The sequence below is a fragment of the Streptomyces sp. NPDC050418 genome (genome assembly GCF_044458745.1).
Classification (GTDB): Bacteria; Actinomycetota; Actinomycetes; order Streptomycetales; family Streptomycetaceae; genus Streptomyces.
Genome location: NZ_JBITIG010000015.1, coordinates 1 through 55,621, shown reverse-complemented (window position 1 = coordinate 55,621; position 55,621 = coordinate 1). Strand labels below are relative to the sequence as shown.

General features: G+C 71.0%; 50 protein-coding genes (1 of these 50 cut by a window edge). 21 read left to right on the top strand and 29 right to left on the bottom strand.

Annotation, left to right across the window (positions count from 1 at the left end):
* On the bottom strand, positions 1-559 hold the 5' portion of the coding sequence (locus ACIBI4_RS30640; RefSeq protein WP_399207407.1) for a 1,4-alpha-glucan branching protein. It extends 68 nt beyond the left edge of the window; the window shows 559 of its 627 coding nt (coding positions 1-559); its start codon is at positions 557-559; the stop codon falls past the left edge of the window.
* 170 nt (positions 560-729) lie between these two features.
* Between ACIBI4_RS30640 and ACIBI4_RS30635 the strand changes: the two genes are divergently transcribed.
* The 3 genes from ACIBI4_RS30635 to ACIBI4_RS30625 all read left to right on the top strand — a co-directional run bounded on the left by ACIBI4_RS30635 (position 730) and on the right by ACIBI4_RS30625 (position 4,155).
* Positions 730-1,314 carry a dihydrofolate reductase family protein gene (locus ACIBI4_RS30635; RefSeq protein ID WP_399207406.1) on the top strand — a complete coding sequence of 195 codons (585 nt, stop codon included), beginning with the start codon at positions 730-732 and terminating at the stop codon, positions 1,312-1,314.
* Between the two features lie 92 nt (positions 1,315-1,406).
* Positions 1,407-2,408: a TIGR03842 family LLM class F420-dependent oxidoreductase gene (locus ACIBI4_RS30630; RefSeq protein ID WP_399207405.1), complete on the top strand. Its 1,002-nt coding sequence runs from the start codon at positions 1,407-1,409 to the stop codon at positions 2,406-2,408.
* A gap of 151 nt (positions 2,409-2,559) precedes the next feature.
* Positions 2,560-4,155 (top strand): NCS1 family nucleobase:cation symporter-1, encoded by a 1,596-nt coding sequence (locus tag ACIBI4_RS30625; RefSeq protein ID WP_399207404.1) that lies wholly within the window; start codon positions 2,560-2,562, stop codon positions 4,153-4,155.
* Between the two features lie 45 nt (positions 4,156-4,200).
* Here ACIBI4_RS30625 and ACIBI4_RS30620 read toward each other — a convergent pair whose 3' ends face one another.
* The 7 genes from ACIBI4_RS30620 to ACIBI4_RS30590 all read right to left on the bottom strand — a co-directional run bounded on the left by ACIBI4_RS30620 (position 4,201) and on the right by ACIBI4_RS30590 (position 12,635).
* The gene (locus ACIBI4_RS30620; RefSeq protein WP_399207403.1) at positions 4,201-5,415 is read right to left on the bottom strand and encodes a pyridoxal-phosphate dependent enzyme; all 1,215 of its coding nucleotides are present in this window, start codon (positions 5,413-5,415) and stop codon (positions 4,201-4,203) included.
* A gap of 78 nt (positions 5,416-5,493) precedes the next feature.
* Positions 5,494-6,333, bottom strand: a complete 840-nt coding sequence (locus ACIBI4_RS30615; protein WP_399207402.1) for a carbohydrate ABC transporter permease — start codon at positions 6,331-6,333, stop codon at positions 5,494-5,496.
* A complete protein-coding gene (locus tag ACIBI4_RS30610; protein WP_399207401.1) occupies positions 6,323-7,288 on the bottom strand; it encodes a carbohydrate ABC transporter permease in 966 nt (321 codons plus the stop codon). The genes ACIBI4_RS30615 and ACIBI4_RS30610 overlap by 11 nt, the downstream gene beginning before the upstream one ends.
* A gap of 7 nt (positions 7,289-7,295) precedes the next feature.
* Positions 7,296-8,555 (bottom strand): ABC transporter substrate-binding protein, encoded by a 1,260-nt coding sequence (locus ACIBI4_RS30605; RefSeq protein ID WP_399207400.1) that lies wholly within the window; start codon positions 8,553-8,555, stop codon positions 7,296-7,298.
* 14 nt (positions 8,556-8,569) lie between these two features.
* Entirely contained in the window at positions 8,570-10,165 is a 1,596-nt protein-coding gene (locus ACIBI4_RS30600; protein WP_399207398.1) for an FAD-dependent oxidoreductase, read from the bottom strand.
* Between the two features lie 57 nt (positions 10,166-10,222).
* Complete coding sequence (locus tag ACIBI4_RS30595; protein WP_399207397.1) at positions 10,223-11,248, bottom strand: LacI family DNA-binding transcriptional regulator; 1,026 nt, start codon at positions 11,246-11,248, stop codon at positions 10,223-10,225.
* 217 nt (positions 11,249-11,465) lie between these two features.
* Entirely contained in the window at positions 11,466-12,635 is a 1,170-nt protein-coding gene (locus ACIBI4_RS30590; RefSeq protein ID WP_399207395.1) for a serpin family protein, read from the bottom strand.
* A 314-nt stretch (positions 12,636-12,949) separates the two neighbouring features.
* Between ACIBI4_RS30590 and trpS the strand changes: the two genes are divergently transcribed.
* On the top strand, positions 12,950-14,032 hold the full coding sequence (gene trpS, locus ACIBI4_RS30585; protein WP_399207393.1) for a tryptophan--tRNA ligase: 1,083 nt from the start codon (positions 12,950-12,952) through the stop codon (positions 14,030-14,032).
* Positions 14,033-14,056: 24 nt separating this feature from the next.
* Here the strand turns inward: trpS and ACIBI4_RS30580 are convergent, their stop codons facing one another.
* The 3 genes from ACIBI4_RS30580 to ACIBI4_RS30570 form a co-directional block, all read right to left on the bottom strand.
* Positions 14,057-14,683 carry a hypothetical protein gene (locus tag ACIBI4_RS30580; protein WP_399207392.1) on the bottom strand — a complete coding sequence of 209 codons (627 nt, stop codon included), beginning with the start codon at positions 14,681-14,683 and terminating at the stop codon, positions 14,057-14,059.
* 214 nt (positions 14,684-14,897) lie between these two features.
* Positions 14,898-15,701: a class I SAM-dependent methyltransferase gene (locus ACIBI4_RS30575; RefSeq protein WP_399207391.1), complete on the bottom strand. Its 804-nt coding sequence runs from the start codon at positions 15,699-15,701 to the stop codon at positions 14,898-14,900.
* On the bottom strand, positions 15,698-16,795 hold the full coding sequence (locus tag ACIBI4_RS30570; RefSeq protein WP_399207390.1) for a carboxymuconolactone decarboxylase family protein: 1,098 nt from the start codon (positions 16,793-16,795) through the stop codon (positions 15,698-15,700). The genes ACIBI4_RS30575 and ACIBI4_RS30570 overlap by 4 nt, the downstream gene beginning before the upstream one ends.
* A 733-nt stretch (positions 16,796-17,528) precedes the next feature.
* Between ACIBI4_RS30570 and ACIBI4_RS30565 the strand changes: the two genes are divergently transcribed.
* Genes ACIBI4_RS30565 through ACIBI4_RS30555 form a run of 3 tightly spaced genes read left to right on the top strand, consistent with a single transcriptional unit; the run spans position 17,529 to position 20,043 of the window.
* Positions 17,529-18,662 (top strand): sensor histidine kinase, encoded by a 1,134-nt coding sequence (locus tag ACIBI4_RS30565; protein ID WP_399207583.1) that lies wholly within the window; start codon positions 17,529-17,531, stop codon positions 18,660-18,662.
* Complete coding sequence (locus tag ACIBI4_RS30560; protein ID WP_399207389.1) at positions 18,659-19,321, top strand: response regulator; 663 nt, start codon at positions 18,659-18,661, stop codon at positions 19,319-19,321. Before ACIBI4_RS30565 ends, ACIBI4_RS30560 begins: the two co-directional genes overlap by 4 nt.
* 56 nt (positions 19,322-19,377) lie before the next feature.
* Positions 19,378-20,043 (top strand): DUF4232 domain-containing protein, encoded by a 666-nt coding sequence (locus ACIBI4_RS30555; RefSeq protein ID WP_399207388.1) that lies wholly within the window; start codon positions 19,378-19,380, stop codon positions 20,041-20,043.
* Here the strand turns inward: ACIBI4_RS30555 and ACIBI4_RS30550 are convergent.
* Positions 20,009-21,070, bottom strand: a complete 1,062-nt coding sequence (locus tag ACIBI4_RS30550) for a biotin/lipoate A/B protein ligase family protein (RefSeq protein WP_399207387.1) — start codon at positions 21,068-21,070, stop codon at positions 20,009-20,011. The two genes, ACIBI4_RS30555 and ACIBI4_RS30550, sit on opposite strands and share 35 nt — an antisense overlap.
* Positions 21,071-21,130: 60 nt before the next feature.
* Here ACIBI4_RS30550 and ACIBI4_RS30545 point away from each other — a divergent pair, with 60 nt between their 5' ends.
* Positions 21,131-21,805 carry a M15 family metallopeptidase gene (locus tag ACIBI4_RS30545; RefSeq protein ID WP_399207386.1) on the top strand — a complete coding sequence of 225 codons (675 nt, stop codon included), beginning with the start codon at positions 21,131-21,133 and terminating at the stop codon, positions 21,803-21,805.
* Positions 21,806-21,829: 24 nt separating this feature from the next.
* On the opposite strand, the gene ACIBI4_RS30540 is transcribed toward ACIBI4_RS30545, so the two are convergent.
* Together ACIBI4_RS30540 and ACIBI4_RS30535 are read right to left on the bottom strand one after the other, a co-directional pair.
* Positions 21,830-22,696: an inositol monophosphatase family protein gene (locus ACIBI4_RS30540; protein WP_399207385.1), complete on the bottom strand. Its 867-nt coding sequence runs from the start codon at positions 22,694-22,696 to the stop codon at positions 21,830-21,832.
* A 121-nt stretch (positions 22,697-22,817) separates the two neighbouring features.
* A complete protein-coding gene (locus tag ACIBI4_RS30535; RefSeq protein WP_399207582.1) occupies positions 22,818-24,653 on the bottom strand; it encodes a gamma-glutamyltransferase family protein in 1,836 nt (611 codons plus the stop codon).
* Between the two features lie 130 nt (positions 24,654-24,783).
* On the opposite strand from ACIBI4_RS30535, the gene ACIBI4_RS30530 reads away from it, so the two are divergent.
* The 4 genes from ACIBI4_RS30530 to ACIBI4_RS30515 all read left to right on the top strand — a co-directional run bounded on the left by ACIBI4_RS30530 (position 24,784) and on the right by ACIBI4_RS30515 (position 28,847).
* Entirely contained in the window at positions 24,784-26,202 is a 1,419-nt protein-coding gene (locus tag ACIBI4_RS30530) for a phytoene desaturase family protein (protein ID WP_399207383.1), read from the top strand.
* An 8-nt stretch (positions 26,203-26,210) separates the two neighbouring features.
* Positions 26,211-26,738, top strand: coding sequence for an O-acetyl-ADP-ribose deacetylase (locus ACIBI4_RS30525; protein ID WP_399207382.1), 528 nt, complete (start codon positions 26,211-26,213; stop codon positions 26,736-26,738).
* A gap of 139 nt (positions 26,739-26,877) precedes the next feature.
* On the top strand, positions 26,878-28,347 hold the full coding sequence (locus tag ACIBI4_RS30520) for an AlkA N-terminal domain-containing protein (RefSeq protein ID WP_399207381.1): 1,470 nt from the start codon (positions 26,878-26,880) through the stop codon (positions 28,345-28,347).
* An 11-nt stretch (positions 28,348-28,358) separates the two neighbouring features.
* On the top strand, positions 28,359-28,847 hold the full coding sequence (locus ACIBI4_RS30515; RefSeq protein ID WP_399207380.1) for a methylated-DNA--[protein]-cysteine S-methyltransferase: 489 nt from the start codon (positions 28,359-28,361) through the stop codon (positions 28,845-28,847).
* A gap of 39 nt (positions 28,848-28,886) precedes the next feature.
* On the opposite strand, the gene ACIBI4_RS30510 is transcribed toward ACIBI4_RS30515, so the two are convergent.
* Together ACIBI4_RS30510 and ACIBI4_RS30505 are read right to left on the bottom strand one after the other, a co-directional pair.
* Positions 28,887-29,612 carry an SIR2 family NAD-dependent protein deacylase gene (locus ACIBI4_RS30510; RefSeq protein WP_399207379.1) on the bottom strand — a complete coding sequence of 242 codons (726 nt, stop codon included), beginning with the start codon at positions 29,610-29,612 and terminating at the stop codon, positions 28,887-28,889.
* A gap of 86 nt (positions 29,613-29,698) precedes the next feature.
* Positions 29,699-30,874, bottom strand: a complete 1,176-nt coding sequence (locus ACIBI4_RS30505) for a glycerate kinase (RefSeq protein WP_399207378.1) — start codon at positions 30,872-30,874, stop codon at positions 29,699-29,701.
* Between the two features lie 155 nt (positions 30,875-31,029).
* Here ACIBI4_RS30505 and ACIBI4_RS30500 point away from each other — a divergent pair, with 155 nt between their 5' ends.
* Both ACIBI4_RS30500 and ACIBI4_RS30495 read left to right on the top strand, forming a co-directional pair.
* Positions 31,030-32,760, top strand: a complete 1,731-nt coding sequence (locus ACIBI4_RS30500) for a BCCT family transporter (protein ID WP_399207377.1) — start codon at positions 31,030-31,032, stop codon at positions 32,758-32,760.
* Between the two features lie 2 nt (positions 32,761-32,762).
* Positions 32,763-33,047 (top strand): hypothetical protein, encoded by a 285-nt coding sequence (locus ACIBI4_RS30495; RefSeq protein WP_399207376.1) that lies wholly within the window; start codon positions 32,763-32,765, stop codon positions 33,045-33,047.
* A gap of 45 nt (positions 33,048-33,092) precedes the next feature.
* On the opposite strand, the gene ACIBI4_RS30490 is transcribed toward ACIBI4_RS30495, so the two are convergent.
* Positions 33,093-34,292, bottom strand: a complete 1,200-nt coding sequence (locus ACIBI4_RS30490; RefSeq protein WP_399207375.1) for a PucR family transcriptional regulator — start codon at positions 34,290-34,292, stop codon at positions 33,093-33,095.
* Between the two features lie 187 nt (positions 34,293-34,479).
* Here ACIBI4_RS30490 and ACIBI4_RS30485 point away from each other — a divergent pair, with 187 nt between their 5' ends.
* From ACIBI4_RS30485 to ACIBI4_RS30465, 5 genes are read left to right on the top strand one after another with little or no spacing between them, the layout of a single operon-like run.
* Positions 34,480-35,289: an ABC transporter ATP-binding protein gene (locus ACIBI4_RS30485; protein ID WP_399207374.1), complete on the top strand. Its 810-nt coding sequence runs from the start codon at positions 34,480-34,482 to the stop codon at positions 35,287-35,289.
* Positions 35,286-36,110 carry an ABC transporter ATP-binding protein gene (locus ACIBI4_RS30480; RefSeq protein WP_399207373.1) on the top strand — a complete coding sequence of 275 codons (825 nt, stop codon included), beginning with the start codon at positions 35,286-35,288 and terminating at the stop codon, positions 36,108-36,110. Before ACIBI4_RS30485 ends, ACIBI4_RS30480 begins: the two co-directional genes overlap by 4 nt.
* Positions 36,107-36,997 (top strand): branched-chain amino acid ABC transporter permease, encoded by an 891-nt coding sequence (locus ACIBI4_RS30475; RefSeq protein WP_399207372.1) that lies wholly within the window; start codon positions 36,107-36,109, stop codon positions 36,995-36,997. Before ACIBI4_RS30480 ends, ACIBI4_RS30475 begins: the two co-directional genes overlap by 4 nt.
* Positions 36,990-38,114, top strand: a complete 1,125-nt coding sequence (locus ACIBI4_RS30470) for a branched-chain amino acid ABC transporter permease (RefSeq protein ID WP_399207371.1) — start codon at positions 36,990-36,992, stop codon at positions 38,112-38,114. The genes ACIBI4_RS30475 and ACIBI4_RS30470 overlap by 8 nt, the downstream gene beginning before the upstream one ends.
* Positions 38,111-39,376: an ABC transporter substrate-binding protein gene (locus tag ACIBI4_RS30465; protein ID WP_399207369.1), complete on the top strand. Its 1,266-nt coding sequence runs from the start codon at positions 38,111-38,113 to the stop codon at positions 39,374-39,376. Before ACIBI4_RS30470 ends, ACIBI4_RS30465 begins: the two co-directional genes overlap by 4 nt.
* A 60-nt stretch (positions 39,377-39,436) precedes the next feature.
* On the opposite strand, the gene pssA is transcribed toward ACIBI4_RS30465, so the two are convergent.
* The 9 genes from pssA to ACIBI4_RS30420 all read right to left on the bottom strand — a co-directional run bounded on the left by pssA (position 39,437) and on the right by ACIBI4_RS30420 (position 50,373).
* The gene (gene pssA, locus ACIBI4_RS30460; protein WP_399207581.1) at positions 39,437-40,216 is read right to left on the bottom strand and encodes a CDP-diacylglycerol--serine O-phosphatidyltransferase; all 780 of its coding nucleotides are present in this window, start codon (positions 40,214-40,216) and stop codon (positions 39,437-39,439) included.
* Positions 40,217-40,271: 55 nt separating this feature from the next.
* Entirely contained in the window at positions 40,272-40,928 is a 657-nt protein-coding gene (locus tag ACIBI4_RS30455) for a phosphatidylserine decarboxylase (RefSeq protein ID WP_399207368.1), read from the bottom strand.
* Positions 40,929-41,097: 169 nt separating this feature from the next.
* Complete coding sequence (locus ACIBI4_RS30450) at positions 41,098-42,303, bottom strand: acyl-CoA dehydrogenase family protein (protein WP_399207367.1); 1,206 nt, start codon at positions 42,301-42,303, stop codon at positions 41,098-41,100.
* Between the two features lie 2 nt (positions 42,304-42,305).
* Positions 42,306-42,815, bottom strand: coding sequence for a MaoC family dehydratase (locus ACIBI4_RS30445; protein WP_399207366.1), 510 nt, complete (start codon positions 42,813-42,815; stop codon positions 42,306-42,308).
* Between the two features lie 6 nt (positions 42,816-42,821).
* Complete coding sequence (locus tag ACIBI4_RS30440; protein ID WP_399207365.1) at positions 42,822-43,784, bottom strand: HpcH/HpaI aldolase/citrate lyase family protein; 963 nt, start codon at positions 43,782-43,784, stop codon at positions 42,822-42,824.
* Positions 43,781-45,796, bottom strand: coding sequence for a protein meaA (locus ACIBI4_RS30435; RefSeq protein ID WP_399207364.1), 2,016 nt, complete (start codon positions 45,794-45,796; stop codon positions 43,781-43,783). Before ACIBI4_RS30435 ends, ACIBI4_RS30440 begins: the two co-directional genes overlap by 4 nt.
* An 89-nt stretch (positions 45,797-45,885) precedes the next feature.
* A complete protein-coding gene (ccrA, locus tag ACIBI4_RS30430; RefSeq protein WP_399207363.1) occupies positions 45,886-47,223 on the bottom strand; it encodes a crotonyl-CoA carboxylase/reductase in 1,338 nt (445 codons plus the stop codon).
* Between the two features lie 434 nt (positions 47,224-47,657).
* Positions 47,658-48,509, bottom strand: a complete 852-nt coding sequence (locus ACIBI4_RS30425) for a TetR family transcriptional regulator (protein WP_399207580.1) — start codon at positions 48,507-48,509, stop codon at positions 47,658-47,660.
* Positions 48,510-48,582: 73 nt separating this feature from the next.
* Positions 48,583-50,373, bottom strand: a complete 1,791-nt coding sequence (locus ACIBI4_RS30420) for a 3-hydroxyacyl-CoA dehydrogenase family protein (RefSeq protein WP_399207362.1) — start codon at positions 50,371-50,373, stop codon at positions 48,583-48,585.
* 378 nt (positions 50,374-50,751) lie between these two features.
* Between ACIBI4_RS30420 and ACIBI4_RS30415 the strand changes: the two genes are divergently transcribed.
* On the top strand, positions 50,752-51,333 hold the full coding sequence (locus ACIBI4_RS30415) for a HEAT repeat domain-containing protein (protein WP_399207361.1): 582 nt from the start codon (positions 50,752-50,754) through the stop codon (positions 51,331-51,333).
* 29 nt (positions 51,334-51,362) lie between these two features.
* On the opposite strand, the gene ACIBI4_RS30410 is transcribed toward ACIBI4_RS30415, so the two are convergent.
* From ACIBI4_RS30410 to ACIBI4_RS30400, 3 genes are all read right to left on the bottom strand, one after another.
* The gene (locus ACIBI4_RS30410; RefSeq protein WP_399207359.1) at positions 51,363-51,881 is read right to left on the bottom strand and encodes a GNAT family N-acetyltransferase; all 519 of its coding nucleotides are present in this window, start codon (positions 51,879-51,881) and stop codon (positions 51,363-51,365) included.
* Positions 51,882-51,991: 110 nt separating this feature from the next.
* On the bottom strand, positions 51,992-53,581 hold the full coding sequence (locus tag ACIBI4_RS30405) for an alpha/beta hydrolase (protein ID WP_399207358.1): 1,590 nt from the start codon (positions 53,579-53,581) through the stop codon (positions 51,992-51,994).
* Positions 53,582-53,724: 143 nt separating this feature from the next.
* On the bottom strand, positions 53,725-54,774 hold the full coding sequence (locus ACIBI4_RS30400) for an Rv2578c family radical SAM protein (protein WP_399207357.1): 1,050 nt from the start codon (positions 54,772-54,774) through the stop codon (positions 53,725-53,727).
* A 130-nt stretch (positions 54,775-54,904) separates the two neighbouring features.
* On the opposite strand from ACIBI4_RS30400, the gene ACIBI4_RS30395 reads away from it, so the two are divergent.
* Positions 54,905-55,330: a hypothetical protein gene (locus tag ACIBI4_RS30395; RefSeq protein WP_399207356.1), complete on the top strand. Its 426-nt coding sequence runs from the start codon at positions 54,905-54,907 to the stop codon at positions 55,328-55,330.
* The last annotated feature ends 291 nt before the right edge of the window (positions 55,331-55,621 follow it).

Sequence of the window (55,621 nt, the reverse complement as noted above, 5' to 3'; positions counted from 1 at the left end):
CCGAGACGTGACCGTCGGAGCCGGCCGCGTCACCCGGCGCCAGCGCCCGCGCGAGCCGGAGCACCGCACCGCCGGTCAGCCGGATCTCGGTGCCTGCCTCGGTGTCGGTGACCGCCGCGATGCGCGCCGCGCCGAGCGGACCGTCCGCGCGCACGACCTCGACCTCACGGTCCTCCTGGTCGCTGACGTTCTGCGCCTGCGCCGTGGCGCGGCCCTCGAAGAGCGCGGCCAACTCGGCCACCAGGACCGGGTCGTGCGCTCCGTCGTAGAGCCGGCGCTTGCCGAGCACCCCGTGCTCCGAGGTCCCGATGAGCGCGTCCTCGGCGCCGTCGAGCGGGGCGCCGCGGTAGGTCATGGGCGTCAGATACGCGGCGTCCGCGGTGCCCACGACCATGAACTCGATCCCGACCTCCCCCGCGGGATCGTCGAGCCGGAACCCGCCCGCCTTGGTGAGCTCCGGCGCCTCGGTGCCTCCCCGGTACCAGGGCCGCCCCGGCAGCCACTCGGCGAGCAGCTCCGTCTTGGTCGGCGTGAGCGTCGTCTGATGGATCTCGGCCATACGGAAGGGTCCTCCTGCGAGTCGGTGGGATCAACGGCCCGCCCTGATCAACCGCCGCGGCCCGCCATTTCATCCCGCCCCGCCCCGCGCCGAGCGATGAGTTCGAGGCGTCCGTACGGTCTGTCCTCATGAGGGGCCGCAAGGGCCCACCGAACCCCGCGGGAGCAGTGATGGGCAAGGTAGTGATGCAGAACGTCGTCTCCGTCGACGGTTTCATCGCCGACAGCAACGACGACGTCGGTCCGCTCTTCGAGTGGTACTTCAACGGCGACGTGGAACTCGGCGCGAGGGGCATCAAGGTCTCCAAGACCTCCGCCGCGTACGTACAACCCATGTGGGACTCGATCGGCGTACTCGTCATCGGGCGGCACCTCTTCGACATGACCAACGGCTGGGAGGGCGAGCAGCCCGCGGGCGAGCACGTGGTCGTGGTCTCCCACCGTCCCAAGCCCGAGGGCTGGCACCCCGAGGCCTCGTACCACTTCGAAACCGATGTGACCCGCGCCGTCGCGAAGGCGCAGGAGCTCGCGGGCGAGCGGACCGTGGGGATCGCGGCGGGCGACGCGGGCGGGCAGGCGCTCGCGCTCGGCCTGGTGGACGAGGTCGCGATGGACATCGCACCGGTCGTGTTCGGCTCCGGCAAACGGTTCTTCGGCCCGGTCGACGCCAAGCACCTCCTGGAGGACCCGCATGTGGTGATCCAGGGCGACCGGGTGCTCCACCTCGCATACCGGGTACGGCGGCCCAAGGACTGAAACCGTCTGGGTGGACACGCGTAGAGCCCTCTTGCCAACCCCTCGGAACAAGTCCACGATGGTCGCTTCCCGGTGAAACGTGGAGCACCAGCATGGACTTCGGACTCGTTCTGCAGACCGACCCGCCGGCCGCGCAAGTGATCAGCCTGATGAAACGGGCCGAGCGCAACGGCTTCCGCTACGGCTGGACCTTCGACTCCGCCGTGCTGTGGCAGGAGCCGTTCGTCATCTACAGCCAGATCCTGGCGCAGACACAGCGGCTGACGGTCGGCCCGATGGTCACCAACCCGGGCACCCGCACCTGGGAGGTCACCGCCTCCACCTTCGCCACGCTCAACGACATGTACGGCAACCGCACGGTGTGCGGGATCGGGCGCGGCGACTCCGCGATGCGGGTGGCCGGGCGCAAGCCCAACACCCTCGCGCGGCTCGGCGAGGCGATCGGTGTCATCCGCGACCTGGCGGAGGGCCGCGAGGCCCAGGTGGACGGCGCGGCGATCCGGCTGCCCTGGGTGCGGGACGGGCGGCTGCCGGTCTGGATGGCGGCGTACGGACCGAAGGCCCTCGCCCTCGCCGGTCAGAAGGCCGACGGCTTCATCCTCCAGCTCGCCGACCCCTACCTCACGGAGTGGATGGTCCGCGCGGTGCGCGACGCCGCACAGGCCGCGGGCCGCGACCCGTCCGACGTGAAGATCTGCGTGGCCGCCCCCGCGTACGTCGGCGATGACCTCGCGCACGCCCGCGAGCAGTGCCGTTGGTTCGGCGGCATGGTCGGCAACCACGTCGCCGACCTCGTCTCCCGTTACGGTGAGCACTCCTCGCTCGTCCCCGAGGCGTTGACCTCGTACATCAAACAGCGTCAGGGCTACGACTACAGCCACCACGGCAAGGCCGGAAACCCGTCCACGGACTTCGTCCCCGACGAGATCGTCGACCGCTTCTGCCTGCTGGGCCCGGTCGAGTCCCACCTGGAGAAACTCCGCACGCTGCGCGACCTGGGCGTCGACCAGTTCGCGGTGTACGCGATGCACGACGCGCGCGAGCAGGTCATCGAGACCTACGGCAGCGAGATCATTCCCGCGTTCCAGGACTGAGGACCGGCCCGCCCGCCGGCTTCCCCGGGCGAGGGGTGTATTCCAGCCGTCGAGTGGGCAGTTTCCGTCATCGGCTCGGTGTGTCAGTACGACGGTGTGTCATCGCCACCTGTGTGTCATCACGGCAATCCTCAAGAGGAATGGACCGGATATGACGTACGCGGAACCTGCACCCCAGGACAGATATCCGATCGACCAGGACACGCAGTCGGTCACCGCGGACGGCCAGGTCGAGCTGGCCCCGGGCGCCTATCCCGACGACAGTCCGTACGCCAACGAGGACCTGCGGCCCGTCCCCGTCGCGGACCGGCACTGGACCACGTACAACTTCGCGGCGCTGTGGATCGGCATGGCGCACTGCATCCCCTCCTGGACGCTGGCCTCCGGTCTGATCGCGCTCGGGATGGACTGGAAGCAGGCGGTGTTCACCATCGCGCTCGCCAACATCCTGGTCCTCTTCCCGATGCTGCTCACCGGGCACGCGGGCCCCAAGTACGGCATTCCGTTCCCGATCCTCGCGCGTGCCGCGTTCGGGATCCGGGGAGCGAACCTGCCCGCGCTGCTGCGCGCCGGGGTGGCCTGCGGCTGGTTCGGGATCCAGACGTGGATCGGCGGCCAGGGAATCTACGTCCTCCTGGACAAGCTCTTCGACGGGAACCTCGCCAAGGCCGGCGTGATCGGCGGCGAACCGTGGACGCTGTGGCTCTGCTTCGTCCTCTTCTGGATGCTCCAACTCGCCATCATCTACCGGGGCATGGAGACCCTGCGCCGTTTCGAGAACTGGGCGGCCCCCTTCGTCCTCATCGGCGCCGCGGTCCTGCTGATCTGGATAGCCGACAAGGCGGGCGGCTTCGGCCCGCTCCTCGACCAGCCCTCCACTCTCGGCTGGGGCGCGGACTTCTGGCCGGTCTTCTTCCCCGCGCTGATGGGCATGATCGGCTTCTGGTCCACGCTCAGCCTCAACATCCCCGATTTCACGCGCTTCGGCCGCGGCCAGCGCGCCCAGGTCTGGGGTCAGACGCTCGGCCTGCCGACGACGATGACGTTGTTCGCCTTCATGTCGGTCCTGGTGACCTCCGGCTCCCAGGCGATCTACGGCGAACCCATCTGGGAGCCCGTCCCGCTCGCCGCGAAGGCCGACAACGCCTTCGGTCTCGTCTACGCCCTGATCACCGTCCTGGTCGCCACGATCTCGGTCAACCTGGCGGCGAACGTGGTCTCTCCCGCGTACGACCTCTCGAATCTCGCCCCGCGCCTGATCAGCTTCCGTACCGGAGCACTGATCACCGGCGTCGTCGGCGTCCTGATCTTCCCGTGGGAACTGATCTCGACCCCCGAGTTCTACATCTTCGTCTGGCTGGGCGTGGTCGGCGGCCTCCTCGGCACGGTGGCGGGCATCCTCATCACCGATTACTGGATCATCCGCCGCACCCGGCTCGCCCTCGTCGAGCTGTACGTGAAGGAGGGCCGCTACTGGTACCGGGGCGGCTGGAACTGGCGGGCGGTGACGGCCTTCCTGGTCGGCGCCCTGCTCGCGGTCGGTGGCTCCCATTCCGCCCCGGGCAAGGGTCCGTTCCCCGAGGACGGCCTCATCCCCTTCCTCGAACCGCTGGCGGACTACGGGTGGGCCGTGGGGCTGGTCTCGGCCGCCCTCGTGTACATGATGGCCGCTCCGGAGATGCGGGTGGTGACGCGGGGGTGGCTCGACAGGAAACTCGAAGGACGCCGCGGAGTCGAACGCCGCTGAAGAGGGATGGACCGGGTACGCGGGAGGTGACCTGCGGACGGGATATCAGACCGCCCGCATCCCCTCCGACTCCAGCCGCGACCGCACCGCGTCCCACGACGGATCCACCGCGGCCACCTCCCGCGCGCCCACCGCCTTGTCCTTGAACCCGCTCGACGTCGTCACGCATACGACCGGCCCCTCGACCTCAGAGGGCCTGATGCCGCGCAGACCCGCGAGACCAGCGGCCGCGGAGAGTTCGACCCACAGGCCCTGAGCGGCCAGTTCCTGCTGCGCCGCCCGGAGCCGGCCGTCGTCCACGAGCAGCGGCCGGCCGCCGCTGCGCTCCAGGGCGAGGACGCCGCGGTAGCCGTTCACCGGGCAGTCGATGCCGTACGCGTCCGTGGCGCCGACCGGCACCCGCACCGCCGGCACTCCCTGCCGCACCGCGGCGGCCAGCGGACCGCCCGTCGCCGGTTCGCAGCTGTACAGCGGCGGCACCCGGTCCGTCAGGCCCAGTTGCCGCAGCTCGTCGAAGCCCTTCCAGATGCCGAACAGCAGCTCCCCGTACCCCGTCGGCACGAACACCGCGCCCGGCACACCGAGGTCGGCGGCGATCTCGTACGCGATGGTCTTGTAGCCCTCCGGGCCGAAGGAACTGCCCGTGTGGAAGGGGGTGAGGTTGCTGACGGGGAAGAAGCCGAAGTGCTCGGCGATGCGCTCCGTCAGGGGCCAGCGGCCCTCGGCTGGTACGGGGAGCACGACGGCGCCGTACGCGGACAGGAAGGACGCGACGGCCGGCGGCAGTCCGGCCGAGCCGAGCACCACACAGCGCAGCCCGGCACGGGCCGCGTACGCGGCGGCGGACGCGCCGTGGTTGCCCGAGGAGGCCACCACGATCCCGGGCGCGTCCACGCCGAGCGCGGCGCTCACCGTGCAGCGGTTGAGCCGGTCCTTGTGACTCCAGGTGGGGTTGCGGGACTCGTCCTTGATGTGGACGCCGCCGCCGAGGTCGATCAGCGGCGTACCGCCCTCGCCGAGGCCCGGAGCGAGCAGCGGCGGCAGAAGCGCGGCCCAGCGGTCGAGCCCGGAACCGCCGCCCGCCCCGAACTCCGGTGGGACGCCCCCGTAGTCGTACTCCACCTCCACCGGGTACGACATGTGCGCCGAGCTGGTGCGCGGACAGCCGCGGGAGAGCGGCGGCCACAGCGGATAGCGGATGCCGGGGTCACCGAGCGAGCGCTGGCCGGTGGCGAGGGAGGCGGAAGCGGGGCTCGTCATGATCGGCAGTGTAGGAAACGCCGGTGCGCACCGCCCCCACAGCGGTGCGCACCGGCGCGATCGGAGCCGGGCCCAGCGTCACTTCAGGCCCGTGTGTGCCAGTCCCTCCACGAACTGCCGCTGTGCGAACACGAACACCGCGAGCACCGGGAACGCCGTCAGGGAGGCAGCCGCCAGCTGGACGTTCCACATCGGGCCGCCGTACGCGTCCACGTACTGGGTGAGGGCCTGCGGCAGCGTGAACATGTCGGGGCTCGTGAGGTACACGATCGGTTCCAGGTACAGGTTCCAGCTGTGCAGGAACGTGAAGATCGCGACCGCCGCGAGCGCCGGGCGGGCCAGGGGGAGCGCGATGCGCCAGTAGATGGCGAAGCGGCCGAGGCCGTCCATGCGGGCGGCCTCCTCCAGCTCGCCCGGCAGCGCGATGAAGAACTGCCGCATGATGAACGTCGCGAGGACGCTCGGCGCACCGAGGACCGGGACCAGGACCAGCGGCCAATGCGTGTCGATCATGCCCCAGTTGTTGAACATCTGGAACAGCGGGACGATCGTGACCTCGCTCGGGATCAGCAGGCCGGTCAGGACGACCAGGAACAGCACGTTCTGACCGCGGAAGCGGATCCGGGCGAAGGCGTAGCCGGCCATCGACGAGACGACGAGCGTGCCCAGCGTCACGGCCACGGCGATGTACATGCTGTTGAAGTACTGCTGTCCGAACGGCTGCAGCTCGAAGACCTTCTCGTACGCCGAGGCCGTCGGGTTCGTCGGCAGGATCGACGGCGGGAAGGCGAAGACCTCGCTCACCGGCTTCAGGGACGAACTGGCCATCCACCACGTCGGGAAGACGAAGGGGATGCACAGCACCAACAGGACCCCGTACAGCACGAGCTTGGCGCGCGGCGAGAGCTTACGACTCATGGAAGACCCACTTCTTGCGCATCTGCCACTGGATCACCGTCAGCACGAGCACGATCACGAAGAGGAGCACGGAGAGTGTCGCGCCGTAGCCGAAGTGGTGGAATTTGAAGGCCTGTTGGTAGAGGTAGTAGACGAGGACGGTCGTCGAGCTGTTGGGGCCGCCCTGCGTGAGGACCGCGATCTGCGCGAAGACCTGCAGCGAGCCGACGACCGTGATGATCGACGTGAGCAGCACCGTCGGGCTGATCATCGGCATCGTGATCTTCCAGAACTGGCGCCAGCGGCCGGCGCCGTCCATCGTCGCCGCCTCGTACAGCTCACGCGGCACGCCCTGCAGCGCGGCGAGGAACAGGACCATGTTCAGGCCCACGTTCTTGAAGACCTGGACGACGATCACCGAGGCCATCGATGTGCCCTCGCTGCGCAGCCAGTTGGGGCCCTCGATGCCGAAGACGTCCAGGCCCGCGTTGATGCCGCCGTTCTTCTGCAGCAGGAAGCCCCACACGATCGTCCAGGCGACGAGGGAGACCACGACAGGCGAGAAGAACAAGGTGCGGAACACGACGCTGCCGCGCAGCTTCTGGTTGAGCAGGACCGCGAGGGCCAGGGCGAGTGCCAGGTTGAGGACGACGAGCCCGATCGAGAAGTACGCGGTGGACTTCAGGACTCCGGGCAGCTTCGGATCGTCCAGGAGCTTCTGGTAGTTGTCGCCGCCCACCGAGTGGAACGTGCCGGCGAGGACGTTCCACTCGTGGAAGCTGTACCAGACGACCAGGCCCAGCGGGATCAGCACGAACAGGACCGAGCCGATCAACTGCGGGGCGATGAAGAGACAGCCGGCCAGCTGGTCACGGCGCTTCGCCGTCCAGAACGGCTTCTCGGTACGGGGCCGGCCGCCCGCCCCGCCGCCGGACTTTCCGGCGGCGGAGGTGCGGGGTCGTTCGAGGGTCTTCATGGGCGGGTCACTGCTCCAGAAGCGGCTTGATCGCGGTGCACACGCCCTGCAGGACCTTCTCCACGTCCGCGTCCTTCTTCCACAGCGGGTCGAGAGCGCCGCGCACCGCGTCGTTGATCTCCGCCTGACCGCTGTGCACCGGCTTGACGCGGCCCTTCTCGATCCCGTCGATCACGACGTCGGAGAGCTGCTTCTCGCTCAGCTTCGGGTTGGACTTGGCGAGGGTCGCCGGGTCCAGCTGGGAGCTGCGGGCCTGCGGGAAGTACGCGCCGAGCTTGGCCGAGTTCTCCTTGTTGGTCATGAACGCGAGGAATTCGTCGGCCTCCTTCGCGTGCTTGCTCTGCGCGAGCCGCGCGATACCGGCCTGGCCGATCACGTCGTACTCGCCCTTCGGGCCCTCCGGCAGCGGCACGAAGTCCCACTTGAACTTGTCCTCGAGGAGCGAGGCACGGCTCATCTGCGTGACGGTCATCGCCGATTCGCCGGAGAAGAAGTCGGCGCTCGTGCCGGGCGCGAGCATCGACTCGTCCTCGAAGACCGCCTTGTGCAGCGAGGTCATCGCCGCGACCATCTCGGGCTTGTCGAACCCGCAGGTCTTCCCGTCCTCGCTCCAGGCCTCCGCGCCCCAGCCGCCCCAGTACTGGGCGAGGTTGTCCCACATCTTGTAGTCGAAGTCGCGGATCACCATGCCGGTCTTGCCGGTCTTGTCGTGCACCGCGGCGCCCAGCTTCGAGACCTCGTCCCAGGTCCACTTGCCCTGCTCGATCAGCTCGGCGGGCGCGGGCTGACCGGCCTCCTTCAGCATGTCCGTATTGACGAACACACCGAACGGGGAGGTGGAGAACGGATACGCGTAGAGCTTGCCGTCCTGCTCCCAGATCTTCTTCGCCGAGGGCAGGACGTCCTTCTCGTCCTTGATCCTCACCTCGGCCAGCGCGCCCGAGGACACGAAGTCGGCCGCCGAGTTCTCGAACAGCCACGCCAGGTCGGGGGACTTGCCGCCGGCTATCTGCGTGGTCAGCGTCGTCGTGTAGTTCTCCAGCGGCAGCACGTCGAACTTGACGGACTTCACGTCCGGGTGTGCCTTGCGGTACTCGTCGGCGATCCCGTTGAGCAGCTTCATGTGCTCGGGGGAGCCGGACCAGACGGTCATCCGCAGGTTCACGGGACCGTCGGAGGCGGAGTCGGAACCGCCCCCGCACGCGCTGAGCGCCAGGACCGAACTGGCGGCGAGTGCGGTGAGCCGGATGCGGGTCTGCTTGCGCATGAGGGTGCTCCTGATCAGTAGCCGCTGATGTCGGGCCAGCGCAGCTCCACGCCATGGGAAGTGAGCAGCCGCTGGAAGGTGTCGAGCCGTTCGGGGGTGTTGCGCACGGCGCGCGGGCTCAGCCCGTGCTCTACGCAGTGGGCCGCGAGCAGACCGGCGGCCTCGCCGATGTTCCATTCGACGGGGTGCAGCCGGTAGCAGCCGTTGGTGATGTGCGTGGTGCCGAGGTTCTTGGAGGCCGGAAGCAGGTTCTCCATGCGCTGCGGGATGAGCGCGCCGAGCGGGATCTCGAACGGGCTGGACGGCACGTCGATGTAGTTGTCGCCGCCGGTCGAGGGGTGCAGGTCGATCCGGTACATGCCGATGCCGACCGTGTCGCCGTAGTTCACGGCGCCCTTGCCGCCGCGCACGTCGAGGGAGAGATCCTGCTCGACGACCGTGTACTCGGCCCGGATCCGGCGCGATTCACGGTGGTACGGGGCCTGTGCGAGGCCGTCCGCCGAGCCGGTGACGTCGCCGCGCAGCCGCAGGCCGGGGAAGCCGGTGCCGCCGTCGGCGCGCGGGGCCTCGGTCTGCATCCAGTACAGCATCGAGAACGACAGCTCCTTGGCCCGCGCCAAGTGCCCGGCGGCGTCCGGCACATCGATGGCCGGACCCTCCAGGTAGTCGATCATCGGCCAGTTCACGAGCGTGATGTCGCTCGCGTACGCACCGGGCGTGAACATGTCGCGGGCCGCGATCCGCCGGAACGTCCACAGGTTCATGTCCCCGCCGCTGACCCGCTGGTCGGCGATCACGGACAGCGGGTCGTCCCCGGGGTTCGGCGTGAAGCCGCGCTCGACGAGTTCCAGCGTGCGCGGGTGCGGCGCCTTGAAGGAGAGCAGCGGCGCTCCCCAGAAGTCCGGCTGGTAGCTGTGCCAGAAGTCGTACGCGGCGGGCTTGTCGATCGTGTGGTCGCCGTCGACGTGGTCGAGTGCGAAGCAGTACGAGACGGCCTGCAGGTTCAGGGGCTGCGCGGTGTCGGGCGCGCTGGGCTCCCCGGTGTCGGCCTGGGCCTCGAACCCGGTGAGGTACTCGGTGCCGGTCAGCGGCAGCAGCTCACCGGTCTCGGTCGCGTCGAGGACGTACGCACCGGCGAGGGTGAGCCGTTCGCCGGTGTCGCGGTGCTCGACGGTCACCGACGCGACCCGGTCGCCGTCGGTCTCGGCCGCGACCGGGCGGTAGGGCTGCAGTACGGTCAGCCGGCCCGAGCCGCGGTAGGGCGCGAGCATCGCGTCGATCACCGCGACCGAGACGCGCGGTTCGTGGCACAGGCGGCTCACGTGTCCGCCGCCGGGATTCAGGTCCCGGCGCGCGCGGGCCGCCTCCGTGAGCGGGTAGTGGCGCCGGTAGTAGTCGCGGACACCGTCGCGCAGGGCGCGGTACGAGGCGGTCGCGCCGAACTGCTCGATCCACGTGTGCTCGTCCGGAGGCACGGCCTGGCTGGTGAGCTGCCCGCCGAGCCAGTCGTACTCCTCGGTGAGCAGCACGCTCCGGCCGGCCCGCAGCGCACCGAGCGCCGCCGCGACTCCGCCGGTGCCGCCGCCTATGACGAGGACGTCCGCTTGCATGGGTCTCCTTTGTGCGGAAGGAACGTGTGCAGGGGTGCGGTGCGTTGTCGAGCTGCTTCAGGGCCGCGGCGGCGCGGCGAGGGTCTCGCCCTCCACCGGGCGGCACGCGAGCAGCCGCTGGGTGACCTGCGCCCGGCCGTGCAGCATCTCCGTGAGGAGCTCGACGGCCTGACGGCCCATCTCCTGGCGGGGGATGGTGAAGCCCGTGTAGTCGAGCGGGGCGTCCACCGGGGTCGTGGGGTCGCCGAGCGCGATCACCGAGAGGTCCTCGGGGATGCGCAGCCCGCGGGCCGTCGCCGCCTTGGTGAGGTCGACGGCATCGCTGAGGAAGTCGACGCACACCGCGGTGGCGCCGGACTCGATGATCCGCTCCAGACGGTCCGCGGGCCCGGGCACGTCCACGCCGAGCTCCAGCGCGTCGGCTCCCGCCGCCCTGCGAAAGCCCGCGAGACGGTCCGCCGACGACTCGGCGCCCGCGCCCGGCCCGACGAACGCGAACCGCTCGTGGCCCAATGCCCGTGCCCGGTCGACCTGTTCGGCTGTCGCGGCCACGTAGTCGGCGCCCACATAGGGCACCGGGCGGCCCTCCGCGTCATCGCGCCGTCCGACGCAGACGAAGGGGTAGCCCTCGGCTACCAGGCGGCTGAGCTCCGCGGACGGGATCTCGCGGCCGAGCAGGACACAGCCGTCGGCCACCCTCAGCCGGTTGTTCTCGTGGAAGATCCGCCGGATCCCGTCCTGCACCGGAGCGCTGGTGAACAGCAGCAGATCGCAGCCGCTGTCCTCGGCGCTCTCCTCGATCCCGCGCAGGAACGGGTAGTAGAAGTCGGCGCTCGTCGAGGGGAAGACCGGCTCGTAGGTGAACACCCCGAGGATCTGGTTGAGCTGCTGGAGCATCCTGCGGGCCAGCGGATCGGCCGCGTAGCCGGTCTCGCGGATCACCCGCAGCACCCGGTCGCGCGTCTCGGGTGCGATGCGCGCCGCGTCGGGCCGGTTGTTGAGCACCAGCGACACGGTGGTCTGGCTGACGCCCGCAAGCCGGGCGATGTCCCGCTGGGTGAGCCGGCCGGGAGCCTGAGACATGGGGAAGAGACCCCTCACGTAGAGTGGCTAATACGTATTGCTTGGAGCGGATGCCCAGGAAGTTAGGGGCGGATCGCGGGCTGCGTCAAGGGTGTTGCAGCAGGAGTAATACGGATTAGCACGTGATGACCCGACGCGGTGGGAGCTGTCACCCAGGGCAAGTGCCCAGGCAGGGGTGCGAATTGAGGCGTCCCGGCCGCGCCTTGGCGCGTGGCGGTCAGTCCCAGGGATTCTCCGGCGCGCGGTAGGGAACCGGCTCCGCGACCCACCCCGCCGCCAGCACCAGGCGGCTCGTCCGGTGGACCGTGAGGAAGCCGAAGGGGCGGTCGAAGGCGGCCTCGACGCGGCGGACCGTGTAGCGCGGCTGCGGCGGGGCGCTGCCCGCCACCGCGGCGATGGCCGTGACGGCGGCGGACTCGAAACCCTTCGCGTCGAACACGGCGAGCGCCGACTGGGCTGCCTGCTGGATGGCCAGCGGGTACGGGCCGATCCCCGGGAAGTGGCCGCGGCTCGCGTCCGAGGCCGTGATCAGGCCGTACAGGGCGGCCTGACGCAGCAGGTCGTGGTCGACGGCGATACGGAACGGGCTGGTGAGGACATCCAGTTGCGGATCGGGGCGCGTACTGCGCTCCTCGCCGACGGTGAGGCCGGGGCCCGGCCGGCCGAGCGGGAGCCGTTCGCCCGTGACGAGGTCCCCGTCCAGGCTGTCGATGCCGTGCGCCAGGACCTGCGCGGGCGTCATCTCCTCGGCGCCGAGCAGCAGATGGACGTCGACGCCCGTGTCACCGAGCACCTTCAGGACCGTCAGCGGGCCGGCCGGTGTCTCGGTCAGACCCACGCGGTCCAGCAGGGACGTGGTGCGGCGCAGGCCGAGCAAGGTGCGTCCGCGCCACGGTCCTCGGTCCGTCTCCAGGAACGACTCGTCGAACGGGCGCAGCCAGCGCGTGCGGACCACCTGCGCGGCCGCAAGGACGAGCTTCGTGTCCTCGGTGACCTTCACCGGCATGGACTTGATCAGACCGTCGGTGTGCTGCACGGCCCAGGCGTCGAGGCGGGCCTGGGACTCCTTCGGGTCCGGGCCCAGCCGTCCGGTCAGGCCCACCGGCGCCCGCAGCGCCCACTCCGGGTGCAGCGGCAGCCGCTCGGCGGTCCAGAGGCCGAGCGCGGACCGGACGCCCTGCATCGCGGCGAAGGCGTCGAGCAGCTCGTGCGCGCTGCGCATCGCGCTGTCCGCCGGGACACCGGCGGCCTCCGCCAGCTCCTCGCGCGCGGGTCCCGCGGCCGGGTCGGCGAGCAGGGCGAGCAGCGGCCACAGGCTCGGTCCGGAGAACACCGTCGACTCCGTGCCGGGCAGCGCCTCGGACCACCGTCGCGTCAGACGGTTCACGGCCCGTACGGTCTCGGCCCTCGGCTGCATCGGATTCCCCCGGAGATCGTGTGGGCGGTGATCATACGGGGCGCCGCGGCGGGGGATCCATGGCGCGGGGTTCGGCCGATACGCCGATGCGTCCCGCACGCGGTGTCCCGTACTCTGGACGCATGTCGATCACGTGCTGTCAGCTCTGGTGGCGCTCCCCTTAGGAGCGGCCACAGATTCGACACACCCCGGGCCGTGCCTCACGGACGGCCCGGCCCCTGCGCGCAGTGGTCCCTCGGCCCGTTCCGGCCCGGATCCACCTCACTTGCGGCAGGAGAGCCACCATGCAGAACGACATCCCCACGGAAACCTTCACCGACATCGGCGACAGCCTCGCCGTCGCCCGGCGCCGCAGTGCCGAGCTGGAGGAGCAGATCCGCCGGGAACCCGGGCGCTTCCGGGTGCTCACCGGTGACCGGCCCACCGGGCAGCTGCACCTCGGTCACTATTTCGGCACGCTCCGTAATCGCGTACGGCTGCAGGAGGCAGGGGTCGAGACCTTCGTCCTGATCGCCGACTACCAGGTGCTCACCGACCGCGATGTCGCCGAGCGGCAGTCCGAGATCGTCGAGGAGCTGCTGCTCGACTATCTGGCCATCGGGATCGACCCCGACCGCTCCACGGTCTTCGCGCACAGCGCCATCCCGGCCCTCAACCAGCTCCTGCTGCCGTTCCTGTCGTTGGTGTCCGTCTCCGAGCTGCAGCGCAACCCCACCGTCAAGGACGAGATCGCGCACTCGCGCCAGTCCGCCGTGAGCGGCCTGATGTTCACGTATCCCGTGCACCAGGCCGCCGACATCCTCTTCTGCAAGGCGAACCTCGTGCCCGTCGGACAGGACCAGCTGCCGCATCTGGAGGTCACGCGGACCGTGGCGCGGCGTTTCGGCGACCGGTACGGGGCCGTGTTCCCGGTGCCGGACGCGCTGCTGTCCGAGGCACCCCTGCTGCTCGGCACCGACGGCACCAAGATGAGCAAGTCCCGCGGCAACGCGATCTCGCTCGCCTCGGGCGCCGACGAGACGGCCCGCCTGATCAAGGGCGCGAAGACGGACGGCGAGCGGCACATCACGTACGACCCGCTGGGCCGCCCCGAGGTGTCCAGCCTGGTGCTCCTCGCCGCGCTCTGCGAGGGCGGCGACCCGCGGGCGGTCGCGGCGGAGATCGGGGACGGCGGGGCCGCGGCGCTCAAGAAGCGGGTGACCGAGGCGGTCAACACCTTCATGGCCCCGCTGCGCGCCCGCCGCGCGGAGTACGCCGGTGACCGCGCGTATCTGCGGAAGGTCCTGCACCAGGGCAATCTGCGCGCCACCGAGATCGCCGAGGCGACCCTCGACGAGGTGCGGCACGCGATGGGCACCAGCTACTAGGGCGGCCCGGCTGAAGGAGGGGCGTCAGGTCTGTGCGGTGAGGTGTTCCATCGCCGCGCGGGCCGCGTCCTCGGCGCCGTCCTCTATCGACTTCGCGCTCGGCGCCTTGCGGGACTCGAAGTCGCAGCCGTTGTAGGTGATGGTCATCAGGGCGTTGCCCGAGCGCGCCACCACCACGGCCTCGCGCGTCTCCTGCTTGTCCTTCGTGGTGAGCCCGACCGTCAGGACCGCCTTGTCGCCGACCTCGTTCAGCGCCTTGGCGTCACCGACCGCGCGCTTCTTGTACGCCTCCACCGCGGTCTTCGTGGAGTCGAAGACCTCGTACGACACATCGAGCCAGCGGTAGTCGAACTTCTCCAGCGCGCTCCACGAGCAGGTGCGGCGCCGCTCCGGATCGGTGAGCTCTATCTCCTTGCCCGCCGTCTTGGCGCCGGGCACCAGCTTCTTCACGGTGCCGGACGCGACGGCCCCACACGGCTCGGGCGGCTTGGCGTGCTCGGGCTCGGCCTCGGCCGAGGCCTCGGGCTGCGGTGCGGCGGCGGGCTTGATGTCGTCGGGAGCGTACGGGCCGCTCGTCCAGGCCCAGCCGGCGGCGGCGAGAACGACAACCGGCAGCAGGCGCCCGGCGAGCAGCAGTGGCAGCGAACGCATGGCGTCCACCTCCTGCAGGGAATACGCGGGGGTCAGCCGCGCGAGAGCGGGGGTGTGAGGGAAGACAGTGCCATAAGTGCAGCCGTGGGGAACAGGGGAGCCGGACGAGAGGAAGGTCATTTCCCGTCCGGCGCCTGCCAGTTGTTCCCTTGTTTGCTCCGTAATGCCGGATTTGCGGGCGGCTATGTGAGGGACGGCGGGGGCGTGAGAGGCGTCAAGGCCGTACCGCGGTGACCAGCCATACGCTCGCCGGCAGCCGTACGCCGAGGGGTCCCGCGTACGGGGCGAACACCTCGGCCATGGCCGAGCGCGTCCGAGCCGACACCTCCCGGTGCGGGCCGCGCGAGAGCACGAAGTCCACCGCGTCCTCGGGGCCGGTGCCGTACACGGCCGCCCCGTGCACCGGACGCACCAGGACATCCCGGAAGTCCGCGAGCACCTCGTGCAGCCGCTCCGGCTCCGAGAGCGAGGCCATCGCCCGGTGGGCCGTCATCGCCACCGGATCGGGCGCCGTCGGCAGGATCTCGGCGAGCCGGGCGAAGACCGTCGCCTCGGCGCTTCGCGCGTCCACGGGCTGCGGGCAGATGAACGCGAGCCGGCCGCCCGGCGCCAGGGCCCGCGCCAGGTTCGCGAACGCGGCCCGGTGGTCGGCGAAGAACATCACGCCGCCCCGGCTGATCAGCACGTCGAAGCCGCCGGGCGGGAACGGGTGCGTCTGCGCGTCGGCCTCCTCGTACCAGAGGTTCGGCAGCAGATCGGCCCGCGCCCGCTCCAGCATCGGCGCGGAGATGTCGACACCGAGCACCCGCCCGCGCCCCGCGAGCCATGCCGCCTCGCGCGTGGTCGTGCCCACTCCGCAGCCGACGTCGAGCACGCGGTCGGTGGGCTTGATCGCGGCCGCGTCGAACAGCGGCTGGTCGAAGGCGGCGAGCATCGCGTCGTACCGCTCGTGGTGCGCGGCCCAGTGGGCGCCGAGGGCGCCGTTCCAGACGTCGCTCTGGGTCGGGACGGTGGTCATCGGGGCTCCAGGGGCTCGGGGGCGGGTGCATCGGTGGACGGGGCGGGTGCTTCGGTGGATGGGGTGGGTGCATCGGTGGAGGTGCTGCCGAAGGTCGTCTCGAAGGCCGTCGCGTCGAACGCGGTCGCGATCCGGTCCACGGCGAGGAAGGCGCCGTACGCGATCAGATGCACCAGGCAGTGATCGGTGTACGGGGACTCGGGGGTGCGCCAGGCCGCCACGTCCTCGTCCGTGATCCGGTACGGGGCCAGCGCGGCGAGCAGCGCGAGACGGGTGCCCGGACGGTCGGTGCGGGCGGGCAGCGCGGTCCAGGCGAGCGGCGGGTGCTCGCCGTTCCACTGCGCGACCTGCGCGGACACATACGCCCGCGCCTCCTCGTCGAGCAGCTCACCGCCCAGCGTCGCCGCACTGCGCAGCGCCGCGTACGCACCGGCGACCGGCGGACTGCCCGCCGCCCAGCCGGGACCGGCGGTGCGGTGGGTGAGCAGGGGCAGGCTCAGGCCCGGCTCGGGCGTACGGCGCACCACGCGCGCGAACGACCGGCCCGCGACCGAGCGCACCGCCCGGTACTTCTGCGCGTCGCCCGGCAGCAGATTGGGGGTGAGCAGCGCGGAGGCGATCCGGTTGATGAAGTGGAAGGCCAGGGCCGTGCCGATGTACGCGGCCCGCTCGCCGCGGGCGACCGGGGGCGCCGTGACCTTCCCGGGCTCGCGGCTGTCCACAGCCCAGCTCAGGAGGTGCGCCTGGTGGTCGTCCTCGGGTGTGCCGCCCGCGGCGATGTGTTCGGCGAGGCGGTGGTCGCCGGTCGCGTGCAGGAACAAGGTGTGGGCGTCCACGCAGAACCTGCAGCGGTTCGCCTGTGAGACCCCGAGCGCGGCGATCTCCTTGCCGGTCCGCGAGCCCTCGCCGGCGAGCAGCGTCTCGCGGAGCAGGGACCAGGTGGCGGAGAGGAGTTCGTACGACGGGGAGAGCACCTGGAACGTGGGCACCTTGTCCCGTCCGAGGTCCTCCCGGATCTGCGCGAAGACGTCGGCGGTACGCCCGCTCGCGGTCCGGGGCGGAGTGGGATTGGTATAGCGGAACTGACCGGGCATCACGGCCTCCGTAACGGATCCTGGGCGCCGTCCGTGCGGCGCCTTCCTGATGCCCCAGATGCTGGCCGCGGAAGGGCGCCCGGCGCGTCGTACCCCTGGACCGACCTGCGGGTGCTGCGGACAGGGCGGTGCTCAACTGCGCCTACTACAGCGGGAGTAGACGGGAATGGGTGCGGGCGGATGACGTGCGGTGGGGGTGCGGGCGTCTATGGTGCGCGTGCGGGTGGGCGGCGGGGGCCGTGAGCCCGCGGGGTCTGGCGGGTGCCGGCAGGTGTCGGCTCGTGTTGGCGGGTCCGTCGGGTGGACGCGGGTTCGGCGCGAGGCGTGGGTGGATGGACGCGTGTCCGGCGCCAGGTGTGGGTGGACGGACGTAGGCCCGGTTCGGGCGGGCGGGCAGGCAGGCTGGGATGCGGGCCGGAGGAGTGAGGTGACGGTTGTGGGCGGGACCAGGGGAGTCGGGCCGGTTACGGGCACGGAGGGCGGTACGGATCCGGCGACGGCGGGCGGTACGGATACGGAGACGGAGACGGCGGCAGCCTCGGATCGTGGGCTGGGGGCCGTGACGCCCGCGGCGCCGGGAGTCGGGGCCGCCCCGGATGCCACCGCGGCCGGACAGGCGCCGAGGCCGGTCGTCGACCCGGTGGCGAAGCCGGAGCGAGGCAGCCGGAGCGCGCCCAACCGCCCCGCCCCACCCCTCACCTGGCGCACCCGCACCGGCGACGCAGCCCTCGCCGTGGCCATCGCGGCGCTGGTGGTCGCGACCGCGCCCGACGGGACGGGGCGGCTTGCGTACGTGCTCGGTGCCGTCGGGGCCCTCGCGCTGGCCGGGTTCCGGTCCGCGCCCCGGGCCGTGCTCGCCGTCACGACGCTCGGGATCGCCTCGTACGTGGTGCTCGCCGAACCGGGCACGTCCGCCGCGCTGCCCGTCGTGGGCGCGGTGCACACGGCCGCGCGGGCCGGGCACCGCGTGCACGGTGCGGTCGCGGCCGCGCTGTTCCTCACCGTCTTCGCCTTCGCCGGCGACGGCGGTCTCAACGCCACGCTCCTGCTCGCCGGCTGGTTCCTGTGCGCCGTCATCACCGGGCTCGCCGACCAGAACTGGCAGGCCTACCTGCGCCAGACCGAGCAGCGCGCCCTCGACGCCGAACGCACCCGTGAGGAGGTCGCCCTGCGCCGGGCGGGCGAGGAGCGGCTGCGGATCGCGCGCGAGCTCCATGACTCGCTCACCCACAGCATCGCCGTGGTCAAGCTCCAGGCCGGCGTCGCCGTGCACCTCGCCCGCAAACGCGGCGACGAGGTGCCGCCCGCGCTCCTCGCGATCCAGGAGGCGAGCGGCGAGGCGATGCGCGAACTGCGCGCCACACTCGTGGTGTTGCGCGAACCGGGCCCCGTCGGACGCGTCGAGGAGGTCGTGGAGCGCGCCCGCGCGGCCGGTCTGTCCGTCACGCTCACCGACCACGACGGCGACCTCCCGGACGAGCTCCGCCACACCGCGTACCGCATCGTCCAGGAGGCCCTGACGAACGCGGCACGGCACGCGGGCGCCGCACCGGTGCGCGTCAGGCTCGGCGTCGACGACGGACAGCTGGAGGTGTGCGTCGAGGACGACGGACGTGCCGTCCCGGCGGACGGCTTCGCGCCGGGCATCGGCCTCACGGGCATGCGCGAGCGCGTCGAGTCCCTCGACGGCACGCTGGAGTGCGGCCCGAAGGAGACGGGCGGCTTCGCGGTACGGGCCCGACTCCCGCTCGGCGTACGGGAGCCGGCCTCTGCGGCGGCCGACTCCGCGGCGGCCGACCGCCACCCCGACCACCACCCCATCCCCGACCACCACCCCATCCCCGCCCCCACCCCGGAGCCCCGGTGATCCGTGTCGTACTCGTCGACGATCAGGCCCTCATGCGGGCCGGTTTCCGCGCGCTGCTCGACGCCGAGGACGGCATCGAGGTCGTCGGCGAGGCGGCCGACGGAGCCCAGGGCGTCGACCTCGTCCGCAAGGAAGTGCCCGACATCGCCCTGGTCGACGTCCAGATGCCGGTGATGAGCGGCATCGAGGCCACCCGCGAGATCGCCGCCGACCCGCACCTCGCCGCCGTACGCGTCGTGATCCTCACCAACTACGGCCTCGACGAGTACGTCTTCGAGGCGCTGCGCGCCGGCGCGAGCGGCTTCCTGCTCAAGGACACCGAACCGGCCGACCTCCTCCAGGCCGTCCAGGTCGTCGCGGCGGGCGACGCCCTGCTCTCCCCGGCCGTGACACGGCAGCTGATCGGCGAGTTCATCGCCCGTCCGCCGGACCGTGCCACGGCCCCCGGCCTCGAGCACCTCACGCCTCGCGAACTGGAGGTCACCGCACTGGCGGCGCGCGGACTGAGCAATGAGGAGATCGCCGCGCACATGGTGATCAGCCCGTACACGGCGAAGACCCACGTCAGCCGCGCCATGACCAAACTGGGCGCACGCGACCGGGCCCAACTCGTCGTGTTCGCCTACGAGAGCGGCCTGGTGCGGGCACGGAGTGCCTGAGCCCAGGGCGGACGACGGGCGCGGGACACCCGACGGAGGCGTGGCATGATCGGCCCGTGATCCGGATACCCGTACGGCCCGCCCTGGCCCTGGCCGCCGCCGCGACCCTCCTCACGGGATGCGGTGCGCTCGGCGACGAGCTGGACCGCGAGGCCGATCCCGCGCGGGCCTCCGCGCCGGTCAAGCCGGAACCACTGCAGTCCACGCCGCCCGCGCCGGACCTCGAACCCTCACCGGCCGAGACCTCGACCCCGTGCGAGGGCGACGGGTTCAAGGCTTCCGCGGGCATGGTCAACGCCGCGATGGGCCTGCGTGCCATGAGCATCACGCTGACCTACTGCGGCACGAGCACGTACGAGGTGAACGGCTATCCGTCCCTCACGGTCCTGGACGCCGACCGCGACCCCGTCGCCATCGAGGTCCTGAAGGGCACGGACGGCATCTCCACCGGCATCGGCAACGCGAAGCCCGAGCCGCTCGTGCTCCGGCCCGGCGACTCGATCACCACCAGTCTGGCCTGGCGCAACACCGTCACCGACGCCACCCGCCCCGCCCCGCACGGCACCTACTTCGACATCGCGCCCGCGCCGGGCCGCGCGGGCCATGTGCTGCAGCCGGGCGACGGCGGACCCATCGACATCGGCAGCAAGGCCCAACTGGGCGTCTCCGCCTGGGAGAAGAAGCCGGCTACGGAACCCGCGCCGTCCAGGCCGGGGAGCTGAACTTCGTCCGCGCGAGCTCCTGGGCCCGCCGCAGCTCCTCGTCCGTGACCTTCCCGGCCGTCAGCCCGTGCCGGGTACGGAACGACTCCACCATCCGCTCGATCACGGCATCGCGGGGCAGCCCGGTCTGCCGCCGCAGCGGGTCGACACGCTTCTTCGCGCTCTTCGTGCCCTTGTCGGAGAGCTTCTCGCGGCCGATCCGCAGCACGTCAAGCATCTTGTCGGCGTCGATGTCGTACGCCATCGTCACGTGGTGCAGCACCGCGCCCTCGCCGCCCGCGACCCGCTTCTGCGCGGCGCCCGCGATCTTCCCGGCCTCCGTGGCGATGTCGTTGAGCGGCTGGTACCAGGCCTTGATGCCCATGTCGCCGAGCGCGCCGAGCACCCAGTCGTCGAGATACGCGTAGCTGTCCGCGAACGACAGGCCCTGCACCAGGGCGTCGGGGACGGAGAGCGAGTACGTGATGGTGTTGCCCGGTTCGCAGAACATCGCGCCGCCGCCGCTGATCCGCCGTACGACCTCGATGCCGTGCCGCGCGGCGGCCTCCGCGTCCACCTCGTTGCGCAGGGACTGGAAGGAGCCGATGACGACGGCCGGGGCGCCCCACTCCCAGATCCGCAGTGTCGGCGGCCTGCGCCCCTCGGCGACCTCCGTGGTCAGCACCTCGTCGAGCGCCATGTGCAGCGCGGGCGGCTGCGGCCCGTCGTGCACGAGCTGCCAGTCGTAGTCCGTCCAGTCCGTGGCATGCGCGAGCGCACGGCGCACGGCGATGCCGACGCCGTCGGTCGTCAGGCCGTACAGGACCGTGTCCGCCGGCAGCGCGGCGTCGATCCGGGCGGCGAGACCCGCCGCGTCCGTGTCGGCGGGGGCGCCGTCGAGGGCCTGGCTGAGGACGTCGAAGGCGTCGTCGGGCTCCAGGAAGAAGTCCCCGGCCACGCGGACGTGCCGCAGCACCCCCGCGCTCTCGTCGACCTCCAGATCGACGGTGACGAGCTTGCCGCCGGGAACCTTGTACTCGCCGTGCACCGTATGCCCTCCGGCTTGTCGATCATGCTGGTGTGCGGTGATCCGAATTAGGGTGATTCAGTGCAAAGCGTACTGCGCCCCCTGGTGGCCCCTCTCGCCGTCGCCGTGCTCCTCGGGACCCCGGTCCCGGCCGCCGCGCACGGGGCGCCCCCGCGGCCGGCCGCCGGTCCGAAGTTCGAGCACCGCACCCTCACCGTGACACGGGCCGCACTCGGCGCCGCGTACCGCACCGGCTGCCCGGTCCCGCCGGCCGAGCTGCGGCTGCTTCGGATGAGTCATTGGGGCTTCGACGGGAAGGTGCACACCGGGTCGATGGTGGTGCACGAGCGGGTGGTCAAGGACGTGCTGTACGTCTTCTGGAAGGCGTTCGGCGCGAAGTTCCCCATCCGCAAGATGCGGCCGCTCTCGGCGTACGGCGGCAGCGATGTGAAGGCGATGGCCGACGACAACACCTCGGCCTTCAACTGCCGCCAGGTGACCGGCAATCCGGACGCGCTCTCGCAGCACTCCTTCGGCGACGCCATCGACATCAACCCGCTGGAGAACCCGTACGTGGACCGCACGGGCCGCGTCCACCCCGCCGCGGCGGCCCGCTACTTGGACCGGTCGCGGCACGTCAAGGGCATGATCCACAGCAACTCGGTGATCACCGAGGCGTTCCGGCGGATCGGGTGGGAGTGGGGCGGGCGCTGGTACCACCCCGACTACCAGCACTTCTCGCGCAACGGGCGCTGAGGCCCGCGCCTGCACTCCGGGACCTCAGGCCCCGCCGAGCAGCCGTACGACCCGCCGTACCGTCTCCGCGTCCCGCCCCGCCGTGAACGGCAGGGTGTTGCCGCCCTCGATGCGGAACGGCTCGCCCGCCACCGTCTCGTGGCCGCCGCCGCTCTCCGTGACGAGGAGCAGCCCGGCCGCGTGATCCCAGCTGTTCTCCCAGCTGAAAGCGACGGCCTCCAGCTCGCCCTTGGCGATGGCCAGATACTCCAGGCCCGCCGAACCGCACGGCCGTGGCGCCACCCCTTCCGTGCGCAGCCCGAGCAGGGCGCGCTTCTGGTCCGGGGTGGTGAAATCCGGGTGGGACGTGGCCACGCGGAGCTCGCAGCCCTCCTCGTGGGGCTTCTGGACGAGCGGCTCACCGTTGAGGAGCACACCCCCGCCGCGTACCGCCACGGCCATCTCGTCCAGCGCCGCCGCGTACGTCCACGATGCGAGGATCTCGCCGCGGCGGGCGAGCGCGACCAGCGTGCAGAAGCCCGGGTCGCCGTGTACGAACTGACGCGTGCCGTCCACCGGGTCCACGATCCACACCGGGGCGTCGCCGTGCAGCGCGTCCAGGACGGTGCGGTCCGCGTGCACGGACTCCTCGCCGACCACCACCGAACCGGGCAGCAGGGCGGTCAGCGAGGCCGTGAGGTGCTCCTCGGCGCGCCGGTCGGCGACCGTGACCAGGTCGTGCGGCCCGTTCTTCTCGATCACCTCGTGCTCGGCGAGCCGGCGGAAACGCGGCAGGATCTCCTCCGCCGCGGCCTTGCGCACGGCCTCCTCCACCTCGTGGATCCGGGTGGTGAGGAGGTCGTGGATACGGATGTCGAGTAGGTCTTCGTTGCCTGTCTTGTCGTCGATCATGTGTCCTATCCCATCACGTCCCACTGACAGCCCCCGCCCGGAGGGCGACAGGGCGGTGGACGCCGGGTGAACCCTGGGTGCGGCACCCGGCCCGCCGCGGGCTCAGCGCCCCGCCGCGGGCTCAGCGCCCCACCGCGTACCCCTGCATGCCGCGCGGATTCGCCGCCGCCGAGAGCACCCCGGTCTCCGGGTCCCGGGCCACCGCGCTCAGCCTGCCCTCCGACCAGGGCGCGCCGACGGTGACCAGGTGCCCGCGCCGCCGCAGCTCCCCGATCACGCCGTCCCCGAGCCGGGACTCGACCGTGAGCGCCCCGGGCTGGAAGCCGCGCGGGTAGAACGAGGAAGGGAGGTGGTCGGTGTGCCAGTTCGGGGCGTCGATGGCGCCCTGCAGGTCGAGCCCGCCGCGCACCGCAGCTGCGCCCGCGACGTGCAGGAAGAACGGCAGCTGCCACTGGTCCTGCTGGTCGCCGCCGGGGGTGCCGAAGGCCATCACCGGCACGCCGCCGCGCAGCGCGAGCGAGGGGGTGAGGGTGGTGCGGGGGCGGCGGCCCGGCGTCAGGGAATTGGGCAGGCCGGGCTCCAGCCAGGTCATCTGCAGCCGGGTGCCGAGCGGGAAGCCCAGCTCCGGCACCACCGGATTGGACTGCAGCCAGCCACCGCTCGGGGTGGCCGAGACCATGTTGCCCCAGCGGTCCACGACGTCGATGTGACAGGTGTCCCCACGGGTCTCACCGGACGCGCCGACGACGGGCTCCCCGTCGCTGCCGAGGGCGGGGAGCCCGTCCGCCCCGGCGGCCCCGTACGCGCCGACCGTCGGCTCACCGGCGCCCGACGACAGAGAGCTCGCGAGCGGCACCCGCCCGGCGAGCGCCGCGAGCCGCGGGATCCGGCCGAGCGGGCTGCCGGGCCGCAGCGCGAGGGAGGCCCGCTCGCCGATCAGCGCGCGCCGCTCCTCGTTGTACGGGGCCGAGAGCAGCGCCTCCAGCGGCACCTCGTCTCCCGCGTCCCCGTACCAGGCCTCCCGGTCGGCCATCGCCAACTTGCAGCCCTCGACGAGGAGATGGACGTAGTCGGCGGTGCCTCGCGCGGGCAGCTCGCCCGGCAGCAGCGCCAACTGCTGCAGCAGGGACGGGCCTTGGCTCCAGGTGCCTGCCTTGCACAGGGTCCAGCCGTTCCAGTCGTACGTGGCCGGAGCCTCGTACTCCGCACGGAAGGAAGCGAGGTCGTCGCCGGTGAGCGTGCCGGTGTGCCGTTCCCCGCTGGTGTCGAGCGTCGGGCGGGCGCTCTGCTTCAGGAGAGCCTCGGCGATGAAGCCCTCGCGCCAGACCCTGCGCGCGGCGTCGATCCGCGCCTCGCGTGTGGACCCGCCCGCCTCGGCGAGCAGCCGCCGCCAAGTGGCCGCCAGGGGACGGTTGCGGAGCAGTTCGCCGGGGCGCACCACCGGCAGGTACACCTCGGCGGAGGAGGTCCACTCGGTCGCGAAGAGGTCCTGGACGGTGGCTATGGTGTCGCGGATCTTCCCGACGGGCGGGTGCCCGTTCTCGGCGTACCCGATCGCGTACTTGAGCACCTCGTCGAGGTCCTTGGTGCCGTGGTCGCGCAGCAGCACCATCCACGCGTCGAACGCTCCGGGCACCGCGGCCGCCAGCGGCCCCGTGCCGGGCACCAGGTCGAGCCCGAGCCCGCGGTAGTGCTCCCCGCTCGCGCCGGCGGGCGCGGGCCCCTGCCCGCACAGCACCCGCACCTCGCCGCCGGCCGGGGCGAGCACGATCGGCACCTCTCCGGCGGGACCATTGAGATGCGGCTCCACCACGTGGAGCACGAACCCGGCAGCGACCGCCGCGTCGAAGGCGTTCCCGCCGTCCTCCAGGACCGCCATGGCGCACTGCGAGGCGAGCCAGTGCGTGGAGGCCGCCATCCCGAAGGTGCCCTGCAGAGTCGGCCGCGTGGTGAACACTTGATCGCTCATGGCCGCAGGCTAACCCTGTACGCGCCCGGTCACCCCACCCCCGCCGAACCTCAGAACCCCCACCTCTATCCTGAAACCCAGTGGCCCCCGCAGACAAAGGAGTCCAAAGGTGCCGTCGATGCTCGATGCCGTAGTCGTAGGGGCGGGTCCCAACGGGCTGACCGCCGCGGTCGAGCTGGCCCGCAGAGGCCACTCCGTGGCCGTCTTCGAGGCCAAGGGCACCATCGGCGGCGGCGCCCGCACCGAGGAGCTCACACTTCCCGGCTTCCGGCACGACCCCTGCTCGGCCGCCCACCCCCTCGGCATCTCCTCACCGGCGTTCAACGCGATGCCACTGGCGCGCTACGGCCTGGAGTGGCTGCACGCCCAGCTCCCCATGGCGCACCCCTTCGACGACGGAACGGCCGCCGTCCTGGCCCGCAGCGTCGGCGAGACCGCCTCGTCCTTCGGGCCGCGCGACGCCGGCGCCTACCGACGCCTCGTCACACCGTTCCTGCCGAAGGCCGACACGCTCTTCCGTGACTTCATGTCGCTGCCCCTGAGCTCCCTGCCGCGCGACCCCGTCACGCTGGCCCGCTTCGGTCTCGCGGGTCTGCCGCCCTCGACCTGGCTCCTCAAGCGCCACTTCCGCGACGACCGCGCCAAGGCCCTGTTCGCGGGGCTCGTCGCCCATGTCATCGCCCCGCTCGGCGGGTTGGCCACCAGCGCGGTCGGCATGGTCTTCGCGCTCGCCGCGCACGCGCACGGCTGGCCGGTGGCGAAGGGCGGCTCGCAGTCGATCTCCGATGCGCTGGCCGCGTATCTGAAGGACCTCGGCGGCACCGTGCACACGGACTACGAGGTGAAGCGCCTCGACGACCTGCCGCCCGCCCGCGCGTACGTCTTCGACACCTCGCCGACCGCGCTGGCCCGGATCGCCGGACTCGGCAACGCCTACGCCGACTACCGCTACGGCGCGGGCGTCTTCAAGGTCGACTACGCCTTGGACGGGCCGGTCCCGTGGACCGCCGAGGAGCCGCGGCGGGCCGGGACCGTACAGATCGGCCCCGGCAGCCGGGACATCGCGGCCGCCCTCGACGCGGCGTCGCGGACGGACCGCGCGCCCGAGAGCCCGTTCCTGATCACTGTCCAGCCGACGCTCGCCGACCCTTCGCGCGCGCCCGAGGGCAAGCACGTCTTCTGGGCGTACGGGCACGTCCCCAACGGCTGGGACGGTGACCTCACGGACGCGATCGAGCGCCAAGTGGAGCGTTTCGCCCCGGGGTTCAGGGACCGTATCCTCGCCCGCGCCACCGCGGGCCCGCCCGAGTTCGCCGCGCGCAACGCCAACTACGTCGGCGGGGACATCGCCTGCGGAGCCGCCGCGGGCCTGCAGCTCCTGCTGCGCCCGAAGCTCTCGCTCTTCCCGTACACGACACCGCACCCGGCCGTCTTCATCTGCTCGTCCGCGACCCCGCCGGGCCCGGGCGTCCACGGCATGTCCGGCCACAACGCGGCGAAGGCGGTCTGGCGACGCCTGCGCGCCGTGACGTCCTAGGAGAGACCATGTCCCCGACCATCACGCTCGTCCAGGGCGACATCACCGCCCAGTCCGCCGACGCGATCGTCAACGCCGCCAACTCCTCGCTGCTCGGCGGCGGGGGAGTGGACGGTGCGATCCACCGCAAGGGCGGACCCGAGATCCTCGACGCCTGCCGCAAGCTGCGCGCCTCGCACTACGGCAAGGGCCTCGCGACGGGCGAGGCCGTCGCCACCCCCGCGGGACGGCTCGACGCGCGCTGGGTGATCCACACGGTCGGCCCGGTCTGGAGCGCGACGGAGGACCGCTCGGCACTCCTCGCCTCCTGCTACCGCCGCTCCCTGGCCGTCGCCGACGAGCTGGGCGCGCGCACGGTCGCCTTCCCCGCGATTTCCACGGGCATCTACGGCTGGCCCCTGGACGACGGCGCCCGCATCGCCCTCGATACGGTCCGCACGACGGACACGTCCGTCACGGAGGTCCGGTTCGTTCTGTTCGACGAGCGGGCGTACGACGTCTTCAGCGCCGCGGCAGCGAAGGGTTCGTCCTCGTGAGCATGGCCACGCCGTAGCCAAGGTCGTCCGGGCCTGACCAGGCCCCTTCGCCACCACCAGGACCGGACCTCTCCGCCGCCCCGACCACCCTGTCGGATTCCCGCCAGCCGACCGCTTCACCTTGTACGAAGCTGTCCGTATGCACACCGAGACCGAACGCTGTCTGAGGGCCGTCCAGTCGAAGGACGCCCGCTTCGACGGGTGGTTCTTCACCGCCGTGCGGACCACCGGCATCTACTGCCGGCCCAGTTGCCCGGTGGTCGCACCCAAACCGCAGAACATGACGTTCCTGCCGAGCGCCGCCGCCTGCCAGCAGGCCGGCTACCGCGCCTGCAAGCGCTGCCGTCCCGACGCCACCCCCGGCTCGCCCGAGTGGAACCACCGTGCCGACCTCGTGGCCCGCGCGATGCGGCTCATCGGTGACGGGACCGTGGACCGCGAAGGCGTGCCCGGGCTGGCCGCGCGGCTCGGTTACAGCGAGCGGCAGGTCGAGCGGCAGCTCCGTGCCGAGCTGGGTGCGGGTCCGCTCGCGCTGGCCCGTTCGCAGCGCGCCCAGACCGCGCGCCTGCTGATCGAGACCACCGCGCTGCCGATGGCCGAGATCGCCTTCGCGTCGGGCTTCGCGTCGATCCGTACCTTCAACGAGACCGTACGGGAGGTCTTCGCCCTCACCCCCGGCGAGCTGCGCACGCGGGCGAGCGGCCGCCGCGCCGAGGCGCCGCCCGGCGTGCTCGGCCTGCGGCTGCCGTTCCGCGCCCCGCTCAACCCCGACAACCTCTTCGGCCACCTCGCCGCCACCGCCGTACCAGGCGTCGAGGAGTGGCGGGACGGCGCGTACCGGCGCACGCTGCGGCTGCCCTACGGCCATGGCGTGGTCGCCCTGACCCCACAGCCCGACCACATCGCGTGCCGGCTCGCCCTCACCGACCAGCGCGACCTCACCGTCGCGATCAGCCGCTGCCGCCGCATGCTCGACCTGGACGCCGATCCGGTCGCGGTGGACGCCCAGCTGAGCACCGACCCGCTGCTCGCCCCGCTGGTCGCGAAGGCGCCGGGACGGCGGGTGCCGCGCACGGTCGACGAGGCCGAGTTCGCGGTGCGTGCGGTCCTCGGCCAGCAGGTCTCCACGGCCGCGGCGCGCACCCACGCGGGGCGGCTCGTCGAGGCGTACGGCGAACGGGTCGACGACCCCGAGGGCGGGCTCACCCACCTCTTCCCGGACCCGGCGACGCTCGCGGGTCTCGACCCGGAGAGCCTCGCCATGCCCCGTACACGCAGGGCGACGCTGATGAACCTCGTGAACGAACTCGCGGCCGGAACACTCCAGTTGGGCGTCGAATCCGACTGGGACGAGGTGCGGGCGCGGCTCGCCGACCTGCCTGGCTTCGGGCCGTGGACCATCGAGGTCATCGCGATGCGCGCCCTCGGCGACCCCGACGCGTTCCTGCCCGGCGACCTCGGCGTCCGCAAGTCAGCCGAAGCGCTCGGTCTGCCGTCGACCCCCGCGGCGCTCACCGCGCGCGCCGAGGCCTGGCGGCCCTGGCGCGCCTACGCGGTCCAGTACCTGTGGGCGACCGACGACCACCCCATCAACTTCCTCCCCGCATAAGGACATCGACGATGCGTACGCACACCACGATCGACAGCCCCTACGGCCCTCTCACGCTCGTCGCCACGGACGGCGTCCTCAGCGGCCTCTACATGACCGACCAGCGCCACCGCCCCGCCGAGGAGACCTTCGGCCCGCCCGACGACACCGGTTTCGCACCGGTCGTCGAGCAGCTCACCGCCTACTTCGCGGGCGAGCGCGTGGACTTCGACCTGCCGCTGCACCTCGACGGCACGGACTTCCAGCGGACCGTCTGGGCCGAGCTCCTGAAGATCCCGTACGGCGAGACCCGCAGCTACGGCGATCTCGCCGCATCCCTCGGCAACCCCGCCGCCTCCCGCGCCGTGGGCCTCGCCAACGGCAAGAATCCGATCGGCATCATCGTCCCGTGCCACCGCGTGGTCGGCGCGAACGGCAGCCTCACGGGGTACGGCGGCGGCCTCGACCGAAAGCGCCGGCTGCTCGACTTCGAACGCGGCACCGCCGACGCCCTGTTCTGAGCGTCGCACGCCCCGCCGGACGCCCGGCGGGGCGGTCGCCTACTCGCCGAGTCCTGCGAGCAGGCGCGGCAGGGCGGTCCCGATCGGCTCGCGCACCACTTCGCTCGCCAGCTCGTCGTACGGCGTCGGATCGGCGTTGACGATGACGAGCCGCGCACCGTTCTCGGCGGCGATACCGGCGAGCGAGGCGGCGGGCTGCACCTGCAGGCTGCTGCCGACGGCGAAGAACACCTGGCAGGCCTTGGCGATGCTCATGGCCTCACCGATCACCATCGGATCGAGCCGCTCGCCGAACATCACGGTCGCGGACTTCAGCACACCCCCGCAGGTACGGCACTCCGGATCCTCCTCGCCCGCCTCGACCCGCGCGAGCGCCCCCTCCATCGACGACCGCTCATGGCAGTCGAGGCACACCACTTCCCGTGCGGTGCCGTGCAGTTCGAGCACCTTGCGGCCGGAGAGCCCGGCACGCTGGTGCAGCCCGTCGACGTTCTGCGTGAGCACCCGGACCGGGAAGCCGCGCTGTTCGAGCGAGGCCACGGCGCGGTGCGCCGCGTTGGGCTCCGCGTGCCGGGCGGGCCCGTTCAGACGCATCAGCCAGGAACGGCGCCGGATGTCGGGATCGCGCACGTAGTAGTCGTACGTGACGAGCTTCTCCGCGTCGGGATCGCGCCGCCACAGCCCGTTGGGCCCGCGGTAGTCCGGAATCCCGGAGTCCGTGGAGATACCGGCCCCGGTGAGGATCGCAACGAGTGGCTTGGTCATGCGGCGAGGGTACGGAGCGCGGAGGGCGGGGGCGAGGGGGTTTTCACCCGGCCCGCCTGCCCTCCGCCGCCATCAGGTCCGCGGCCTCAGCTCAGGAAGTCCCGCGCGATCTGCTCCGCCACCTGCTCCAGGATCGGACCGGCCCCGGCGATGGACTTCGCCACGTCCGGCTCCACCGACGACAGCGGGTACGCCCGCCGGATCCCGGCCTTGCCGAGCGCCTCGGGCGGCAGGGCGAGGCGGCCGCAGACCGCGACGACCTCGACGCCGGCGGCACGAGCCGCCGCCGCCACACCAGCGGGCGCCTTGCCGTGCAGTGTCTGCTCGTCGAGCGAGCCCTCGCCGGTGATCACGAGCGTGGCCCGGGCCAGCGCGGGCGCAAAGCCGAGCACGTCCAGCATGACCTCGATACCGGGACGGAAGCGCGCACCGAGCGCGACCAGCGCGCCGTAGCCGATACCGCCCGCGGCCCCGGCGCCCGGCGACGCGGCCAGCTCGGCGGCCTTCGGGCCGATGGCCTTCTCCAGGACCTGCGCGAAGTGCGCGAGCGCGGCGTCCAGCGTCTCGACGTCCTCGGGCGTCGCGCCCTTCTGCGGCCCGTAGACCGCCGGCGCGCCCTTGGGGCCGGTCAGTGGGTTGTCCACGTCGCTCGCCAGCACGAGGTCCACCTCGGCGAAGCGCGCGTCGATGCCGGAGAGATCCGCGGTGGCGAGATCCCGCAGCGGACCGCCGCCCGCCGCGACCGGCTCACCCGCGTCGTCCAGGAACTTTGCGCCGAGCGCGGCCAGCATGCCGGCGCCGCCGTCGGTCGTGGCGCTGCCGCCGACACCGAAGACGATCGTGCGCGCGCCCGCGTCCAGCGCCGCGAGCAGCAGCTCGCCGGAGCCGTACGTCGTGGAGGTGAGCGGGGCGAAGACGCCCGCGGGGAGCAGCTGGAGCCCGGAGGCCTCGGCCATCTCGACCACGGCCGTGTCGCCGCGCAGCGCGTAGGCGGCCGTGACCGGCGTGCCCAGCGGGCCCGTGACCGGCACCTCACGCCGCTCGAAGCCGCCCGCGACCGCCGCGGCCACCGTGCCGTCGCCGCCGTCCGCGACGGGCAGCGCCTCGACCACGACCTCGGGCACGACCCGGCGCAGCCCGGCCGTGACCCGCTCAGCGACCTCGACGGCCGTGAGCGAACCCTTGAACTTGTCCGCGGCTATCAGCACCCGGCTCCCGCTCGCCGAACGAGTCTCCTGAGCCGTCTCTGCAGCGTCCGCCACCTTGGTTCCCCTTGCTTTCGGGCCTTGCTCGCGTCAAGGCAGTCGCGCCGCCCCGACCTTAACCGGAGCAGGGCCTCCCTGCCCATGGCCGCCCGGACGCCGAGACGGCGTGCCCAGGCGAAAAACCGGTCTATTTCCGACCATAGTGGGGCGTCATGAGCACGGAAACGATCGATCAAAGTGGCCCCGAGGACCCACCCGGCCCGCCCGGACGCGGCGAACCGCCGGCCGGTGAGGGCGGCGACGCCCAGGCGCGCGAGCCCGATTTCACCGTTGTCGGGATCGGCGTCGCGGTCGTCGCCGGGGTCGTGGCCTGGGCCGCGATCGGCAAGAAATCCTTCGAGAGCGCCTCGTCGACCGCACTGGCCTGGGTCCTGGAGAACTTCGCCTGGCTGTTCGTGATCGCCGCGGACGTCTTCCTGGTGCTCTGCGTCGTGATCGCGGTCAGCCGCTTCGGCCGGATCCGGCTCGGCAAGGACGACTCCGAACCCGAGTTCACGAACCTCGCGTGGATCGCGATGATGTTCAGCGCCGGCATGGGCATCGGCCTGATGTTCTACGGGGTCGGCGAACCGCTGCAGCACTACCTCAGCCCGCCGCCGGCCATGGCGGGGGTCGAGCCGCGGACGCCCGCCGCGGCGGGCACCGCGCTGCAGTACTCGTTCTTCCACTGGACGTTCACCCCGTGGGCGATCTACGGCATCGCGGGCCTCGCGCTCGCCTACGCGGGCTTCCGCAAAGGCCGCGGCAACCGGCTCAGCTCCGTCTTCGTCCCGCTGATCGGCGCGCGGCGCGCGGAGGGCTGGCCGGGCCGCCTCATCGACCTGCTCGCGGTCTTCGCGACGGTCTTCGGCACCGCGACGAGCCTCGGCGTCGGCACCCTCCAGGTCTCCAAGGGCCTCAACCTGACCACGGGCCTCGAGGACTCCACGACCGTCGAGGTGATCATCATCGTCGCGCTCGGCGCGGCCTTCGTCGGCTCCGCGTTCTCGGGGCTGCACAAGGGCGTCAAATGGCTCTCGACGCTCAACATCGTGCTCGCCGCCTGCCTGATGACCTTCGTCTTCGTCATCGGCCCGACCGTCTTCATCCTCGACGCGATCCCCGCGGGCGTCGGCAACTACCTGATCGGCCTGGTCCCCATGGCCACCCGCACCGGAGCCTTCACCGACGGCTCCTGGCTGGGCAGCTGGACCATCTTCTACTGGGCCTGGTGGCTGTCCTGGGCGCCGTTCGTCGGCACGTTCATCGCCCGGATCTCGCGCGGCCGCACGATCCGTGAGTTCCTCATCGGCGTCCTGCTCGTGCCGAGCGCGGCGACCGTCGTCTGGTTCTGCGTCATGGGCGGCACGGGCATCCGGCTCGACGAGACCGGCAAGGCCGACATGGCGGCGGAGATTGCCGAAGGGCCCGAGGCCGCGCTGTTCGCGATGCTCGACGCGTTGCCGCTCGGCGTGGTCACCTCGTGGATCGCGATGCTGCTCGTGATGACGTACTTCGTCACCAGCGCCGACTCCGCCTCCCTCGTCATGGGCTCGCTCACCAGCCGCGGCGCCCTGCACCCCAGGACATGGCTCGTGGTCACATGGGGCGTGCTCATGGCGGCGGTCGCGGCCGTGCTCCTGGTCGCCGGCGGTCTGACCTCGCTGCAGAGCGCGACGATCCTTGTCGCCCTGCCCTTCGTCGTCGTGATGCTGGCGCTGTGCTGGGCCCTGCTCAAGGAGCTCCGCGAGGATCCGGGCGCGGGACCGGCCCGCCACCACGCCCTGCACGGACTGCGCGACGCCGTGAAGGCGATGGTGGGCGACGCCATCACGGAGCAGTCACCCACCCGCCACCACCGGCTGCGCAGGGCCGTGAAGTCCCGCAGCCAGGAAGAGGACTGACCATGGGCGTACGAAGGCGGGGCGCCGTGGCCGCCGCGGTGGTCTCGGCCCTGGCCCTGGCCGGCGAGGCCGGCGCGCTGCCGCGGTGCGAACCGCTGGTCAGGACGGGCGGCGGACCGCTGGTCACGACGGGTGACGGACCGCTGGTCGCGACCGGGGACGAACCGGTGATCAAGACCGGCGACATCGACCTCCTCGAGGACGTCCTCGAACACATCAGCGTGCCGTTCGGCGAGGGCAGTGGTGCGCCGCACCAGGTGTACGGGCAGGAGGCGCAGGAGCGCTGAGCCGGAAGCAGGGGGTGGGCCGACGGTTGGCCCACCCCCCACCGCTCACCCCGCCAGTCGGTGCGCGTCCAGCGCCAGCGTCATCTCCGTCAGATCCCGCGGCCGCGACAGATCCCGCCCCGTCAGCTGCTCAAGGCGCCGCAGCCGGTTGAACACCGTGTTGCGGTGGCAGTACAGCCGTCCGGCCGCGCGCCCGGCCGACCCCTCGCACTCCAGCCACGCGTCCAGCGTCTCCAGGAGCACCGCGCGGTCCGCGGGATCGAGCGACATCAGCGGCCCGAACACCCCCTGCACCAGGCGTCCCGCCAGCTCCGGCTGCCCCACCACCAGCGCGGTCGGCACCCGCCGGTCGAGGCGGACGATCTCCGTCGAGTCCGGCGCACAGGTCCGCAGCGCCAGCTCGGCCAGCCGCCGCGCCCGCCCCAGCTCCGCGAGCCCGCCGACGACGGGGGAGATCCCGCCCGGCCCCGTACACCCCGCTTCGAGCAGACCGGACAGCGCGTCGAGGCCCACCGACGCCTCGAGCGCCGCGACGCCCAGTTCGCAGTCCGCGCGCATCCGCCACACGAACCGCACCCCCGTCGCCCGGATCAGCCGGTGCAGCGGCTCACTGCTGTCGCGCCGGTCGAGCGGCAGCACCACCACCGCGTACCGCCCCTGCTCCGGCAGATCCAGACCGGCCGCCGCGCGGGAGGTGAGCTCCGGGGCGTTCTGGCCGTCGAGCAGCGCGTCGAGGAGCGCCTGGAGCCGCTCGTCGGTGCGCCGGCGCAGTTCCAGCTCCGTGGCGCGGTACGCCTCCGAGAGCGTGTCCTCCTGGTCGTTGACCGCCGACCACACCATCGACGCGGCCTGCATCAGGACCGGCAGCCGCTCTTGCCGCCCGCCGCCCTGCGCCTCGGTGAGCAGCTCGTCCCACACCAGGCGGCCGCCCTGCCGGTACGCGTGCACGAGCAGGTTCAGCGGCAGCCCCTGCTGCGCGCTGCGCCGTCCCATCCACGCCGCGTGCTCCAGATCGCGGCGCGGTGTGTGCTTGGGCGCGCAGATCGACTCGATCCCGATCCGCATCGCCGCCTCGGCCTGCTGCCAGTGCTGCTCGTACGGGATGACGTGCTCGTACGTCGGTGAGTGCGCATCCAGCTGACGGAGGTGTTCGTCGACGAGATCCGGCACCCGTACGAGCAGTGCGCCGCAGGCGTCGGCGAGCACCTTCCAGTCCTGCTTCGTGCGAGGTCCGTGAGCCCCCATGAGCGGTGAGGATGCCAGCTCGGCGACCGGTCGGATAGGCCCCTGACACGGGGCGTTGTGCTGCAGCACAACGGCCGGGCGCCTCGTCTGGTCACGGGCAACGTTTCGTTACTGCGCCGTAGACGTACCGACTGGTCGGTGCTGATTCTGTGCCATCCCACCCGGACCTGTGCCCGAAAGGGGAGTCATGCAAGGTGCCGCACTCACGGTGCGCGACCTGTCGGCGTCCTACGGACCCGTACGAGCGCTGCGCTCGGTGTCGATCGAGGTGCCCGAGGGCAGCGTGGTCACGGTGCTCGGCGGCAACGGCGCGGGCAAGTCGACGCTGCTGCGCGCCATTTCCCGCACCCTCGCCTTCCACGGCGGCTCCGCCACCGGGACCGTGCACCTCGACGGCAAGCCGGTGCACGGCGCCGGCGCCGACCGCATCGTCACCGCGGGCGTCTGCCAAGTGCCCGAAGGGCGGCAGGTGTTCGCGCGGATGACGGTCGAGGACAATCTGCGTGCCGGAGCCCTCGGCGCCCGCGGCGACCGCACCGCGAAGGCGGCCGCGCTGCGCCGGGTGCACGAGCTGTTCCCGGTGCTCGCCGAACGTGCCCACCAGCGCGCCGGGCTGCTGTCCGGCGGCGAGCAGCAGATGCTCGCGGTCGGCCGCGCCCTGATGGCGGGTCCGCGGCTGCTGCTGCTCGACGAGCCCTCCCTGGGCCTGGCCCCGCTGATGGCCGCGCGGATCGCGGACACCATCCGCGAGATCAACTCCCAGGGCGTCTCGGTCCTGTTGGTCGAGCAGAACGCGGCCCTCGCGCTCAAGCTCGCGGCCACCGCCTACGTCCTCGAAGTCGGCGAGGTCACCCTCTCCGGCAACGCCGACACCCTCGCCGCCTCCGACGAGGTGCGCCGCCGCTATCTCGGCGTCGTGGACGAGGACGCCGCGGCCGACGCCTCGCGGGCCGCCACCGAACACCCGGTCCTCACACGCTGGGAGGAGGACCGATGAACGCGTCCGCAGCTCTCGCCCACGAGGTCCCCGCCCTCGAAGTCGACTCGCTCACCGTCAGGTTCGCGGGCCTCACCGCACTCGACGCGGTCGACTTCACCGTGGCCCCCGGCACCGTGCACGCCGTCATCGGACCCAACGGCGCCGGAAAGTCCACCTGCTTCAACGTCCTCTCGGGTGTCTACCGTGCAACCTCCGGCACCGTCCGCTTCGGCGACCACGACCTGACCGGGGAACCACCGCACCGCATCGCCGCCCGCGGAATCGCCCGCACCTTCCAGAACCTGGCCCTGCCGCCGCGCGCCACGGTCGCCGACTCCCTGCTCCTCGGCCGCCACCGCCTCACCCGCTCCGGCTTCGTCTCCGCGGGCCTGCGGCTGCCGTCGGCCGTACGTGAGGAGCGCAGACACCGCGAACGGGTCCGGGAGATCGCCGCGTTCGTCGGCATCGAGGAGCACCTGGCCAAGCCCGCGGGCTCACTGCCGTACGGCCTGCAGAAACTCGCCGAACTCGCCCGCGCGCTCTGCATGGAGCCACGGCTGCTGCTCCTGGACGAGCCCGTGGCCGGCATGACCGCCGACGAACGCCGTCGTACAGCCGCCGTGATCGCGGGCGTCCGCGACAGCCTCGGCATCTCGATCGTCCTCGTGGAGCACGACATGGGCATGGTGATGCGGCTCGCCGACTCGGTGACCGTCCTCGACTTCGGCCGCCGTATCGCCGACGGCACCCCCGCCGCCGTACAGAACGATCCGGCCGTCGTACGCGCCTACCTGGGCGAGAGCGACGAGAACGGCCGCAGCGGAGAGGACGCCTCATGACCACCTTCGTCGAACTCCTGCTCAACGGCGTCTCGATGGGCTCCGTCTACGCCCTGATCGCCCTCGGCTTCGTGGTGATCTTCAAGGCCACCGAAGTGGTCAACTTCGCGCACGCCTCGCTGCTTCTCGCGGGCGGCTACGTCACCGCGGTCCTCCACGACGACATCGGCTTCTGGCCCGCGCTGCTCGTCGGCATCGCGGGCGCGGCGCTGGTCGGCGCGGGCATCGAGTACCTCGTGATGCGCCGCTACCGGGGCTCCGACCAGAGCGTTCTCGCCATCGCCACCATCGGCGTCGACATCCTGCTCGTCACCGACCTGACCCGGCGCATCGGCACCGACGTCCTCGCGGTCGGCGACCCCTGGGGCGACGCGGTCCTGGAGATCGGATCGCTGACCATCGCCCACACCCGGATCGCCGCGTTCCTCGCCGCCGGACTCCTCATCACCGCGTTCCTGCTCGCCTTCCGCTACACCTCGTGGGGCGTGGCGATGCGCGCGGCCGCCGAGAACGCCGAGACCGCGGCCCTGATGGGCATCCGCCTGGGCCGGGTCTCGCTCGGGGCGTGGGCCGTCGCGGGCGGGCTCGCCGCTGTCGCCGCGCTGTTCCTGACCGTCTTCCCGACCCCCGGCCTGGAACGCGCCACCTCGCTCGCCGCGATGAAGGCCTTCCCGGCGGCGATCCTCGGCGGCCTCGACTCCACCACCGGCGCGCTCGTCGGCGGGCTGATCGTCGGCGTCACCGAGTCGCTCGCCACCGGCTACCAGAGCGATCTCACCTTCATGGGCCGCGGCCTCGGCGAACTCGCGCCCTATCTGGTGATGGTCGCGATCCTCCTCGTCCGCCCCGCAGGCCTGTTCGGTACGAAGGAGCTCGCCCGTGTCTGACGTCCTCACCAAAACGGCCGCGACGACACCGGCCCCGGCACGGAAACTGCCGGGCCCGCGCGTGTACGCCTGGATCGCGGGCCTCGTACTCCTGCTCGCCCTGCCGTTCTACCTGGAGCGGTTCTGGCTGCAGGCGGGCCTGTTCGCGATGGCCGCCGCGATCGGCGCGATCGGCCTCAACCTGCTGACCGGGGCCACCGGCCAGCTCTCCATGGGCCATGCCTTCTTCCTCGCCGTGGGCGCGTACGGCTACTGCGCCTTCGCCGGGAACGGCGACGACGACCTGACCGGACTGGGCCTGCCGACCTGGCTCGCGGCCCTGTTCGCGGTGGCGCTCGCGGGTGTCGCGGGCGGCGTGTTCAGCCCGATCGCGGGCCGGCTGCGCGGCGCGTACCTGGGCATCGCGACCCTCGCGCTGATCTTCATCGGCCAGCATGTGCTCTTCAACGCGCACGACCTGACCGGCGGCTTCAACGGCCGCGACGTCCCGCCGCTGAGCCTTTTCGGCCTCACCTTCGACGACAGCGAGATGGTCGTCGCGGCCGTGCCCTTCGGCACCTCCGAGAAGCTCTGGTACCTGGGCATCGCGCTGCTCGTCGCGGGTGGTCTGTTCGCCCGCGGGGTGCTGCGCGGGCGGCCGGGGCGCGCCATGAACGCGATCCGCGACCACCAGATCGCCGCCGGCGTCATGGGCGTCCCGGTCGCCCGCTACCGCGCCGCCGTCTTCGTCCTCTCCTCGATGTACGCGGGCCTCGCGGGCGTCCTGCTCGCTCTGGTCTTCCAGCGCACCGTGCCCGAGTACTTCGGCATGGTCCTCTCGCTCGAATACCTCGCCATGATCGTGATCGGCGGTCTCGGCTCGGTCTCGGGCGCCGTCGTGGGCGCCGTGTTCGTCTCGCTGCTGCCCCAGATCCTCACCCGCTACAGCGACTCGCTGCCCCTGGTCTCCGAGGCCGGGACCGGCGGGGTCAGCCCCGGTGAGGCCGCGAAGTACCTGTACGGCGCGGCCCTCGTGGCCGTCGTCCTGTTCCTGCCGGGCGGTCTCGTACGCCTCTTCGCCCGGCGCCCGAAGTCCAGTGCACCGAAACCCTCAGGCACCGAAGGGAACGACCGATGACACCAGCACGTGCGAACAGCAGGAAGGTCACGGCCGCGGCGATAGCGGCGGTCCTGGCGATGGCGGGAGCGGCAGGCTGCAGCTCCAAGGCCAAGGACGGCGACTCCGGCAAGGAGGGCGCGGGCGGGGTCAAGACCGACGTGGGCGTCACGGACAAGACCATCAAGCTCGGTGCGCTGACCGATATGACCGGTGTGTACGCCACCCTGGGCAAGAGCGTCACCCAGGCACAGCAGCTCTATGTGAAGCAGGTCAACGCGGACGGCGGCATTTGTGGTCGCAAACTGGAGCTGACCGTTCGGGACCACGGATACGACTCCCAGAAGGCCATCTCGGGCTATACGGAGCTGGAACCGGACGTGCTCGGCTTCGCCCAGTTCATCGGCTCGCCGTACGTCGCAGCCGTCAAGCAGCGCATCGACAAGGACAAGGCCCTGGTGATGCCGCAGGCGTGGTCGGCGTCCCTGCTCGGCAGCGACTACATCCGCGTCCTCGGCTCCACGTACGACATCGAGACGATCAACGCGATCGACTTCCTGATGAAGGAGAAGGGCCTCAAGAAGGGCGACAAGCTCGGCCATGTCTACTTCGAGGGCGACTACGGCGAGAACGCGCTCGCGGGCTCGAAGTACATGGCGGAGCAGAACGGCCTGACCGTCGTCGAGCAGAAGATCAAGCCGACGGACAACGACATGACCGCGCAGGTCGCCGCGCTGAAGAAGGCGGGCGTCAAGGCGATCGTGATCAGCGCGGGTCCGCGGCAGGCGGCCTCGCTGGTCGGGGTCGCGGCGGCCACCGGTCTGACCGTCCCGATCATCGGCAACAACTCCGCGTACGCCCCGCAGCTCCTCGGCACGCAGGCCGCGCCCGCGCTGGAGAAGATGTACTTCATCTCGACCCCCGCCCTGCCCATCGGCGCCGACGCCGAGGGCCCGAGCAAGCTCGCCGCGGACTACGCGAAGGCCTATCCGAAGGACTCCCTGGACAACGGCGTGGTCGCCGGCTGGACCGCGGCGATGACGATGGGGGAGGCACTGAAGAAGGCCTGCGAGGCGAAGGACCTGACGCGCGAGGGCGTCGACAAGGCGCTCCTGGGCATCAAGGACTGGGACGCGGGCTTCGGCATCCACGACTTCACGGACCCGAACGCCCCGTCGTCCCTGGACAGCGTCATCATCAAGCCGGACAAGGCGGCGAAGGGCGGTTCGTCGGTGGTCCGCGAGGCGGAGACATCCGAGGCGGCGAAGTCCTTCAAGCGGTAGTCACCCCACGCGAAGGGGCCCTCACCGAAACCGGTGAGGGCCCCTTCGTACGCGTACAGGCTAGGGAAGCTGGGCCGCCCGGGCCTCCCGCCGGTTGCCGCGGAAGTTGTTCACGCGGCGAGCCGTCGCGAACAGCGGAATGACCGCTCCGAGCACCAGCTGCAGCGCACAGCCCGTCTGCAGCAGCAGCTGACCGCCGGGAGCGTCGAACGCCCACGCGGCCAGCAGACCCATGCTCAGGACGATCCACGACAGCATCGCCACCGCGAGGCGCCCCCGCGGCTTCGGGTACTCGACCCGCGAGACCATCAGCCACGCCGTACCGATGATCGCGAGCAGCGTCGCCACGAAGGGCAGCTCGAGCAGCACGATCGACACGACGGTCAGCGCACCGAAGGGCGAGGGCATGCCCTGGAACATGCCGTCCTTCATGGTCACGCACGAGAATCTGGCCAGCCGCAGGACCACAGCCAGCAGCACCACCACACCGCCGACCGCCGCGACCCGCTGGTTCGCCCCGTCCCCGACCATGCCGTAGACGAGCACGAAGTAGGCCGGCGCGAGCCCGAAGCTGATCAGGTCCGAGAGGTTGTCCAGCTCGGCGCCCATCGGCGACGAGCGCAGCTTGCGCGCCACGAGGCCGTCGAAGAGGTCGAAGACCGCCGCGCACAGCATGAGGATGACCGCGGTCGCGGCGCTGTTGCGCGCCATTCCCGCCTCGTCACCCATGAGGTGCGGGATCAGGATGCCGGTGGTGGTGAAGTACACCGCCATGAACCCGCACGTGGCGTTACCGAGCGTAAGGGTGTCCGCTATTGAGAGGCGGAGCGACAGAGGCATTTCCTCCTCGTCGTCCTCCTCGGCCTCGGGAACCCAGCCGGCCTGTGTATCAGGATCAACCACGGTCAATGCGAGTCACCCCAGCCACAGTCTTCTGCCCCACTTCGACATCCACCTCGACGCCCTCGGGCAGGTAGATGTCGACGCGCGAGCCGAAGCGGATCAGACCGATGCGCTCGCCCTGCTCGACCTTGGTGCCCTGCGGCACGTAGGGAACGATGCGACGGGCGACCGCACCCGCGATCTGAACCATCTCGATGTCGCCGAGCTCGGTGTCGAAGTGCCAGACAACGCGCTCGTTGTTCTCGCTCTCCTTGTTGAACGCGGGGACGAACCCACCGGGGATGTGCTCGACCGACGTCACCGTGCCCGCGAGAGGAGCGCGGTTGACGTGCACGTTCAGCGGGCTCATGAAGATCGCGACGCGGGTGCGTCCGTCCTTCCACGGCATGATGCTCTGCACCACACCGTCGGCGGGGGAGATGACCCGGCCCTGGGCGATCTCGCGCTCGGGGTCGCGGAAGAACCACAGCATGCCCGCCGCCAGGGCGGTGGCGGGTACGGCGACGGCCTTCGCGACGCCGGAACGGCGCGAGCGGGCGAGGCTGAGAGCTGCGGTGGCGACGGTCGGCAGAAGCCACGGCGACGCTCCGCGAGCAAGGCGTACGCCACGGCGGCTGTCGCTTGGTGCAGAGTTCTGGCTGTGGGGCATGGATGACCTTCGTAGCGGATGATGCCGCGCGGTGACGGGGGACGGCGGCTTTCCCGGGATGGTAGCGGTTGCGCACCGCAACTGGGCAAGCCAGGAAGCCGAGTCGGAGGCCGAAGAGCGCTCACTGGGTGTGATCTTCGCCCTTGACGAATCGCCCGATGCCGGACATTCAGCCCTGAACTCGATATTCCTCGAGCAGCCTGCGACCAATGATCATTTTCTGGATCTCGGCGGTACCTTCACCGATCAGCAGCATCGGGGCCTCGCGGTAGAGGCGCTCGATCTCGTACTCCTTCGAGAAGCCGTAGCCACCGTGGATACGGAACGCGTCCTCCACCACCTCCTTGCAGTACTCGGAGGCGAGGTACTTCGCCATCCCTGCTTCGAGGTCGTTTCGCTCCCCTGTGTCCTTTTTGCGTGCTGCATTCACCATCATCGCATGCGCGGCTTCGACCTTGGTGGCCATCTCGGCCAGCTTGAACTGAATCGCCTGGTGGTGGGCGATCGGCTTGCCGAAGGTGTGGCGCTGCTGTGCGTAGGAGACGCCGAGTTCGAAGGCACGCTGAGCGACGCCGCAGCCACGCGCTGCGACATTCACGCGGCCGACCTCGACACCGTCCATCATTTGGTAAAAACCTCGGCCCGTCTCGCCACCCAAGACGCGATTGGCCGGAATTCGCAGGTCCTGCATGACGAGTTCGGTGGTGTCGACCCCCTTGTAACCCATCTTGTCGATCTTGCCGGGAATGGTCAGACCCGGTCGGACCTCGCCGAATCCCGGCTCCTTTTCGATCAAGAAGGTCGTCATCGACTTGTGGGCCGGCGAACCCTCGGGGTGTCCTTCGTCACTTCGCACCAGAACGGCGACCAAAGTTGACGTTCCGCCGTTCGTCAACCACATCTTCTGGCCGTTCAGGACGTATTCATCGCCGTCCTTGACCGCCTTCGACGTGATCGCCGACACATCGGAGCCGAGACCGGGCTCCGACATCGAGAACGCGCCCCGGATGTCGCCGGCCGCCATCCGCGGCAGGAAGTGGTCCTTCTGCTCCTGCGTGCCGTGCTGCTTGAGCATGTACGCCACGATGAAGTGCGTGTTGATGATCCCGGACACGGACATCCAGCCGCGCGCGATCTCCTCCACGCACAGCGCGTACGTGAGCAGCGACTCGCCCAGACCCCCGTACTCCTCGGGGATCATCAGGCCGAACAGGCCCAACTCCTTGAGTCCGTCGACGATGTCCTGGGGGTACTCGTCGCGGTGCTCAAGCTCCGTTGCGACCGGAATGATCTCCTTGTCCACGAAGTCCCGGACGGTGGAGAGGATTTCCTGCTGGATCTCGGTGAGACCGTGGGTCTGGGCGAGGCGGCTCATGACTAGTTCTTCTCCTGAAGCTCCGGGCGGCCGGGCTGCTCGCCGCCGCGCTCCTTGATGTACGTCTCGGTGGGGACCATGACCTTGCGGCGGAAGATGCAGACGAGCGTGCCGTCCTGCTTGTAGCCCTTCGTCTCCACGTAGACGATGCCGCGGTCGTTCTTCGACTTCGACGGCGTCTTGTCGAGGACGGTCGTCTCGCCGTAGATGGTGTCGCCGTGGAACGTCGGCGCCACGTGCCGCAGCGACTCGATCTCCAGGTTGGCGATGGCCTTGCCGGACACGTCCGGCACGCTCATGCCGAGGAGCAGCGAGTAGATGTAGTTGCCCACGACGACGTTCTTGCCGAAGTCGGTCGTCTTCTCCGCATAGTTCGTGTCCATGTGGAGCGGGTGGTGGTTCATGGTGAGCAGACAGAAGAGGTGGTCGTCGTACTCGGTGACCGTCTTTCCGGGCCAGTGCTTGTAGACGGCGCCGATCTCGAACTCTTCGTAGGTGCGGCCGAACTGCATGGTGTCTTACGCCTCCGGGGCCTCGAACTTCGACGTGCGCTGCATGCCGGCCGCACGTCCCTTCCCGGAGATGACAAGCGCCATCTTCCGGCTGGCCTCGTCGATCATCTCGTCGCCGAGCATCGCCGAGCCCTTCTTGCCGCCCGCCTCGGACGTGTAGTACTCGTACGCGTCCAGGATCAGCTCGGCGTGGTCGAAGTCCTCCTGCGACGGCGAGAAGATCTCGTTCGACGCCTCGACCTGACCGGGGTGCAGCACCCACTTGCCGTCGAAACCGAGCGCGGCGGCGCGGCCCGCGACCTCGCGGTAGCCGTCCACGTTGCGGATCTGCAGGTAGGGGCCGTCGATCGCCTGGAGGTCGTTGGCGCGGGCGGCCATCAGGATCTTCATCAGGATGTAGTGGTACGCGTCGGCGTCGTAGCCGGGCGGCTGCTCACCGACGACCAGGGACTTCATGTTGATGGAGGCCATGAAGTCGGCCGGGCCGAAGATGATCGTCTCGACACGGGGCGAGGCCTCGGCGATCGCGTTCACGTTGTTGAGACCGCGCGCGTTCTCGATCTGCGCCTCGATGCCGATCTTGCCGACCTCGAAGCCCATGGTCTTCTCGATCTGCGTGAGCAGCAGGTCGAGCGAGACGATCTGCTCGGCCGTCTGGACCTTCGGCAGCATGATGCAGTCGAGGTTCTGGCCGGCGCCCTCGACGACGGTCACGACATCGCGGTACGTCCACTCGGTGGTCCAGTCGTTGACGCGCACCACGCGCGTCTTGCCGGTCCAGTCACCCTCGTTCAGGAACTTCACGATGGTGTGCCGTGCCTCGGGCTTGGCGAGCGGCGCGCAGGCGTCCTCCAGGTCGAGGAAGACCTGGTCCGCCGGGAGGCCCTGGGCCTTCTCCAGGAAGCGGGGGTTGCTCCCGGGCACCGCAAGACAGGAACGGCGCGGACGGAGACGGTTCACCTTGGTCATGCGGGGACCTCCAGAGGGTCGAGCTGGTTCGCTTGCCGGATCTCGTCGACGATACGGCCGATGATCTCCGTGATACCGAAGTCCTTCGGGGTGAAGACGGCGGCCACTCCGGCCGCCTTCAACTGCTCGGCGTCGGCGCTCGGGATGATGCCGCCGACGATGACGGGCACCTCTGTCGCCCCTGCCTGACGCATACGGGCGAGCACGTCCGGCACCAGCTCCGCGTGCGAGCCGGACAGGATCGACAGACCGACGCAGTGCACATCCTCCGCGAGCGCCGCCGAGACGATCTGCTCGGGGGTGAGGCGGATGCCCTGGTAGATCACCTCGAAGCCGGCGTCGCGGGCGCGGACGGCGATCTGCTCGGCGCCGTTGGAGTGCCCGTCCAGGCCGGGCTTGCCGACCAGGAGGCGGAGCTTGCCGCCGAGTTCGTCGCCGGTGCGGCGCACCTTCTCGCGGACGAGGGCAAGAGGGGAGCCCTCCTCCGCGGTGACCGCGACCGGCGCCGATGAGACGCCCGTGGGGGCGCGGAACTCGCCGAACACCTCGCGCAGCGCCTCGGACCACTCGCCGGTCGTGACGCCCGCACGGACGCACTCCAGCGTGGCCTCCATGAGGTTCTCCGTGCCCGCGGCCGCCTCCTTGAGGCGATCCAGCGCCTGCCCAGTGGTCGGGTAGTGGAACGGATCGCCCATGCCCTGACGGTCGCTGGACTCCTCACGGGTGGTGCGCCAGTCGCCGATGGCCCGCACGACCTTCGACTCCACGGCGTGGTCCACCGTCATGATCGCGGTGTCCAGGTCCGCGGTGAGCGGGTTGGGCTCGGTGGTCTCGTAGATGTTGACGCCGACGATCTTCTCGTCGCCGCCCTCGATCCGCGCCCGCCGCTCGGCGTGCGAGGAGACCAGCTGCGACTTGAGGTAGCCGGACTCGACGGCCGCCATCGCGCCGCCCATCTCCTGGATCCGCTCGATCTCCGCGAGGGACTCGGCGACCAGCTCGTCGACCTTCTTCTCGATGACGTGCGAGCCGGCGAAGATGTCCTCGTACTCGAGCAGATCGCTCTCGTGCGCCAGGACCTGCTGGATCCGCAGCGACCACTGCTGGTCCCACGGACGCGGCAGACCCAGCGCCTCGTTCCACGCCGGGAGCTGGACGGCGCGGGCGCGGGCGTCCTTGGAGAGGGTGACGGCCAGCATTTCGAGCACGATCCGCTGGACGTTGTTCTCCGGCTGCGCCTCCGTCAGGCCCAGGGAGTTGACCTGGACCCCGTAGCGGAAGCGCCGCTGCTTGGCGTTCTCGATGCCGTACCGCTCGCGCGTGATCTGGTCCCAGATCCGCCCGAACGCCCGCATCTTGCACATCTCCTCGATGAAGCGGACACCCGCGTTCACAAAGAAGGAGATACGGGCGACGACATCCCCGAACTTGTCCTCGGGGACCTGCCCTGCGTCGCGTACGGCATCGAGAACGGCGATGGCGGTGGACATCGCGTACGCGATCTCCTGGACCGGTGTGGCCCCCGCCTCCTGGAGGTGGTAGCTGCAGATGTTGATCGGGTTCCACTTGGGGATGTGGGACACCGTGTAGGCGATCATGTCCGTCGTCAGGCGGAGCGACGGGCCGGGCGGGAAGACGTGCGTCCCGCGCGACAGGTACTCCTTGACGATGTCGTTCTGCGTCGTGCCCTGCAACTGGGCGATGTCCGCGCCCTGTTCCTCGGCGACCACCTGGTAGAGCGCGAGCAGCCACATGGCCGTCGCATTGATGGTCATCGAGGTGTTCATCTGCTCCAGGGGGATGTCCTGGAACAGCTTGCGCATGTCACCGAGGTGCGAGACCGGGACGCCGACCCGGCCGACCTCGCCGCGGGCCAGGATGTGGTCCGGGTCGTAGCCGGTCTGGGTCGGCAGGTCGAAGGCGACCGACAGACCCGTCTGGCCCTTGGCGAGGTTGCGGCGGTAGAGCGCGTTCGACGCCTCGGCCGTGGAGTGGCCGGCGTACGTGCGCATCAGCCACGGCCTGTCCTTCTGCCGGGGACGCTGCGTCGGCTCCTTCGGCTCCCGAAGCCCGTCCCGAAGCCCTTCCTGGCCCGCGCCCATCAGACGTTCCGGAAGCGGTTGATGGCGTCGAGGTGCTTGGCGCGCATCTCCTCGTCCCGCACGCCGAGGCCTTCCTGCGGCGCGAGCGCGAGCACGCCGACCTTGCCCTGGTGCAGGTTGCGGTGCACGTCGTACGCGGCCTGCCCGGTCTCCTCCAGCGTGTACGTCTTGGAGAGCGTCGGGTGGATCTTGCCCTTGGCGATCAGGCGGTTGGCCTCCCACGCCTCGCGGTAGTTGGCGAAGTGCGAGCCGATGATGCGCTTCAGGGACATCCACAGGTAGCGGTTGTCGTACTCGTGCATGTAGCCCGAGGTCGAGGCGCAGGTGGTGATCGTGCCGCCCTTGCGCGTGACGTAGACGGAGGCGCCGAAGGTCTCGCGGCCCGGGTGCTCGAAGACGATGTCGATGTCCTCGCCGCCGGTGAACTCGCGGATGCGCTTGCCGAAGCGCTTCCACTCGCGCGGGTCCTGGGTCTGCTCGTCCTTCCAGAACCTGTAGCCCTCGGCGTTGCGGTCGATGATCGCCTCGGCGCCCATCTTCCGGCAGATCTCCGCCTTCTGGTCGCTGGAGACGACACAGATCGGGTTGGCGCCGCCGGCCAGCGCGAACTGCGTGGCGTACGAGCCGAGTCCACCGCTCGCGCCCCAGATCAGGACGTTGTCGCCCTGCTTCATACCGGCGCCGTTGCGGGACACCAGCTGGCGGTACGCGGTGGAGTTGACCAGACCGGGAGCGGCGGCCTCCTCCCAGCTCAGGTGGTCCGGCTTCGGCATCAGCTGGTTGGACTTGACGAGCGCGATCTCGGCGAGGCCGCCGAAGTTGGTCTCGAAGCCCCAGATGCGCTGCTCGGGGTCGAGCATCGTGTCGTTGTGCCCGTCGCTGGACTCCAGCTCGACGCTGAGGCAGTGCGCGACGACCTCGTCGCCGGGCTTCCAGGCGTTGACGCCCGGGCCGGTGCGCAGGACGACACCCGCCAGGTCGGAGCCGATGACGTGGTACGGCAGGTCATGGCGCTTGGTGAGCTCCGAGAGCTTGCCGTAGCGCTCCAGGAAGTTGAACGTGGAGAGCGGCTCGAAGATCGACGTCCACACGGAGTTGTAGTTCACCGAGCTGGCCATCACGGCCACCAGGGCCTCGCCCGGGCCGAGTTCGGGCACGGCGACCTCGTCGAGGTGCAGCGACTTGCGCGGGTCCTTCTCGCGGGACTCCAGGCCGGCGAACATGTCGGCCTCGTCCTTGTGCACGGTGATCGCGCGGTACGAGTCGGGGATCTGCAGCGCGGCGAAGTCGGCCGAGGTGGTGTCCGGCGACTGGATCGCGTCCAGGATTTCCTTCACGGTGTTGCCTCCGGCGAAAGCGGTACGTCGGGGTGAGGGTGGTGTGAGGAACTGCGGTGGTGCCGTCGGTTCGGCGGAGACTGCGGTGGCCTTCGCGTGGGAGGGCCGAGTGCGGTGCTGTGGCGGCGCGTTGTGTGCGCGGGAGGTGCCGAGGGTGTGCCTGTGACGCAGGCGTCCGGGCGCTCAAGAGGCTTGAGGGGACAGCCGGCGCACGAGGGTTCTCTGCGCGCCGGCCGCCCGGACTGATTTCAAGTTATGGCACCGCGTGCCAACCGGCAAGACACCGAGTGCCAACATTTTCTCTCAGGTGTCATCGGGGTGGTTCACATGAGCGATGATCGATCAAATAGCGCGACCAAACCGCCTCTGACCTGCGGAAACGCAAAGGCGGCCACCTCTCAACGGAGGTGGCCGCCTAGTGAATGTGGCGTACGTTACTTGCCAGTACCAGGGCCATTCAGTGGCCGCAGCGCCTGCTCGATGGTCCGCATGACCTCGTCCAGCGGCGCGTCCGTGCGTGCCACGGTCACCAGGACCTCGCCCTCGGTGCGGGCCGTCGCGGCGGGCGCCTGGGGCCTGCCGTCCGCCGGCGAGCGGCCGGCCAGGATGCCCGTGCCGAAGGTGCGCCGGACGATCGCGAACGCGTGGTCCAGCTGGCCCTCCAGATCGCCGTGGCCGGCGGCCCGCAGCCAGCGCCGCAGAACGTGATTGTGCGCGGTGACCACCGCGGAGGCCGCCACCTCGGCGAGCAGCGGGTCGTCGCTGCCGTCGTGGTGCGCCTGCTCGTCGAAGTGGCCGAGCAGATAGCGCGTGAACAGCCGCTCGTAGCGGGCCACCGACGCGATCTCGCGCTCGCGCAGCGTCGGCACCTCACGCGTGAGGCGGTAGCGCTCCACGGAGACGCCCGGCGACGACGCGTACATCTTCATGACTTCCTTGATCCCGCGGCACACCGTGTCCAGCGGGTTCTCGTGCGGCGGCGCGGCGTTCAGCACCGCCTCCGCACGGATCAGGGTGTCGTCGTGGTCCGGGAAGATCGCCTCTTCCTTGGAGCGGAAGTGGCGGAAGAAGGTGCGGCGCGCGACACCGGCGCGCGCCGCGATCTCGTCGACGGTGGTCGCCTCGTACCCTTTGGCCGCGAACAGCTCCATCGCCGCGGCCGCCAGCTCCCTGCGCATCTTGAGCCGCTGGGCGGCGGCGCGACTGCCCGCGGCACTTTCCGGAGCGTCGGCGGCAGCGGATCTGGGGGCGTTGGCGGCACTGGGCATGGACCGAACGTACTGCATGGACTCGGTGTGCTGCTCCGCCGAGGGAGGGCCGATCGCCGGATCGAGCAGCCCTCCCCAGTCGGCCGTGGCCTCAGCGCCTGGCATATTCGCGGAAGCCGCGCCCGGTCTTACGGCCGAGGCAGCCCGCGGCGACGAGGTGCTCCAGGAGCGGGGCGGGGGCCAGACCCGGGTCGCGGAACTCACGGTGGAGCACCTGCTCGATCGCGAGCGAGACATCCAGGCCGACCACGTCGAGCAGCTCGAACGGGCCCATCGGGTAGCCGCCGCCGAGCTTCATCGCGGCGTCGATGTCGTCGAGGGTCGCGTAGTGCTCCTGGACCATCTTGATCGCGTTGTTCAGGTACGGGAAGAGCAGCGCGTTCACGATGAAGCCGGCCCGGTCGCCGCAGTCCACGGGGTGCTTGCGGATCTTCGTGCAGACCTCGCGGACCGTGGCGTGCACGTCGTCGGCGGTCAGGACCGTGCGCACGACCTCGACGAGCTTCATGGCCGGGGCCGGGTTGAAGAAGTGCATGCCGATCACGTCCTGCGGACGCGAGGTGGCACGGGCACAGGCGACCACGGGCAGTGAGGACGTGGTGGTGGCGAGCACCGCGCCCGGCTTGCAGACCTTGTCGAGCGTCGCGAACAGCTGCTGCTTGATCTCCAGGTCCTCGGCGACGGCCTCGACCGCCAGGTCGACCTCGGCGAAGGCGTCGTAGGAACCGGCCGGGGTGATCCGGGCGAGCGTCTCGTCGCGGGCCTCGGCGGTCATCCGGCCGCGGTCGACAGAGCGCGAAAGCGACTTGTTGATACGGGCCTTGGCGGTCTCGGCCTTCTCCTGGCTGCGTGCGGCGAGCACGACCGAGTAACCGGCCTTGGCGAAGACCTCGGCGATACCGGAGGCCATCGTCCCGGAGCCGGCGACGCCCACGGAGGCGACCGTGCGGCCCGCGGCGAGGGCGGCGTCGGCGAGCGGGGTCAGGGCGTCGCGCACGGTCTCGTCGCTGCCCGGCGCCGCGTAGGTGTAGAAGCCGCGGCCCGTCTTGCGGCCGGTCAGACCGGCCTCGCTGAGCTGCTTGAGGATCGGCGCCGGGGCGTGCAGCCGGTCGTGCGACTCGGCGTACATCGCGTCGAGGACGGTACGGGCGGTGTCGATGCCGATCAGGTCGAGCAGCTCGAGCGGGCCCATCGGCAGACCGCAGCCGAGCTTCATCGCGGCGTCGATGTCCTCGCGGCTGGCGTACTTGGCCTCGTACATCGCGGCGGCCTGGTTGAGGTAGCCGAAGAGCAGGCCGTCCGCGACGAAACCGGGCCGGTCGCCGACCGAGACCGGCTCCTTGCCGAGGTCGTGGGCGAGCGCGGTGACCGCGGCGACGGCCGCCGGGTCGGTCAGCACCGAGGAGACGACCTCGACCAGCTTCATGGCCGGCGCCGGGTTGAAGAAGTGCAGACCGAGGACGCGCTCGGGGCGGGTCGACTCGGCGGCGAGACGTGTCACCGACAGGGCGTTGGTGCCGGTGGCGAGGATCGCGTCGGGCCGGACGATCGTGTCGAGCTCACGGAAGAGACGGCTCTTGAGCTCGTACGACTCGGGGATCACCTCGATGACCAGATCGGCCTCGGCCGCGGCGGCCAGTTCGGTGAACGTACGGAAACGGGTGAGGAGTTCGGTGCGCTGCGCGTCCGTGATCCGCTCGCGCTGCACGGCGCGGGCGGTGGAGGCCTCCAGGGCGGCGACGGCCTGCACGGTCTGGGCCTCGCTGATGTCGATACCGATGACCTCGCGGCCGGCGCGGGCGAGCACCTCGGCGATACCGGTGCCCATGGTGCCGAGGCCGATGACGGCGATGGTGCTCAGGGTGGGTTCGGGACGGTCCATCGAGGACTCCAGGGAGGGTGAGTGACGACTGAGGAGGCGCACGCGGACGCCGAGGAGGCGTGGGGCGTACGGGAGTTGTGTCGTGGTGCCCGGCCGGCCGCGCGAGGGCGGGGGCCGGTGTGCCCCGGTCCGTGTGCACAACACGGACCGGTGAGATCCGACGGGCCCTGTCCCGGGGCCGCGTCGCGAACGATGAACCGAACCGACAAGCTCTCGCCGGCTGCGTCACCAGGCCGGCGGGAGTACATACGGGGTGTGACCCGCTCGTCTGAGCTTAACCGGCGAGTAACGAGCGCGCCAGCCCCCGAAGTTTGTGGCCTGCCTCACGCTGTGAGGGGAGCGGCGGACGGTGAGGAAGTGCTCGCTAGGGTGGCGGTCATGGACGAAGAGTGGCGGTCGGTGACGGAGCGCTTACGGCTCGAGGCCGGCGACGAAGAGGCGGGCACGTACGAGCGGCTGCGCGCGAGCAAGGACCATGACGCCCTCGCGCGCGTGCTGACCGAGCCGCAACGGCCGCTCTGGGCCCGTGAGTTCGCCGCGCTCCGGCTCGGCCGCGAGGGCGACGGGCGCTCCTTCGAGACCCTCGTCCTGCTTCTCAACCACCGCGACCCGGAGCGCTGCTCCGCCGCCGCACGCGTCCTGGCCCGCCTCGACGACCCCCGCACAGCCCGCGCGGCCGCCGCTCTCGCGACCAATGAACTCCGCGTCGCCTACGCCCTCCATCCGGTCCGTCTGCTCACCGAACTCCGCGCTCCGGAGTCGGCGCCCGCCCTCATCACGCTCCTCGAACGCCGCCTCGCCGCGCCCTCCGATCCGTACTGGCGCGTGGCGCTGGCCTGCGTCGAGGGCCTCGGCGCCCTCGCCGACGCCCGCGCGGTCCCGTCGCTGACAGCGGCCCGCGCCCATCCCCGGCTCGCCGCGGCGGCGACGGCCTCGCTGGCGCGGATGCCCGCTTCCTGAGCCGAGGGATCGCCGGGAAGGGGCAGGGGTCAGTCGAGCCGCCGCACATACCGCACCTCGGGCACGGACACCCCGTCCACATCGAACCCGGCGCTCGTGCCGTCGGCGCAAAAGCCCGCCCGTTCGTAGAAGCGGCGGGCGCGGGCGTTCTGTTCGAGCACCCACAGGGAGACCACGGGGGCGCCCGCGGCGCGGCAGCGGTCGAGCGCCTCGGTCATCAGGGCCCGCCCTGCGCCGGTGGCGATCTCCTCGGGCCGTACGTAGATCGCGAACACCTCGCGTGCGCCCTCGGCCAGGTCCTCGTCCCGCGCCGGTCCGAAGCCGGCGAAGCCGATCACCCGGCCCGCCCGCTCGACGACCAGGCGCACGAGCCGCGGCCGGTGCTCGCCCCACTGCTCACGGCGCGCGGACACGTCCTCCTCGACGCTCAGCGCGTCCAGATACTCCTGAGGCATCATGCCGCGGTACGCGAACTGCCAGCCGCGCACGCGGATCTCGGCCACGGCCTCGATGTCGTCGAAGCCCATCTCGCGGATGTGCAGGTCCATGCGCGCACCTTAGTCACCGGTGCGAGAGGGGTGGGGTGCTCCTCGGTCACCTTCCGTGGAGCACCCCACCCCGTCCCGCGTCACCTCATGTCACGACCGCGATCCGTGGGTCACGACCGGAATCCGAGCAGACCGTGCAGGGCCGCACCGCCTCCCGAGGACGGGGCGGCCTCGGCCGCCGACGGCTCGGGGTCCGGGAGCGCGGCGCACGTGGCGTCGACCTCACCGGAACCGCGCGGCACCTTGCCCGAGGCCAGGTAGTCCGCCAGGTACTTGTCGAGGCAGTCGTTGCCGCTCAGCGTGATGCCGTGGTTGCCGCCGCCCTCCTCGACCACCAGGCTCGACCGGTGCAGCTTGCGGTGGACGACCAGACCGCCCTCGTACGGCGTCGCCGCATCGTCCGTCGCCTGGAACAGCAGCACCGGCGGCAGCTTGGAGTTGGAGACGTCCGGCGGGCTCAGGGGCTTGGTGGGCCAGAACGCGCACGGCGCGTTGTACCACGCGTTGTTCCATGCCATGAACGGTGCCTTGTCGTGCGCCTTCCACATGTCGTGGCGCCACTGACCCCAGTCACGCGGCCACGAGGCATCGCGGCACTGCACGGCCGCGTACACCGAATAGCCGTTGTCCCCGGCCTTGTCGACCGCCGCGAAGTTCTCGTACGCCTCGATCAACAGAGCGTCGTCCTTGTCGTTCACGAACGCCGCGAACGCCTCGGCAAGGGTCGGCCAGTAGCCGTTGTAATACCCGCCGGGAAGGAAGGTGTCCTCGAGCTCGCCCGCGCCCACCTTCTTGCCGGCCGGCTTCTCGGCCAGCGCCTCCCGCATCGCATACCAGGCCGCCTCGACCTTCGCCGGGTCCTTGCCCAGCTTGTACGTGGCGTCATGCTTGGCGACCCATGCGGCGAACGCCTTGTGGCGGGAGTCGAACGCATAGTCCTGGTCGAGGTTGTCCTCGTACCAGACGCCCGTCGGATCCACGATCGAGTCGAGGACCGCGCGGCGCACCCGCTGCGGGTAGAGCTTCGCGTACACCGAGCCCAGGTAAGTGCCGTACGAATAACCGAAGTAGTTGATCTTGTTGGCGCCGAGTGCCTTGCGGATCGCGTCCATGTCGCGCACGGCGCTGACCGTGTCGATGTACTGCAGCAGCGAGCCGTACTTCTTGCCGCAGGCGTCCGCGAACGCCTTCGCCCGCTTGAGGTTCGCCCGCTCGACGCTGTGCGAGACCGGCACGGTGTCCGGCCGCACCGGGTCGAAGTGCCCCGGCCGGCAGTCGAGCGCGGGCTCGCTGCGGCCGACGCCGCGCGGATCGAAACCGATCACGTCATAGGTCGACGCGACCTTCTTCGGCAGCGATCCGGCCACGAACCCGGCCATCGACAGACCGCTGCCCCCGGGGCCGCCGGGGTTCACCAGCAGCGGACCCTGGTACGCCTTCTTGGACGAGGTGTGCGGCACCCGCGAGAGCGCCAGCGTGATCTTCTTGCCGCCCGGCTTCGCGTGGTTGAGCGGAACCTTCAGCGAGCCGCATTGCAGCGTCGGGTAGTTCTCGGTGGCGCAGTCCTTCCACTGGATCGTGCTGCTGCGCGCGGAGGGAGCCCGGTCGGCCCCCGGGGTGCCGGCCGCCGAGGGGACTGCGGTCAGCAGACCCCCCACCACGGCGGCGACACCACATAACGCGACGGTGCGTGTTCTCATCCGACCTCCCGGTGCGGAGGATCCGGACCGCGGTCGCGGCCCGGCTTCGGACTGTGCATGCCACAGCCCACGCCGCATCGTCCCGGAAACCGAACCCGGAAGGACAAATTCTGCTGTGTGTTGACCGAATCGAGGGGAAACGGTCAAAGGAGCGTGAGCTGAGTCGGCTCCGCGCCTAGTGGCTGGCTCGGCACCCGCGGCAGCGGCTGCACCGCCGGACGGTCGATCCGGCGCGCCGCACCGGACGACGAAGGCCCGATCCCGAACTCCCGCGCCAGCTCGTGCACATGACGGGTCACCCGCCGCTGGTACCACTTCGGCGCGTACGCCCCCTCCGCGTACATCCGCTCGTAGCGCTGTACGAGACCGGGGTGATGGTGCGCGAGCCAGGCCATGAACCACTCGCGGGCCCCCGGGCGCAGATGCAGCACGAGCGGGGTCACGGACGTGGCGCCGGAGGCGGCGATGGCGCGCACGGTCGCGCGCAGCTGCTCGGGCGAGTCGCCGAGGAACGGGATCACCGGCGCCATCAGGACACCGCACTCGATCCCGTGGCTCGTGAGCGTGCGCACGACGTCGAGGCGGCGCTCCGGCGACGGCGTGCCGGGCTCGATCGTGCGCCACAGCGCCTGGTCGGTGAACCCGACCGAGACGGAGATCCCCACCTCGGTCACCTCGGCGGCCTGCCGCAGCAGGTCCAGGTCGCGCAGGATCAGGGTGCCCTTGGTGAGGATCGAGAACGGGTTGGCGTAGTCGCGCAGGGCCTCGATGATCCCGGGCATGAGCCGGTAGCGGCCCTCGGCCCGCTGGTAGCAGTCGACGTTCGTGCCCATCGCGATGTGCTCGCCCTGCCAGCGGCGGTCGGCGAGCCTGCGGCGGAGCAGCTCGGGCGCGTTCACCTTCACGACGATCTGCGAGTCGAAGCCGAGCCCGGTGTCGAGGTCGAGATAGCTGTGCGTCTTGCGCGCGAAGCAATACACGCAAGCGTGTGAGCAGCCCCGGTACGGGTTCACGGTCCACTCGAAGGGCATCCGCGAGGCGCCCGGCACGCGGTTCACGATGGAGCGCGCCCGGATCTCGTGGAAGGTGATTCCGCGGAACTCCGGAGTGTCGAAAGTCCTGGTCGTCACGGCGTCCGCGCCGAACAGGGCCGCGTCCCGTGGGCGTTCATGGGTCAGGTTGTCCCAGCGCATGGAGCCTCCTCGGTTGCACTGCGAACAGAGAATAGAACACATGTTCCCTTGATCGTGCGACCCGGGCGAAGCGCGAGGTGCGCCGGTGTGTCGCGCGGGACGCGGTGCGGGCCGGCCGGACGCTGGCCCCATGACTCGATCAACTCGTCCGTGGGCCTGCGCGCTGGCCGCGGCGCTGCTGCTCCCGGCCGCCGGAGCCTCCCCGGTCGCGGCCACGAACGCCCGCGAGGAGGTCCGCGGTGTCGCCGGTACCTGGACCTCCCCGCGGGGCGGCGCCGACCGCGCGTACGAGCGCCGGATCACGTTCGAACGCGACGGCGGCTTCACGATGCAGGACCGCGTGGCGCCCTGCCCGCAGGACGTCCAGTGCGTCTGGTCCGGCATCGTCGACATGGCCGGGACGTACACGTACGAAGCGGGTGAGGTGGTGCTCGAATACGCGGTGGTCGGGGGCCGTGGTCTGGCAGAGCTGCCCGCGTCCCTGGAGCAGGCGGGTCCGTACCTGGTGCAGAAGCTGGACGGCGACAGCCGCGCCGTCTATGTCAAGGCCGGGTGACACCCGCGTACGGACCGCTCCGCTCGTCGCGACACAATGGGGTGGGGGGGGGGGGGGGGGGGGGGGGGCCCCCCCGCCCCGGGGGGGGGGGGGGGGGGGGGGGGCGGGGGGGGGGGGGGGGGGGGGGGGGGGGGGGGGGTTTGGGGTGTGGGGGGGGGGGGGTGGGGGGGTGGGGGGGGGGGGGGCGGGCCCCCCCGGGGCGCCGGGAGTCGGGGCCGCCCCGGATGCCACCGCGGCCGGACAGGCGCCGAGGCCGGTCGTCGACCCGGTGGCGAAGCCGGAGCGAGGCAG

What these genes read in the sequence shown, in the direction of transcription:
- ACIBI4_RS30635 (WP_399207406.1), top strand. Translation starts at nt 730, where the DNA reads ATGGGCAAGGTAGTGATGCAGAACGTCGTCTCCGTCGACGGTTTCATC.
- ACIBI4_RS30630 (WP_399207405.1), top strand. Translation starts at nt 1,407, where the DNA reads ATGGACTTCGGACTCGTTCTGCAGACCGACCCGCCGGCCGCGCAAGTG.
- ACIBI4_RS30625 (WP_399207404.1), top strand. Translation starts at nt 2,560, where the DNA reads ATGACGTACGCGGAACCTGCACCCCAGGACAGATATCCGATCGACCAG.
- ACIBI4_RS30620 (WP_399207403.1), bottom strand. Translation starts at nt 5,415, where the DNA reads ATGACGAGCCCCGCTTCCGCCTCCCTCGCCACCGGCCAGCGCTCGCTC.
- ACIBI4_RS30615 (WP_399207402.1), bottom strand. Translation starts at nt 6,333, where the DNA reads ATGAGTCGTAAGCTCTCGCCGCGCGCCAAGCTCGTGCTGTACGGGGTC.
- ACIBI4_RS30610 (WP_399207401.1), bottom strand. Translation starts at nt 7,288, where the DNA reads ATGAAGACCCTCGAACGACCCCGCACCTCCGCCGCCGGAAAGTCCGGC.
- ACIBI4_RS30605 (WP_399207400.1), bottom strand. Translation starts at nt 8,555, where the DNA reads ATGCGCAAGCAGACCCGCATCCGGCTCACCGCACTCGCCGCCAGTTCG.
- ACIBI4_RS30600 (WP_399207398.1), bottom strand. Translation starts at nt 10,165, where the DNA reads ATGCAAGCGGACGTCCTCGTCATAGGCGGCGGCACCGGCGGAGTCGCG.
- ACIBI4_RS30595 (WP_399207397.1), bottom strand. Translation starts at nt 11,248, where the DNA reads ATGTCTCAGGCTCCCGGCCGGCTCACCCAGCGGGACATCGCCCGGCTT.
- trpS (WP_399207393.1), top strand. Translation starts at nt 12,950, where the DNA reads ATGCAGAACGACATCCCCACGGAAACCTTCACCGACATCGGCGACAGC.
- ACIBI4_RS30580 (WP_399207392.1), bottom strand. Translation starts at nt 14,683, where the DNA reads ATGCGTTCGCTGCCACTGCTGCTCGCCGGGCGCCTGCTGCCGGTTGTC.
- ACIBI4_RS30575 (WP_399207391.1), bottom strand. Translation starts at nt 15,701, where the DNA reads ATGACCACCGTCCCGACCCAGAGCGACGTCTGGAACGGCGCCCTCGGC.
- ACIBI4_RS30570 (WP_399207390.1), bottom strand. Translation starts at nt 16,795, where the DNA reads ATGCCCGGTCAGTTCCGCTATACCAATCCCACTCCGCCCCGGACCGCG.
- ACIBI4_RS30540 (WP_399207385.1), bottom strand. Translation starts at nt 22,696, where the DNA reads ATGATCGACGACAAGACAGGCAACGAAGACCTACTCGACATCCGTATC.
- ACIBI4_RS30530 (WP_399207383.1), top strand. Translation starts at nt 24,784, where the DNA reads ATGCTCGATGCCGTAGTCGTAGGGGCGGGTCCCAACGGGCTGACCGCC.
- ACIBI4_RS30525 (WP_399207382.1), top strand. Translation starts at nt 26,211, where the DNA reads ATGTCCCCGACCATCACGCTCGTCCAGGGCGACATCACCGCCCAGTCC.
- ACIBI4_RS30520 (WP_399207381.1), top strand. Translation starts at nt 26,878, where the DNA reads ATGCACACCGAGACCGAACGCTGTCTGAGGGCCGTCCAGTCGAAGGAC.
- ACIBI4_RS30515 (WP_399207380.1), top strand. Translation starts at nt 28,359, where the DNA reads ATGCGTACGCACACCACGATCGACAGCCCCTACGGCCCTCTCACGCTC.
- ACIBI4_RS30510 (WP_399207379.1), bottom strand. Translation starts at nt 29,612, where the DNA reads ATGACCAAGCCACTCGTTGCGATCCTCACCGGGGCCGGTATCTCCACG.
- ACIBI4_RS30500 (WP_399207377.1), top strand. Translation starts at nt 31,030, where the DNA reads ATGAGCACGGAAACGATCGATCAAAGTGGCCCCGAGGACCCACCCGGC.
- ACIBI4_RS30495 (WP_399207376.1), top strand. Translation starts at nt 32,763, where the DNA reads ATGGGCGTACGAAGGCGGGGCGCCGTGGCCGCCGCGGTGGTCTCGGCC.
- ACIBI4_RS30490 (WP_399207375.1), bottom strand. Translation starts at nt 34,292, where the DNA reads ATGGGGGCTCACGGACCTCGCACGAAGCAGGACTGGAAGGTGCTCGCC.
- ACIBI4_RS30485 (WP_399207374.1), top strand. Translation starts at nt 34,480, where the DNA reads ATGCAAGGTGCCGCACTCACGGTGCGCGACCTGTCGGCGTCCTACGGA.
- ACIBI4_RS30480 (WP_399207373.1), top strand. Translation starts at nt 35,286, where the DNA reads ATGAACGCGTCCGCAGCTCTCGCCCACGAGGTCCCCGCCCTCGAAGTC.
- ACIBI4_RS30475 (WP_399207372.1), top strand. Translation starts at nt 36,107, where the DNA reads ATGACCACCTTCGTCGAACTCCTGCTCAACGGCGTCTCGATGGGCTCC.
- ACIBI4_RS30465 (WP_399207369.1), top strand. Translation starts at nt 38,111, where the DNA reads ATGACACCAGCACGTGCGAACAGCAGGAAGGTCACGGCCGCGGCGATA.
- pssA (WP_399207581.1), bottom strand. Translation starts at nt 40,216, where the DNA reads ATGCCTCTGTCGCTCCGCCTCTCAATAGCGGACACCCTTACGCTCGGT.
- ACIBI4_RS30455 (WP_399207368.1), bottom strand. Translation starts at nt 40,928, where the DNA reads ATGCCCCACAGCCAGAACTCTGCACCAAGCGACAGCCGCCGTGGCGTA.
- ACIBI4_RS30450 (WP_399207367.1), bottom strand. Translation starts at nt 42,303, where the DNA reads ATGAGCCGCCTCGCCCAGACCCACGGTCTCACCGAGATCCAGCAGGAA.
- ACIBI4_RS30445 (WP_399207366.1), bottom strand. Translation starts at nt 42,815, where the DNA reads ATGCAGTTCGGCCGCACCTACGAAGAGTTCGAGATCGGCGCCGTCTAC.
- ACIBI4_RS30440 (WP_399207365.1), bottom strand. Translation starts at nt 43,784, where the DNA reads ATGACCAAGGTGAACCGTCTCCGTCCGCGCCGTTCCTGTCTTGCGGTG.
- ACIBI4_RS30435 (WP_399207364.1), bottom strand. Translation starts at nt 45,796, where the DNA reads ATGCGCACGTACGCCGGCCACTCCACGGCCGAGGCGTCGAACGCGCTC.
- ACIBI4_RS30425 (WP_399207580.1), bottom strand. Translation starts at nt 48,509, where the DNA reads ATGCAGTACGTTCGGTCCATGCCCAGTGCCGCCAACGCCCCCAGATCC.
- ACIBI4_RS30420 (WP_399207362.1), bottom strand. Translation starts at nt 50,373, where the DNA reads ATGGACCGTCCCGAACCCACCCTGAGCACCATCGCCGTCATCGGCCTC.
- ACIBI4_RS30415 (WP_399207361.1), top strand. Translation starts at nt 50,752, where the DNA reads ATGGACGAAGAGTGGCGGTCGGTGACGGAGCGCTTACGGCTCGAGGCC.
- ACIBI4_RS30410 (WP_399207359.1), bottom strand. Translation starts at nt 51,881, where the DNA reads ATGGACCTGCACATCCGCGAGATGGGCTTCGACGACATCGAGGCCGTG.
- ACIBI4_RS30405 (WP_399207358.1), bottom strand. Translation starts at nt 53,581, where the DNA reads ATGAGAACACGCACCGTCGCGTTATGTGGTGTCGCCGCCGTGGTGGGG.
- ACIBI4_RS30400 (WP_399207357.1), bottom strand. Translation starts at nt 54,774, where the DNA reads ATGCGCTGGGACAACCTGACCCATGAACGCCCACGGGACGCGGCCCTG.
- ACIBI4_RS30395 (WP_399207356.1), top strand. Translation starts at nt 54,905, where the DNA reads ATGACTCGATCAACTCGTCCGTGGGCCTGCGCGCTGGCCGCGGCGCTG.